Genomic DNA, 57671 nt, shown 5'->3' with positions numbered 1-57671 from the left:
GAATCCGAAGTTCGTCGAAGACCTGGTGCGCGACGTCGCACAGCGTCTGAACGCGGACGAGCGGATCGTCTCGTATGTGCTCGAAGCCGAGAACTTCGAGTCGATTCACAATCACAGCGCGTATGCGGTGATCGAACAGGATAAACGGGCGGGTTGATATAGATGCCGATGTGCGCGTTGGCCTGCTGCATTGAATTGAAAAAGCCGCTTTTTAAAGCGGCTTTTTTACGGCGGAGCAATCTTCAGTTCAGCGTGCAAGCGAGGTCAGATCCCAGCGCGGCTTGACCGTGAACGCGTAGTCCTTATCCGACTGATCGGGCCAGCGCTGCAATCGCAACGCGCCGGCCAGCGCGATCATCGCGCCGTTGTCCGTGCACAGCGACAGGTCCGGGTAGTGCACGAAGAAATTGCGCTTCTTCGCGGCGGCGGAAAGCGCTTCGCGCAATTGCCGGTTCGCGCCCACACCGCCCGCGACGACCAGCCGGTTGAGCTTGGTCTTTTTCAGCGCAGCCAAAGATTTCGCCGCCAGCACTTCCACTGCGGCGTCGACGAAACCGCGCGCCAGATCCGCTTTCGCCTGCTCGCAGATATTCGCGCCGCCGAGTTTTTTCGCGTGCGTGAGGACGGCGGTCTTCAAGCCGCTGAAGCTGAAGTCGAGGTCGCCGGAGTGCAGCATCGGACGCGGCAGGACCACCGCGCCGGGCGTGCCGAACTCCGCCATGCGCGACACTTCCGGGCCGCCCGGGTAACCGAGGCCGAGCAGCTTGGCGGTTTTGTCGAACGCTTCGCCGGCGGCGTCGTCGAGCGTTTCGCCGAGCGTCTCGTAGACGCCCACGTCGGTCACGCGCATCAGTTGCGTGTGACCGCCCGACACCAGCAGCGCGACGAACGGGAACGGCGGCGGCTCATCCACCAGCAGCGGTGACAGCAAGTGCCCTTCGAGGTGGTGAATGCCGATGGTCGGCTTGTCCCACGCCATCGCCAGCGAATTGGCGACGCTCGCGCCGACCAGCAGCGCGCCCGCGAGCCCCGGTCCTTGCGTGTAGGCGATCGCGTCGATGTCGCTGCGCGCCGCGCCGGCGCGCTCCATCACTTCTTCGAGCAACGGCAGCGCGCGGCGGATGTGATCGCGCGACGCCAGCTCGGGCACGACGCCGCCATACTCCCGATGCATCGCGATCTGCGAATGCAGCGCGTGCGCGAGCAGGCCGCGCTCCGTGTCGTAGAGCGCGAGACCGGTTTCGTCGCAGGAGCTTTCGATGCCGAGAACAAGCATGATGAGTTGCTTTGAACGGACGCATTCACGCGCGTCCGAAAGTGAAAGGTAGGCCTGAAAGTATAGCAGCGCGGCCAAAGCGCCGCAGACGGCCACGGACGGCCGCAAACGCGCAGGTACAATGCGGCCCCATGGAATCCTTCGATATCGCGGTGATCGGCGCAGGCGCGGCCGGCATGATGTGCGCAGCCGTGGCCGGGCAACTCGGCCGGCGCGTGGTGCTGATCGACCACTCGCAGCGTCTCGCGGAAAAAATCCGCATCTCCGGCGGCGGCCGGTGCAACTTCACGAACCTGTACGCCGGGCCGGCCAATTACCTGTCGGCGAATCCGCATTTCTGCCGCTCGGCGCTCGCGCGTTACACGCCGCGCGACTTCATGGCGCTGCTCAAGCGCCATCACGTGACGTGGCACGAGAAGCACAAGGGGCAACTGTTTTGCGACCAGTCGAGCGACGCGATCATCGACGTGTTGAAGCGCGAGTGCGACGCGGGCCACGTCGCGTGGCGCACGCCGCTGTCGGTCGAAGGTGTGCGGCAGGACGCGCAAGGCCGCTATACGCTGGACACGCAGTCGGGGCCGATCACCGCCCGCGCGCTCGTGATCGCGACCGGCGGCCTGTCGATCCCCAAGATCGGCGCCACCGATTTCGCCTACCGGCTCGCCAAGCAGTTCGGTCACAAGCTGATCGACACCCGTCCCGCGCTGGTTCCGCTGACCTTTGCCCCGGCCGACTGGGAGCCGTTCTCGGCGCTGTCCGGCGTGTCGCTCGAAGTGCAACTGGCGACCGGCAACAAGAAAACCGGCGCCGAATTCACCGAGGATCTGCTGCTGACCCACCGCGGCCTGTCGGGTCCGGGCGTGCTGCAAATATCGAGCTACTGGCAGCCCGGCGAGCCGATCCACATCAATCTGCTGCCGGAGCGCGACGCGACCACCGCACTGCTGGAAGCGAAGACCGGCACGAAGCGGCAGATCGCCAATCTGCTGTCCGAATGGGTGCCGCAACGGCTCGCTCACGTCTGGCTGGAAACCCACCAGATTTCGGCCGAAGCCCGCGTGGCCGATCTGCCGGACAAGGCGCTGCGGCGCATCGGCGACGCGCTGTCGCGCTGGACGCTCACGCCGAACGGCACCGAAGGCTATCGCAAGGCCGAAGTGACGCGCGGCGGCATCGACACGCGCGACCTGTCGTCGGCAACGATGATGAGCGCGAAGGCGCCGGGGTTGTACTTTATCGGCGAGGCGGTGGACGTAACCGGCTGGCTCGGCGGCTACAATTTTCAGTGGGCGTGGGCCTCGGGCGTGGCGGCCGGCCAGGCGGCCGCGGAGTACGTCAAGGGGGCTTGACGGCGCAGTAGCTTTGTGAGAAAGCTCTGCTATACTCCTGAACCTTTACAAAGTTCCGTTATTGAAAAATGACGACCATCCGCGTAAAAGACAACGAGCCGTTTGAAGTTGCCATGCGCCGGTTCAAGCGCACCATGGAGAAAACCGGCTTGCTGACGGAACTTCGCGCTCGCGAGTTTTACGAAAAGCCTACGGCTGAGCGCAAGCGCAAGAAGGCGGCTGCGGTGAAGCGTCATTTCAAGCGTCTGCGTGGCCAGATGCTGCCAAAAAAGTTCTACTGATTCTGGCGTTGCCGCGGTTCCGGTCGATCGGAGCGGCGACATCCAACCGGTGACGGCACGCGAGGTGCCATCACGGACAACACGGTCCATCGGACCAGCCGGCAGGGTCGCATCCACTACGCAAAATTGCGCCAACCCGCTTGAGGAAGCAGTCCCAAGCGGGTATTCGTGTTGATGTTCCGACCCGGCCGCTTTTTCAACTTTCAACGCATTCAGGTGAGTGATGAGCCTCAAGGACCGGATCAACGACGATATGAAAGCTGCCATGCGGGCGCGTGAGACCGAGCGTCTCGGCACGATCCGCCTGCTGCTCGCCGCGATCAAGCAGCGCGAAGTCGACGAGCGCGTGACGCTCGACGATGCAGCGATCACCGCGGTCGTCGACAAGATGATCAAGCAGCGCAAGGATTCGATCAGCCAGTTCGAAGCTGCTGGCCGCACGGATCTCGCCGACAAGGAAAAGGCCGAGCTGGCCATCCTGTCCGCCTATATGCCGGAACAGATGTCGGAAGCGGAAATCGTTGCCGAAGTCCAGGCCGCGGTTGCGCAAACCGGCGCTGCCGGTCCGCAGGACATGGGCAAGGTGATGGGCGTGCTCAAGCCGAAGCTGGCCGGCCGCGCCGACATGACCGCGGTGTCGGCACAAGTCAAAGCCGCGCTCGCGAAGTAATTCAGATTGTCCGGCCTGCGCGCGCCGTCGTCTGACGGCGCGCGCAGCGTTGAGCTTTTTAGGTAGCGTCATTTACTGTGATTCCACCGTCATTCCTGCAGGATCTGCTCAACCGCGTTGATATCGTCGACGTGGTCGGCCGGTATGTGCAGCTAAAAAAGGGCGGCGCGAACTTCATGGGGCTTTGTCCGTTTCACAACGAGAAGAGCCCTTCGTTTACGGTTAGTCCGACTAAACAGTTTTATCACTGCTTTGGATGCGGCGCGCATGGCACGGCCATCGGTTTCCTGATGGAGCACGTGGGCTCCTCGTTTCCCGAGGCGGTCAACGACCTGGCGCAATCGGTAGGTTTGACCGTGCCGAACGAGCCATCGCCGGGATATGGCGGAGGCGGCTCCGGCGGTTATGCGCCGGCGGCGTCCAAGGCCGTCACCACGGCGCTGTCCGATGTCATGCAGACCGCTTGCGACTTCTACCGCAAGCAGCTGCGCGGCGCGCCCGCCGCGATTCAGTATCTGAAGAAGCGTGGCTTGACCGGCGAGATCGCCGCGCGTTTCGGCCTCGGCTACGCGCCCGAGGGCTGGCAGAACCTCGAAGCGACGTTCCCGAATTATCGCGACGACGCGCTGGTCGAATCAGGCCTCGTGATCGTCAGCGAGAAGTCCGACGCGCAGGGGCAGAACCGCCGCTACGACCGCTTTCGCGAGCGGATCATGTTTCCGATACGCAATGTTAAGGGGCAGGTGATCGGCTTCGGCGGGCGGGTGCTGGACGGCGGCGAACCGAAATATTTGAATTCGCCCGAAACGCCTCTATTTAACAAAGGCAGCGAGCTGTACGGGCTGTTCGAAGCGCGTCTGGCGATTCGCGAACAGCACTACGTGCTGGTGGTGGAAGGCTATATGGACGTGGTCGCGCTGGCCCAGTTGGGGTTTCAGAACGCGGTCGCCACGCTCGGTACGGCCTGCACGCCGATTCATGTGCAGAAACTGATGCGCCAGACCGATACGGTCATTTTCAGTTTCGACGGCGATTCGGCGGGGCGGCGTGCCGCTCGCCGGGCGCTGGATGCCTGCCTGCCGCACGCGGCGGACAACCGCACCATCCGCTTCCTGTTCCTGCCGTCCGAGCACGACCCCGATAGCTACGTGCGCGAATTCGGCACCGAGGCGTTCGCCGACCAGGTCGAGCGTGCGATGCCGCTGTCACAGTTCATGCTCAACGAGGTGTTGACCGGCAAGGAGCTGGATCAGCCGGAAGGCAGGGCCCGCGCGCTGTTCGACGCGAAGCCGTTGCTCCAGGCGCTGCCGGCTAACGCGCTGCGTGCGCAGATCATGCATATGTTCGCCGACCGGCTCGATGTGCCGTTCGACGAAGTCGCGGCCCTCTGTGAGGTCGACTCACGGATCGCCGCGGCGGCGCGCCTCGCACCGGCCCGCAAGGACCGGCGCAGCGTGACCGGCATCGAAGAAAAAACCCTGCGCAATCTTGTGATGTATCCGCGCACGGTGGCGGTGCTCGACGAGGACGCCGAACAGGCGCTCCTGAGCGTGACCCGGCATGGCGAACTGTTCGAAGAGGTGACGACGCACGCGCGGGCGCTGGGTGATTCGGCGGAGTTTCAGTTGCTGTCCGACCTATTGCGAAATGGCGCAAACGCCCCAACTTTCGAGGAAATCTTTCGCAAAATTCTAGACTATGATGAAAATGTCCGGGATTTGCTGCTGAAAGACCCGCAGGACGCGGCGGTTATCGAGGAACGGCGCGAGCAGGAACGGATCGTCAGCGAGGAGCTGAAAGCGGCGATCCTGAAGATGCGGTACGACGCTTATTGCGACCGTCTCGAGCAGCTTTCGCGACAATCCCGGCACACACCGGAGGAGTTTGCGGAGCTTTCGGAATTGAATCGGAAACGGGCTGATATGAAGCGTCAGCTAGGTCTGTAAGGGAGAGGCGGAAACCTTGGGTGGTATAATAAAAGGTTTCTAGCGGTTTGTTTTTCAAGGGTTTTCCTAGCAAAGGCGAAAAGGCGATGCGATGGCAAAGACTACAGGCGGAAATCAAGCGAACACGGGCACACGCTCCAAGGAGCCGACCAGAAAGGTCACCGAGGCCAGGTTAGTTTCTTCCGCCAGAAAAACGTCTGCTGTCAGTGTTGCACCGGCTGCCGGGAAGAAATCCTCGACTGGTTCGGCTGCGCGCGCTGATCCGGTCAGGGTGTCGAAAGCTGTGCCGGCTGCGAAGCGGCCGGGTGTCAGAAGCGCAAGGGAAGCGGCTGCCGCGCAGGACGATGCGGTAGTGCGCGAGACTTCAGGATCCACGGTTCTACCGGCTGTTGTCCACCAGCCGCGAGTCGAGACTACAGCCGGTACGGCGAACTCCATGACGAAAAAGCTGAACGAAGTACCCGTCGATGACGATGCAACCCAGACCGAAGAAACCCCTGCCGCCGCACCGGGCAAGGTGGAAAAGGTCAAGGCTCGTGACCGTCGCGCCAAGGAAAAGGCGCTGCTGAAGGATGCGTTCGCGTCGTCGCAGCCTGGCACGGTGGAGGAACTCGAAGAACGCCGCTCCAAACTGCGCGCGCTGATCAAGCTCGGCAAGGAGCGCGGCTTCCTCACCTACGCTGAAATCAACGACCACCTCCCGGACAACTTCACCGAAACCGAGGCGATCGAAGGCATCATCAGCACGTTCAACGACATGGGCGTGGCGGTCTACGAGCAGGCCCCGGACGCTGAAACGCTGCTGCTGAACGACAACGCGCCCGCCGCTTCGTCGGATGACGAAGTGGAAGAGGAAGCGGAAGTCGCGCTGTCCACCGTAGACTCCGAATTCGGCCGCACCACCGACCCGGTCCGCATGTACATGCGCGAGATGGGCACGGTCGAGCTGCTCACGCGTGAAGGCGAAATCGAGATCGCGAAGCGGATCGAAGACGGCCTGAAGCACATGGTGATAGCCATTTCCGCGTGCCCGACCACGATCGCCGACATCCTGGCGATGGCCGAGCGCGTCGCGAATGAAGAGATTCGTATCGACGAGCTGGTCGACGGTCTGATCGACGCCAACGCGGAAGACGCGGACGGCTTCTCCGCGCAGGAAGCGGAAGCGATCGAGAGCGAAGACGAGGAAGCTGAGGAAGAGGACGCCGAAGACGAGGAAGAAGACGACGGCACCGCGCAGGCCACCGCCAATGCGGCGCAGATGGAAGCGCTCAAGCGCGCGTCGCTCGAAAAATTCGCGATGATCAGCGAATGGTTCGACAAGATGCGTCGCGCGTTCGAGAAGGAAGGCTACAAATCCAAGTCGTACCTGAAAGCGCAGGAAACGATCCAGAACGAATTGATGACGATCCGCTTCACCGCGCGCACGGTCGAGCGTCTGTGCGACACGCTGCGCGCGCAGGTGGACGAGGTACGTCAGGTCGAGCGTCAGATTCTGCACACGGTGGTCGACAAGTGCGGCATGCCGCGTGCGGAATTCATCGCGCGGTTCCCGGGTAGCGAAACGGATCTGGAGTGGGCCGACAAGATCGTCGCCGAAGGTCATGCATATAGCGCGATCCTCACCCGTAACATCCCGGCGATCCGCGAACAGCAGCAACGTCTGCTGGATCTGCAGGCGCGTGTTGTGCTGCCGCTGAAGGACCTGAAGGAAACCAACCGTCAGATGGCGGCCGGCGAACTGAAGGCGCGTCAGGCGAAGCGCGAAATGACCGAGGCGAATCTGCGTCTCGTGATCTCGATTGCGAAGAAATACACGAACCGTGGTCTGCAATTCCTCGACCTGATTCAGGAAGGCAATATCGGCCTGATGAAGGCGGTCGACAAGTTCGAATATCGTCGCGGGTACAAGTTCTCCACGTATGCGACGTGGTGGATCCGCCAGGCCATTACGCGTTCGATCGCCGACCAGGCGCGCACGATCCGGATTCCGGTTCACATGATCGAAACGATCAACAAGATGAACCGCATCTCGCGGCAGATTCTGCAGGAAACCGGCCTCGAGCCCGATCCGGCGACGCTGGCCGAGAAGATGGAGATGCCGGAAGACAAGATCCGCAAAATCATGAAGATCGCGAAGGAGCCGATCTCGATGGAAACGCCGATCGGTGACGACGACGATTCGCATCTGGGCGACTTCATCGAAGATAACAACACGGTTGCGCCGGCCGATGCCGCGTTGCACGCCAGCATGCGCGATGTCGTGAAGGACGTGCTCGACTCGCTGACGCCGCGCGAAGCGAAGGTGCTGCGTATGCGTTTCGGCATCGAGATGAGCACCGACCACACGCTTGAAGAAGTCGGCAAGCAGTTCGACGTGACGCGTGAGCGGATCCGTCAGATCGAAGCGAAGGCGCTGCGCAAGCTGCGTCATCCGAGCCGGTCTGACAAGCTGAAGTCGTTCCTCGAGGGGAATTGATCGACGCGGGCGTTCGCATGCGGACGATCTAGCGGTTGAGGGGGCCTCCCGGCTGTTTCGCCCGAGCGAAGCGGTTGCGGAGGCCCCTTTTTCGTGTAGTATGTCGGCCAATCGACGAATAGGCCCGGCCTTCAAGACCGGGTCTTTTTCTTGGGCTGGACGCCGTGCTGGTTGCAGGCAGTGGACTCATAATCCACCGGAGAAATCCCACCGTGGGTTCGAATCCCACCCGGCCCACCAAAGCATGAAAAAGGGTTCCGAGTTTTCGGAACCCTTTTTGTTTTGCATGAAGTCGAGGTGTCCAGTGTGCAACGTCGCGGTGCTTGCGTGGTCTGATTCAACCGAATTGAAGGATTTCCGATTCGGCTGTTGTATGGCCAGTATTCGCCGCTGAACTGGCGAATTCGAAGGCGCCTCGTGGTTATTTTTGTCTCGCGTGTGCGGCGGTTTATTAATCGGCTGATTATGTGTAAAGCAATATCACCTTCCTTTTTGCGCGCCGCTGAATAACGCTCGTCATTGAAACCTGTGGGCTGGGTATCGTCACCACCGCGGTCTAGTCGCCGCCAAGCCTGAGCGGTCTGCCGCACAGACGCGTTTGCAGTGTGCCGGCAATCTTACCCATAGTCGGTCCGAACTTCGTTCCGCGGAGGTGGCACGTCATTTGCAGCAGGTCGGCTTCCACGCCATATCAATAACGAGAAACATCATGCGCTCCGACCACACCGCTACCGAATTGGCCCAGTCTCAACCACCGCTGGCACCGCTACCACCGCTAGCCATGCCGCTCGACGGCGCCGGGGACACCGGGTCGCGAAAGCAGGTTGGCGCGCTGGCGCGCGTCACCTTTTGCTTTGCCTGGCTGTTTGGTTTGGAGCCGTTCCTGACGGGACAGCCCGACGACCGGGCGCGCTCGCCGCTCGATCGCCACTAATCCCGATGGCGCGAGATGACCCTCGCACTGTGGGAAGGCTCACCCAGGGCGGGCGTTGAAAGTTTCGTTGTGATCTAAAGGCAATTTCTACAGTCCGCGTCGACAGCGGCGGGCACTGTATCGCGCTGCGCGATGTCCGAGAGTGGCGAGATTCGAGCGAGCAGGCCTATTGGAGAACTGCTCACGTCGCGCTGCTCCGAAATCAGGGGAACTCCGCGTGAAAAAGAGATCGGCTCGGCCGTTAAATTTAAGGAAGGCTGTTCGACGTTTGCCATCCGCTTTCAGCACGGACCGTGTTACGCGGCGGTCGGCGCCGCAATTCATCTCCGGGCAACGCCCGTGCTGAAGGCTTCTCCCTTTTGACGCACGCACGCTCGGCAGAGGCGCTGACGCGGAGGGGGCGTCGCCCCTCCGGGCGAGAAGGAAGAATCCGGGGGTTCCCAAGCGCCTGGCATCGCATCGCAAGGACGTAGTTGCGGCGTGCCGCATCAACTATTCACAAGCATTAATTCGAAACGCTGTGAAACGAATTAATCGTTCAGCAATAAAGTCGTCTAATTGGACGACCGACGCAGAGACAGCATTAACTCAATTAAGTTCCCGGCCTTTCAAAATAAATTTTCAGCGGCCTTCCAATGCGGCCACCCAATTGCCTTATTTTCGGGCATCGCATCGAAGTGAATCTTTAATCGTTCCGACCCGATTACGTCGAGCGTATTAAAACGTGTTGCATATGCACAACTTCGAATATTGAGAGGTTGTGAATTACTTATGGCTAGAGCAGCCATCTTCCGCGACGGAGATTGCGATAAATGCCTAAAAAACAACAACTTAATGCCGTCCGCTCAAGGATTGTTGCGGATTTTGAAAAATCCTGTTGTGTAAATTGCCCGCGCCGCTACTAGGGTGTCCCCCTACACTCACGCTTCGTTTGAAGGGTGCCCGGCCAATCGGAAGCGGTTTGGCCAACAGGGCGGCAGCACATGCGACCCATGCGCTGCTGAGGCAGGTCCCGCTCCCCGCGTAAATTTATCGAACTTGGAGTCCCACATGAAGAAGAGTCTCATCGTCGTTGCGGTTGCCGCATCGTTCGCATCCGTCGCTCACGCACAAAGCAGCGTGACCCTGTATGGTCTGTTGGACGCGGGCCTGACGTACACCAGCAACGTTGACCACAACTCCAAGTGGGCAGCAGGTAGCGGCGGCATCAACCAAAGCATGTTCGGCCTGCGTGGTTCGGAAGACCTGGGCAACGGTCTGAAGGCAATCTTCACGCTGGAAAGCGGCTTCGGCATCAACAACGGCCGCTTCGGTAACAACGGCGGCATGTTCAACCGTCAGGCATTCGTCGGTCTGTCGAGCTCGCAATTCGGTACGGTTACCCTGGGCCGTCAATACGACGCAGCTCAAGACTACCTGGCACCGCTGACCGCAACGGGCAGCTGGGGCGGCACGTACTTCGCGCACCCGTTCAACAACGACAACCTGAACACGAACGGCGGCCTGTCGGTCAACAACTCGATCAAGTACTCGAGCGCTAACTACGCTGGCTTCACGTTCGGCGGCACGTACGGCTTCTCGAACCAGGCTGGTGCATTCGCCAACAACCGCCAGTACAGCGTTGGTGCTGCATACCAGTGGCAAGGCCTGCATCTGGGCGCTGCTTACGCACAGCAGAACAACCCGGCTGGCAACACCACCGGCGCATCTGACGGCGTCGTGGCGAACACCGCAGGCCCGATCGACGGTCAGTTCCGTCAACGTCAATTCGGCGCAGCTGCTTCGTACGCATTCGGCCCGGCAACGGTCGGTGCTGCGTTCACGCAGTCGCGTATCGACAACCTGGTTGGCGCAGCAGCCGGCCAACGTCAAGGTCGTTCGAACAACTACGAAGTCAACGCCAAGTACAACGTGACCCCGGCTCTGGGCCTGGGCGTTGCATACACGTTCACCGACGCACGTGGCTACGGCGAAAACGCTGACGGCAACGACATGAAGACCCGTTACCACCAGATCGGCCTGCAAGCTGACTACTCGCTGTCGCGTCGTACGGACGTCTACGCTCAAGCCGTGTACCAGCACGCAATGGGCGACGGCGGTGTCGCTTCGATCTACAGCGGCGACAACACGGTTCCGACGTCGTCGTCGAAGAACCAGACGGCTGCTACGGTCGGTCTGCGTCACCGCTTCTAAGCTTCAGCAGAAGCTGGTTGCAGGACAAAAAGGTGCCGTTCGCGGCACCTTTTTTTATGCGCGCGGCAAGCTGAATGCCGCGCGCCTCGAGGTCCTCACGGACCTCGAGGCGCGATTTAGAAAATCGTGCGCAGACCGAGCGCAACGCCGGTCTGATTGCTGCGGCCCGGCAACTCGACTGACGCCGCGCCCGACACCTTGTCGAAATCGACCGTACCGTACACCTCGGTGCGCTTCGACAATGCATATTCAGCCAGTGCCACGAACGTATAGCGATAGCCGCTGCCCACCTGACCGTTGCCGATCGCCGCATTGGACATGTGGTCGTAGTACGCCGCGCCGGTCAGCGTGAGTGCGGGCGTGGCCTGCCACGCGAGCCCGGCGAACGGACCGTTGTCGATACGACCCGATCCCTTCACGATATCGACGCCCGGCACCAGTGTCTGCTGCGCGAGCGCGCTGTCGACGAAGCCGGTGTCGTCCTTCGAATGCAGATAGCCGACATACACCTTCGCCGAGCTGAATGCGTACACTGCATTGGCGTTGAAGATAGTCTGCTTGTGATTGCTGTTGTCGCTGTTCTGCTGCACGCCCGCCGCGACGCTCAGCGGCCCCGCCGCGTACGACAATGTGAAGCCGTACATATTGCCCGCGCCGAGATGGCCCGGGATCTGGCCGGAGAAGCCGTCCTCGCCCGTCGACTGCGAGTTGGTGCCGAACGAGTACATTGCGGCGAGAGTCAGCCCTTTGTACGTGCCCGTGTATTTGACCGCGTTGTCCGCGTAGAGCCCCGCGCCGAGCGCGCCGGGCAGCCAGGAATTCTCAGCGTAATTGCCGACTGTGAGCGGGTCGTAGGTATCGCCGAGCAGATCGAACAAGGGTGTCTTCTGACGGCCCAACGTGAGCGTGCCGTACGGGCTGCTCAGGCCCACGTACGCGTTGCGGTTGAAGATCCGCTGGCTGTCCGAGGCGGAGCCGTCCTGCAGATTGATACCGCTTTCCAGATCGAAGATCGCCTTCAGTCCGCTGCCGAGATCTTCCGAGCCGCGCAGACCCCAGCGGCTATTGGTGATCGCGCCGTTCGTCATGTACAGGCGGTTGTCGTTCTTCGCGTTGGAGTTCGTCAGATACCGCACGCTTACGTCGGCGACACCGTATAGCGTGATTGAACTTTGCGCGACGGCCTGTTCGGATGTCACGGCGAGGGCAGCCCCGCCTACGAGTGCGGCAGTTTTGAGGAGTCTTATTTGTCTCACTGGAATTCCTGCAGATGCGGTTATGGATTTTTAATTCAAACGCGGCGCGCGCAGTCAGCCTCGCGCCGGGCGCGCCGATGATAGACCACGGCCTTCGCCGCGCCATCGGCGCTTTGATGCAATAACGTATTGTGCTTTTTGGCAATTGCGCGGACGGGTCTGACAAGAATTAACTTTCGCGAATGCAGGCTTCGGTTAATCTCAAATTAACTGATCTCATAGACCCTAATTCGCGGCGACGCCAGCACGTGGGCGGCATGTGCGCGTTCTTACTGCATGAATACTCTCCCTGCGAACCTTCCGGATTATTGGCCGGCCTTTCAGGATCTGACCGACGAGCAGTGGCAAAGCATCGCGCCGCTGCTGCCTGAAATGCTGGACCACGGACCCCGTCGCGGGCGTCCGACGATCGATATTCGTCGGGTGCTGAACAGTGTGATGTGGGTGTTGCACACACGCGAGCCTTGGAGCGCGATGCCCGACCGGTACGTGGCGTATCAGACCGCGCATCGTTATTACCTGCGTTGGAAGCGCTCCGGCGTGCTAAGAGCCGTCGCTTTGGCGCTCTTCGAGACCGATGCGATTCTGGAGCGACGCATCGTGCGCAAGAGCAGTGTGCGTGAAGCTTAGATCGTTCAGGGCTGCGTCTCTTTGCGCGGCGATAAATGCAAGCCGTCACATGGGCAACCAGTGACGGTTTTTTTTTCCGGCCCGGTGTCCGCGAACTCCGCGCCGTTGCCGCTAGATCTGCTCCCGACCGAACGCGCTGAGGCGATCGAGATCCAGCACGTCGATCTGGTTGTACGAGAGGCGCAAGATCTGCAGCTTCTCGAGGTTCTGTAGCGCCTGATTGATCCGCTGCCGCGAGACGCCCGCCAGCAGGCCCACTTCTTCCTGTGAAATGGCGAGCGTGCGCCCCGCATCAGGGTAAAGATCCGGATTGAACAATTGAGCGAGCGATTGCGCGAGGCGCGCATCCACATCCAGCAGCCGGCTATTCTGAATCGACGCGATGAATTCGCCCATGCGGTTGTTCAACTGCCGGATCACGAAGCCGGTAAACGGCAGGCTGGACTCCAGTAGCGCATGGAACGTCGCGGACGGCACGAACATGACGAGCGACGGCTGGATCGCCGCCACGTCGTACTTGCGCAGTTCCCGCTTGATCACGCTACCTTCGCCGAACCAGCCGCCGGGCGGCACGCCCGACAGCGTGCAACTGCGCCCGGAAGCGTTGTAGATTGCGAGCTTGATGAGTCCGGAATGCACGCCGATCCAGTAATCCGACGGCTCCTGACGGCGCGCGATCCACGCGCCGCCTTCCAGATGCTCGGCGTGCGCGGTGGCGAGGACCAGCACCTGATGCTCGGCGGCAAGCGCCCGAAACCACGCGCAGGTGGCAAACAGCCGCGCCAGGTCGGCGCGCGCCAGCCGCTCGGGCCGGTTCGGGCGGGCGTCTGCGAGGGCGGGGAACGTGGCGTCGTTCATAAGCGGCTTAAGAGCGGGTCCTGCTGAAGTGGGTTCGGGAAAGCCACAGCCGGACTACTCTGTCATTTGAATGACAGACAGTTCACCATGGCACTTGCTAGGCTAGCTTACCAATCAGAAGAATTAGCGGCGCCACCCGCGCCTCAGGAGACGATGCAATGAAGCACATGTTCGAAGAAGGTCTTGAGCAGCGCGAGGCCAATTATGTCCCGCTGACGCCCATCGATTTCATCGTGCGCGCAGCGGAAGTCTACGGGGACCGGCCGGCGGTCGTCCATGGGGAGATTCGCCGCAGTTGGCGCGAGACCTACGAGCGCGCGCGGCGACTCGCCAGCGCGCTACGGCAGGCCGGTATCGAACGCGGCGATACGGTCGCCGCCTTGCTGCCCAACATTCCGCCGATGGTGGAGGCGCACTTTGGCGTGCCGATGGCCGGCGCCGTGCTCAACACGCTCAATACGCGGCTCGACGTGTCGTCGCTGCTGTTCATGCTGCGGCATGGCGAGGCCAAGGCGCTGATCGTCGACACCGAGTACGGCGAACTCGCGCGCCGCGCTACGCTGGAATTCCCGGCATTGCGCGTGATCAGCGTCGCCGATGCGATGCCCGCCGACGCCGCGCAATTCACCCGCGCGACGGACTACGAAGCGTTCCTGCAATCCGGCGACCCGGCTTTCGCGTGGACCCAGCCCGCCGACGAATGGGACGCCATCGCGCTGAACTACACGTCGGGCACGACCGGCGATCCGAAGGGCGTGGTCTACCATCACCGTGGCGCGTACCTGAACGCGCTTAGCAATATCCTCGAATGGGACATGCCGAAGCACGCGGTCTATCTGTGGACGCTGCCTATGTTCCACTGCAACGGCTGGTGCTTCCCGTGGACCGTCGCCGCGCGCGCGGGCGTCAACGTCTGCCTGCGCAAATTCGACGCGAAGACGGTGTTCGAGCTGATTCGCCACGAGGGCATCACCCATTATTGCGGCGCGCCGATCGTGCAGAGTGCGCTCGCCAACGCGCCAGCCGAATGGCGCGAGGGCATCACGCATCGCGTGTCGACAATGGTGGCGGGCGCGGCGCCCGCGCCGGCGGTGATCGCGAAGATGAAGGAGATCGGCTTCGACCTGACGCACGTGTACGGGCTGACCGAAACCTACGGGCCGGCCGCGGTCTGTGCGAAGCAGGACGCGTGGGAGACGCTCGACGATAGCGCCCGCGCCGAACTGAACGCGCGCCAAGGCGTGCGCTATCACTTGCAGGCGGCGGTGACCGTGCTCGATCCGGACACGCTCGAACCGGTGCCCGGCGACGGTGAAACGATCGGCGAGATCATGTTTCGCGGCAATATCTGCATGAAGGGCTATCTGAAGAACGAGCGCGCGACCGAAGCGACGTTCCGCGGCGGCTGGTTCCATACCGGCGATCTCGGGGTGCGGATGCCCGACGGCTATATCCGCATTCGCGATCGCAGCAAGGACATCATCATTTCAGGCGGGGAGAATATCTCGAGCATCGAGGTCGAGGACACGCTGTACCGCCACCCGGCGGTATCGGTTGCCGCCGTGGTGGCGATGGCCGATCCGAAGTGGGGAGAGGTGCCGTGCGCCTTCGTCGAGCTCAAGGAGGGCGCTCAGGTGACCGAGGAGGAGATCATCGCGCACTGCCGGTTGTTTCTCGCCAGCTACAAGCTGCCGAAAGCAGTGCGCTTCGGCGAGTTGCCGAAAACATCGACGGGGAAAATCCAGAAGTTCGAATTGCGCGCGCGGGTCAAGGCGGAGACCGGCGAATAGCGCGATCGCGCGGTCAGCCGCGCGTGTCGACCCAATGATGTGCCCAGCGTGCCGAGTGCTGCAAAGCCTGTTCTTCGTTCGTGAAATAGTCGAGCGAATAGAACTGGTAGCGCCCTTCGGTACGCGCGCTGTCGGCACGTTCGAGCAACAGGTTGGATGAAAAGCTACCGTCGGGCAAACGATGCGCCGAGGGTTGGACGGCATAGCCGTTGTAATGATGAATATGTTGGTTTTGCATTTTATATTTTAATAATGTTCGAGTGCGCGCCGGCCGTACGAACCCGAAAGACGAGTTGCGCGGACGAGCCGATTCGAAGCCATTGCGGGCCGAATTCTGACGCAGTCGGAGAAGCGAAAAAAGGGCGTTGAAGCCGGAGGGGAGAATGAGGGGCAACGAGGCGTTTGGCGCTTAGGCAAGCCGCTTGATAAACGCAGCTAAAAAAGCGATCGCGCCAACTGTGGGAGACAAATGCTCCGCGAGGGTGTCGCTGCAGCCCGATGTCCGTTGCCGGACACCGAGCCCTTCAAACTTACAGCGGCGTGATGTTAGCCGCTTGCAGACCCTTCGGGCCTTGCTTCGTTTCGAAGCTCACCTTCTGATTTTCAGCCAGCGTCTTGAAGCCGTCGCTGCGAATTTCCGAGAAGTGCGCGAACAGGTCGTCGCCGCCCTTGTCCGGGGTGATGAAGCCAAAGCCTTTGCTGTCGTTGAACCACTTAACGATACCGGTATCCATAACGAATCCTTGGGAAAAAATAAAAAAATTTGCTCTGGTGAAGAGCGCGTGAAGCGTCAAGGAGGGAGAGGACAACGAATACCGCTGAGGAGCGAGACATTGATGAACAGCAATCGAACTTCTTGAACTTCGGGTGCCACATTAACCGCCGAGGCATATCGGCGTCAACACATAACTTGTAACTGTTTTGGTGGAAGAGGGAAATTGCTAGCGAGGGGCGGCTGGCGGCAAGGTCCTGCTGCGTCCCCGTCATGCCGCGTCGATCGAGGCGGCATGACGGTTCGAGCCATTAGCGTAGCAGCGCGACGAAGGCCTCGTCAGATGCCGACCTTATGTGCGTTCAGAATCAGGCGCAGTCCGAGCGCGGCCACGGCACTCGCGGCGACACGATCGATCCAGGCCTTCCACTGCAAATAGACTTCGCGCGGTCGCTTGCTGGAAAAGCACAGCGCGACGATCGTGTACCAGCCGGCCTCGATCGCGAAGATCGCGGGCGGCAGCGCGAAGTAGCACCACAGAGGCGGATGCTGCGGCAGCAGCGCCGCGAAAATACTGCCGTAGTAGACGGCCGTTTTCGGATTGCTGAGTTGCGTGCTCAGGCCGATCCAGAAAGATTTCCGCGGATTGGTGGAGGCGGCTTGCGCCGCGTCGAACGCGAGCGGTTTAGCCGCGCCGCGCCAGATTTTCGACGCGAGGTAGATCAGATAGACGCCACCGGCGACCTTCAGGCCGACATAGAGCCATTCGACAGTGGCCAGCAACGTGTAGAGGCCGAGCAACGCAATGCCGCTGAAAAACACGCCGCCGATACCCATGCCGAGCGCCGTCGCGAGACCGTCGCTGCGCGACAGCCCGATCGCATTGCGAGCGACGATGACGAAGCTCGGCCCCGGGCTCATGGCGCCGAGCAGCAGCGCGGCCAAAATCGTGAGGATGGCGGTTGAGGCGGGCATGGTCGGGTCTCCTGTGCGCGGTATTAATCGGTGAAACATAGCACGACACGCGTTGGTTGGTCTCTGGCGAGCTTGTATTTCGGCCTCGGCAGACAGCTCGATACAAGACTAGGAAAAGAAATGCGCGGTACGCGTATAAGTCCTTCGTCGCGGCAAGCCAGATAAATCGGATGCTGGAATCGGCTTCAATACGCTGACGCTCCTTCCTTCACAACACTGGAGCGACACACGGGCGCAATTCGAACCGTTCACCGAAAAATTCTCTTTCATCCAGGATTTAAAGGCATGACTTCCCGATGTGGCTTTCACGCATCGGGACAATTGTCGTGGATTCGAATTGCACTCTGTTCATCTGAATCACGCATTGGCTCGCGTTGTTTCGCGGAGTGTGTATCTGTTTAACGCGAGCATGGTTAGCAGCGACATCGGTACGTTATGAAAGAGCGAGAAGAACAACGCCTGATCGCCCGGATACGCCGGTGCATAGACGAATACAGCATTGCGATGGAAGCGCTCGCCGACTCGCTCGAAGCCGACGCGAACGCAGTTCTGCCGGTGAAGTATAGCGATGCCTATCGCCGTACATGGGACGGTCACGGCGACAAACCGGACTGGCGCGCACGCGCGATTTACGCCGGACAGAACATCGATCACTTCCGCTGCTAACCGCTTTTTGATGCGCGCGTGCCGTCTATCCAGTGGACAGTGTGTGCCTTGGCCGTTGATAGCATGTGCGATCTGCCTTAACATCGGCGGGTCGTTGCCGCTTCCGTGACCTTTCCATTCGGACTCACGCGGCACAGAACTGGAAGCTGCATGCCGTACGGTCGTCGAACATTTTCATCTGCACTCCCTGCTTATCCTTTTCTTGCGTGTCTGCGCTATGCCGTGGTGTTCGGCCTGCTGTGGCTGAATATCGGCTGGTCGTTCGGCGCGGCCCATGAGCCCGCAAGGTATTCGGCCGCCCGCGTGAACCGACGAGTTACGCCGTCCGCGCCGCACACGTCCATAGCGAAAAAGCCGGCCACCGGCAAAGCCCGGCGCCGCGTCGCACGCAAACGCAAGCACATGGCGTGCGTCGAGCGGCCCATGCATTTCAGCAAGCTCTCATCCAGACATCGCAGGCAGGCTGCACGCAACGCGAAAGACAATACGAAAGCGAGAGTGCCACGAGACGCGAAGCGTTCCCCCATGTTGGCGACGCAGCGCAACGCCGGACACTCGCCGGCGTTGCGCGCGTCCGCGCACGCCGGGCCGCGTCTGTTGGCTCGCTGTGGCTATACGCCCAGATCACGCGCACTGCTTCGTGCGAGGGCCGTGTATGTCGTCGATGAACGCACGCACACGGTACTCACCGAAAAGCAGGCCGACCAGGTGATGCCAATTGCTTCGGTATCCAAACTGATGACCGCGGTCGTATCGCTCGATGCAAAGCACGCACTAAACAAGCCGCTTGACGTCACGGTGCAGGATCAGGATTTCGACAAGTTCACCGGCTCGCGTTTGAGCGTCGGCTCGCGACTGTCGCGCGACGACATGCTGCACATTGCGCTGATGTCGTCGGAGAACCGGGCGGCCGCCGCGCTCAGCCGCGACTACACCGGTGGCCGGCCAGGTTTTGTCGCTGCGATGAACGCGAAGGCGCGCGCGCTCGGCATGTCGCATACGTCGTTCGTCAACGGCACGGGTTTGTCGCCGCAGAACGTGTCGACTGCGCGGGACTTGTCGCGGCTCGTCGAGGCAGCCAGCCGCTATCCGCTGATTCGCGCTTATTCAACGGATCGCGCACAAATCGTTTTCCCTGGCGACGGCCGGGCCCAACTGAGTTATCACAACTCGAATGCGCTGGTGAGAGGCGGCGACCGCTCGATCGTTCTGCAGAAGACGGGTTTCATCAACGAGGCGGGACATTGCGTCGTCGTGCGGATGATGGTGCACGGCCGGCCTGTCGATACCATCGTGCTGGGCGCGCCCGGTCCGCACGATCACATGGCCGACGTGGCCAGAATCAGCCGCTGGCTGCACTGCTCGCTGAAGTGAACCGCTCTTCAGCGGCCACGAAATAAGCAAAAAAAAGCCCGCGCGAGGCGGGCTCAACTACCTGGAGTTTCGCGATCCAGTCGCTAGACGGATCATGCGCAGTGTATGTGAAAGCTATATGAAAGTGTTAAACATGCGCTTCACAGCCGGCTTCCACAGCTTGCTTCGCATCCAGCATCACAGGTCGAAAAACACCGTTTCCTTGTCGCCCTGAACGTGGATGTCGAAGCGGTACACGTTCGCGCTATTCGGCTCGCGACGCGCGATCAGCGTGCCACGGCGATCGGCCGGCACGGTTGCCAGCACGGCATCGCTGTCATTCGCCTGCGCTTCGTCTTCGAAATAGATGCGCGTGAAGGTGTGCAGCAGCATGCCGCGCATCGTCAGGATCACGTTCACGTGCGGCGCTTCATCTGGGCTCGCGCGCCCCGGCTTGACCGTTTCCACGATAAAGCGCTTGTGCGGGTCCGTGCCGGTGCCGACGCGCGCAAAGCCGTGAAAGCCGGTCTTGAGGATTTCCTCGCGCGACTCCGGATAGCGGCCATTCGAGTCCACTTGCGACATCTCGACCATGGCATCGCCGACCACCTTGCCGTCGCCGTCGAACACCTGACCGACGATCGTGATGTGCTCGCCGGCCGCTTCGCGGTCGGCCAGAACGTGCGTGAACAGGCTCTTGTAGTCGAAGTCGTATTGCTGCGGGCACAGACCGTAGGCGAAGTAAGGTCCAACGGTTTGCGAAGGCGTTTGCTTCAGAGTGGTCATGGCTTAGCGCTCCATCGGGGTTTCGTTGGGGCCGCGCAGCACGATGTCGAAATCGTAGCCGAGTGCATAGGCCTCTTGCGTCGTGTCGAGCGAGAAGCTCGAGATCATGCGTTCGCGTGCATGCTCCGGCGTGCCTTGGTAAATCGGGTCGAAGGCAAGCAGTGGGTCGCCGGGGAAGTACATCTGCGTAACGAGACGCGAGCCGAAGTGGTCGCCGAACAGCGAGAAGTGGATGTGCTGCGGACGCCAGGCGTTCGGGTGATTGCCCCACGGATACGCGCCCGGCTTGATCGTCAGGAAACGGTAGCGGCCTTCGTTGTCGGTGATGCAGCGACCTGCGCCGAGGAAGTTCGGGTCGAGCGGCGCGTCGTGCTGGTCGGCCTTGTGCACATAGCGGCCGGCGGCGTTGGCCTGCCAAATTTCGACCAGCGTATTGCGCACCGGACGGCCGCCTTCGTCGAGCACCCGGCCTGTCACGACGATGCGCTCGCCGAGCGGCTCGCCGTTGCGCGCCGCGTTGCGCGTCAGATCGTGATCGAGCGCGCCGAGGTCTTCCGTACCGTAGACCGGCACGCGCTGGTCGCGCAGTTTTTCCTTCAGCGGGATCAGCGGACGCGTCGGGCCGCGTTTGACCGAGGAACCGTAACCGGGATAGACGTACGACGGGTGGGACGCGAAGTCCCGCGGGGTAAGAAGGGAATCTTCCATCAGTGTCTCCTTCGAGGAATTGTGGGGTGCGACGTTATGAAGCGACTTTATCTAACCGAAGCGGTTATGCAAAATGACGTTTTCGCCCTTTTCGTATAACCTTCCGTTATGCAACGCAGCCTCGCGGACAGCCGCGTCAAATTCCGTCATCTCCAGTGTTTCCTGGCCGTCGCCCAGTTCGGCAGCGTCCAGCGAGCCGCCGACAGCCTGTCAATCACCCAGCCCGCCGTCTCCAAAACAGTCGCCGAACTCGAAGCGATTCTCGGCGTGAAGCTGTTCGAGCGCGGCCGCCACGGGGCGGTGCCGACCCGCGAGGGCCAGCTCTTCATGCCGCATGCGAGCGCGTGCGTCAGCGCGCTGCGCCAGGGCGTCGACCTGCTGGCGCGTGCGGAAGGCGCGGCGGCGGCCACGCTGGAAATAGGCATTCTGCCTACGGTCGCCGCGGCGCTGATCCCGCCGGTGCTGAAGGGGTTCGCGGCGCTCTGGCCGCGCGTGATCGTGCGTCTTGCGACCGGTGCGAACCCCGAATTGCTCGAGCGGCTGAAAGCGGGCACGATCGAATTTGCGATCGGACGTCTCGCCGATCCCGAGCGGATGGTCGGCCTCAGTTTCGAGCAACTGTTCACCGAGCCGCTGGTCGCGGTGGTGCGGGCGGGGCATCCGCTGGCGCTGGGTCCGGGTTTGCCGGCAATGTCGCTTGAGGATTATCCGGTGGTGCTGCCGCCGTTCGGCACGCTGATCCGGCAATCGGCGGACAGTCTGTTGAGCGCGTGGGGCGTGCAGCCGCTGTCGGCGTTCGTCGAGGTGTTGTCGGTGTCGACGGGGCGCGCGTTGGCGCTTGAGAACGGCGCCGTCTGGTTCGTGCCGCTGAGCGCGGTGGAATACGAGCTGGCGCATGGCATGCTGGTGCGTTTGCCGCTGCCATTCGCGGGCACCGGCGAGCCGGTCGGCTTGATCCGGCGCTCGGACACGCAACCGTCGCCGGTGGGGCGGGCATTTATCGAGGCGGTGCGCGAGGTCGCGCAGCAACGAATGGCAGCGACGGCGGATAAGGCTAAGGTTGCGCCGAAGCGGCGCCGCAGCAGAGTGTCGAAGACTTGAGACGGGCCATCCGCGGGCGTGGGCAGTGCGAGCTGGTACGGGCGGTGACGGCAGTTGCCCCGACGCTCGCGCGGTGCGGCTCGCAGCAAACAGCGCGCCGATCCGCGCCGCCTGCCGCCTATGAACCATCCAGTACAAAATGAAGGTTGCGAACGCCCTGCCACCCGGTGTACAAACACGGTGCAAAAGCCGTCAAGGGGCCGCGTTTGCTGCGGTACACCACGCAGCCGGCGCCGTCCGCGAGTCGTCGGCGGTTTGCACGGAACATCTGAAACACCGGACACCGCGTCGAAAGACTGTACAAGGAGATTGCCATGCCCAGCGACTTGCCCACTCCAGACGCCGCGCTGCGCGCCGTGTCGGCGCCTGAGCACAATCCGCTCGGCACCGCCGGCCTCGAATTCGTGGAGTTCGCCGCGCGCGACCCGCAAGCGCTCGGCGATACCTTCACCAAACTCGGCTTCAAGGCGATCGCGCGTCATATCAGCAAGGACGTCACGCTGTATCGGCAAGGCGAGATGCAATTCCTGATCAACGCCGAGCCCGATTCATTCGCCGCGCGCTACGCTGAAGAGTACGGCGCGGGCATTTGTGCAATCGGCATTCGCGTGGCCGACGCGCAGCGCGCGTTCGATCGCGCGATCGAACTCGGCGCATGGGCGTTTGAAGGCGAGAAGATCGGCGCGGGCGAATTGCTGATTCCGGCGATCCAGGGCATCGGCGATTCGCACATCTACTTCGTCGATCGTTGGCGCGGACGCGGCGGCCAGCGCGGCGGCCTCGGCGACATCTCGATCTTCGACATCGACTTCCGGCCCGTCGAGATCGACACGGCGCACGCCGATCTGAGCCATACGGGCATCGGCCTCGTCGCGGTCGACCATCTGACGCAGACGGTCGGCGAAGGACGGATGCAGGAGTGGCTCGACTTCTATCGCGACCTGCTCAACTTCCGCGAGATTCACGAGTTGCACGCGAACTGGCACGTGTCGGCGGAATCGCGCGTGATGGTGTCGCCGTGCGGCGCGATCCGCGTGCCGCTGTATGAAGAGGGCACGCGCCGAACCAATCTGATGCACGAATATTTGCCGGACCATCCGGGCGAAGGCGTGCAGCACATCGCGCTTGCCACCGACGATATCTTCGCGTGCGTCGAGCGGCTGCTCGCGAACGGCGTCGAATTCGTCGAGCCGCCGCCGCGCTATTACGATCAACTCGACGTACGTCTGCCGGGTCATGGGCTCGATGTCGAGCGGCTCAAGCGCACGCGCGTGCTCGTGGATGGTGAGATCGGCGCCGACGGCGTGCCGCTGCTGTTTTTCCAGACCTTCGTGCGCCGCCGCACCGGCGAGATCTTCTTCGAGATCGTGCAGCGCCAAGGGCACCACGGTTTCGGCGAAGGCAATCTGAGCGCGCTCGCGCAGGCACGCCAGGCCGGCGCTCAATAACCGGCGGCGCGCTTGCGCGAATGCCCGCTCAAACGGTATCCGGCTTGCCCGCCAACTCGGGATAAATCGCGCTGTAGGCCGCGGCTTCCTGTAACAGCCATTCGCGGAAACTCGCGAGCGGCTTGCCGTGACTGAGTTCGGTCGGATAGACGAGGTAGTACGCGGAGTCCGCGACGGCGGGCGTGTCGAGCGGAATCACGAGGCCCAACTGTTCGAGCTGTGTATCGACGAAAAAGCGCGGCACCAGCGCAATGCCGAGACCGGCCGCGGCGGCGCTGATCAACATCGTGTGGAGTTCGTAACGCACGCCCTGCATCGTGCGGTTGTCGTCGACGTCCAGGCTCGCGAACCAGGTTGCCCAGCCGTCCGGCCGCGTGGTGGAATGCAGCAGCGGATAATCCAGCAGATCGGCGGCCTCGCGCACGGGCCGCTTCAGCAGGCTTGCCGCGCACACCGGCACCACTTCCTCGCAGAACAGAAAATCCGCCGACGTACCTGGCCAGGTCGGCTTGCCATAGTGAATCGCCGCTTCGAAATGGGTGTCCGCGAACGGGAACGTGCCGGTGCGCACGCCCATGTTCACCCGCACATCCGGGTACTGTTCGTTGAACGCGGCGAGGCGCGGAATCAGCCATTGCGACGCGAACGTCGGTAGCACCGCGAGTTCCAGGTAACCGCCGCCGCTGCCATGCGCGATGATCGACAGCGTGTCGCGATCAAGTTGTTCCAGCGAGCGCCGCACTTGCGCGCTATACACCTTGCCCGCTTTCGTCAGCACCACGCGCTGTTTGACGCGCACGAACAGCCGCACGCCGAGATTGCTCTCCAGCGTATTGATCTGCCGCGACACCGCGCTCTCGGTCAGAAACAGCTCGCGCGCCGCATGCGTGAAGCTTTCGTGCCGGGCGGCGGCTTCGAAGGCGAGCAGCGCGCCCATGTTGGGGATCTTGAACTTTCGCACGTTGATTCCGAAAACGCATTAAGTGGCGATTTTATCTCGCTTTACGGCGGTGCTGCGGATTTGAATAATCTCGCCTTCAGGATGCCGTGCCGCCTTTTTTGCGCCGGGGCCGCTCGGTCCGTCGGAGCGCACTGGCGAGCGCGCGAAGCGCTACGTGGAGAACCGCTATGCAAAAGATCAAGAATGCGAATGTCGAACAACTGCTGCTGAAACTGCTAGGCGCCGGCAAGACCGCGCGGCTCTTCGCGACGCTGAACCATCCGCGCATTCTCGACGAGTGGGAAAACGGCAGCGTCACCCGTGCGGAACTCGCGCAGGCGATGAACATGGCGCTCTTCGAGGACCTGCTCGCGCGTTCGGCAAACGGCCGCCAGTACACCGAGGAGACGATTGCGGGCGGCGGCAGCGTGTACTTCGATCACGGCGCGTTGCGCACGGTGCGCTGGCCGCACAGCGGCGCGCTGCCGCCAGGCGAAGCGGCGTTCGCGCGCATTCTGCGGCCGCTCGGCTTCAGCATCAACGGCCGCTATCCGCTCGACCGTCTCGGCATGACCGGCCGCGCGTGGGCGCATGACGACGCGCCCGATGAGATCGCGCAGTTCTTCGTCAGCGAACTGCATCCGGAGCGGTTCTCGGCAGCATTTCAACAGGCGGTGACGAACGTGATCGGCGCATCACGCGATCCGCTGACGCCGCGTGCTGCAGGCCAGTTGTGGGAGCTCGAACGCGATGGCGTGCTCCCGCTCGAAGCGGCGCATGAGTTGCTGCCGGTGATCGTCGGCGCCTTCGCGCGCCAACACGAGACACCATGCGAAGCCGATTACGAAGTATTGTTGAAGGAGTCGGCGGAAATGGCGTGGATCGCCACCGAAGGCAACGCGTTCAATCACGCGACCGATCGCGTCGAAGACGTGTTCAAGCTGTCCGACGACGAAAAGGCCAAAGGTCGTCCGATGAAACCGGAAGTCGAGCGTTCGCGTTCGGGCCGCGTGTTTCAGACCGCGTATCGCGCGGACGTCGTGCGGCGCGAATTCCGCACGGCTGACGGCAGCGTCGTGACGCGCGAGGTCCCGGGCTCGTTCTACGAGTTCATCACGCGCAAACGCAGTTTCGATCAGGACGCGCGACGCTGGGAAACGGACCTGCGTTTCGACGCGGGCAATGCACAGGGTATCTTCAAGATGACCGCGAGCCAGGCAGCCTGAACGCAAACGCAGCGTGTGCGGACGCGTTGAGGGCTTGCAGCATCGGAAACGAGGGGCGCAGTGGGAACGTCATTGGATGAAGAGCAGCGCGTGAAGGCGTTGGACGCGCACGGGCCGCAATTGTCGAGCGAGCGGCGCGTCGCCAGAGCTTTCACGGGCACCGCCGCTGTGATGCAGGCGCTCGAAAGCGACCTGCGCCGGCACGTGCGCGGCGAAGTGCGGTTTGATCAGGGATCCAAAGCATTGTATGCGTCGGACGCGTCGAACTACCGGCAGATTCCGCTCGCCGTCGTCGTGCCCGCGGATGTCGACGATCTGCTCGCCACGCTCGCCGCGTGCCGCCGCAACGACGTGCCGTTTCTCGCACGCGGCGGCGGCACTTCGCAGAACGGCCAATGCGTGAACGTCGCGGTCGTGGCCGACGCGAGCAAGTACGTGAACCGCGTCGTGTCGGTCGATCCTGTCGCGCGCGTGGCGATCGTCGAACCGGGCGTGGTGTGCGATACGTTGCGCGATGCCGCCGAACAGCACGGCCTCACGTTCGCGCCCGATCCGGCGACGCACAGCCGCTGCACGCTCGGCGGCATGATCGCCAACAACTCGTGCGGCGCGCATTCGGTAATGGCCGGCAAGACCGTCGAGAACGTCGAGGCGCTGGAAATCGCGACCTTCGACGGCGCGCGCTTCTGGGTCGGTCCCACCTCCGACGACGAACTCGAACGCATCATCGCGGCCGGTGGCCGTCAGGGCGAAATCTACGCCGCGCTCAAGCGTTTGCGCGATACCTACGCCGAGCAGATTCGCGCGAAATTCCCGCAGATCAAACGGCGCGTGTCGGGCTTCAATCTCGATCAACTGCTGCCGGAAAACGGCTTTAACGTTGCGCGTGCGCTGGTCGGCACCGAGGGCACGTGCGCGGTGACGTTGCAGGCGAAAGTGCGGCTCGTGAAGAGTCCGGCGAAGCGCGTGATCGTCGTGGTCGGGTTCAGCGACATCTACACGGCGGCGGATGCCGTGCCGCATTTCATGCGCTGCGGGCCGATCGCGATCGAAGGACTCGACCGCGCGATCATTCGCGGGCTGCAGGCGCGCGGCTTGAAGAAGGACGAGATCGCATTGCTGCCGCCTGGCGACGCGTGGGTGGTGCTCGAATTCGGCGCGGACACGCAGGACATGGTGCTGCGCGACGCGCAGGCGGCGGCCGCGTATTTCGCGTCGGGTGACGCGGGGCCGAACGTGTCGGCGCTGCTGGTGGAAGATCGCGCGTTGCAGGCGAAGGTGTGGTCGATCCGCGAGACGGGTGCGTCGGCGGTGGCACTGTCGATCGATTCGAATACGCCGGATCCGGTGGTCGGCTGGGAAGATGCGGCGGTCGATCCGCTGCGCCTCGGCGACTATCTGCGCGCGTTCCAGGCGCTGGTGGATCGCTATGGCTACGAGACGAGTCTCTACGGCCATTTCGGCGACGGCTGCGTGCACGCGCGCATCACCTTCGATCTGCGCAGCGCGCAAGGCGTGTCGACGTGGCGCGAGTTTCTGCGCGAGGCGGCGGAACTGGTGGTCCAATTCGGCGGCTCGTTGTCGGGCGAACACGGCGACGGCCAGGCCAAGGCCGAGTTTCTGCCGATCATGTACGGCCCCGAACTGATGCAGGCGATGGAGCAGTTCAAGGCGATCTGGGACCCGGCCAACCGCTTGAACCCCGGCAAGGTGGTGCATGCGTATCGCGCCGACGAGAACCTGCGGATGGGACCGGCCTACAAGCCGGTGATGTTGCAAACGAAGCTCGCGTTCGCGAGCCCGGAAGGCGACGGCTTCCGGCGCGAGATCGAGCGATGCATCGGCATGGGCAAGTGCCGCTCGCTCGACGGCGGCACGATGTGCCCGAGTTATCGCGCGACGCGCGAGGAGAAGTATTCGACGCGCGGCCGTGCGCATCTGTTCTGGGAAATGCTGCAAGGCGACGTGATCGCCGACGGCTGGCAAAGTCGCGAAGTGAAAGAAGCGCTCGATACGTGCCTCGCTTGCAAGGGCTGCAAATCGGATTGCCCCACGCATACGGACATGGCGTCGTACAAAGCGGAATTTCTTTCGCATTACTACGAAAAAAATCGCCGGCCGCGTCAGGCGCTGTTCATGGGGCGGATCGGCGAATGGGCACCGTGGGCGGCGCGCCTGCCGCGCCTGACGAACTTCGTGACGACGGCGCCTGGGCTCGGCGCGCTCGGCAAGTGGATTGCGGGCGTCGCGCAAGCACGCGCATTGCCGAAGTTCGCCGAGTCCACTTACAGACAGATTGCGCGGCGCTCGCCGCAAGCAGAGCAAGCGGCGCGCGGCGAGACGAAGCAAGTCATCCTGTGGGTAGATACGTTCAACGATCACTTCACGCCCGAAATCGCGCAGGCCGCCGCCGATGTGCTCACGCAACTAGGCTGGCACGTCGTGTTGCCGAAGAACCGTTTGTGCTGCGGACGCCCGCTGTACGACTTCGGTCTGCTCGAACGCGCGCGTGAACTGCTCACGCACATTCTCGATGACCTCGCCGACGATATCGCGGCCGGTGTGCCGCTCGTCGGTCTCGAACCGGGGTGTCTGTCGGTGTTCAAGGACGAACTGCTGAGGCAACTGCCCGGTCACGCGTTGGCGAAAAAACTATCGGCGCAAACTTTTCTGTTCTCCGATTTCGTCGCGCGTCAGCCGTTCGAGTGGCCAACGCTGGCCGCCGACGTGATCGTTCACGGGCACTGTCATCAGAAGGCGCTGTTCGGCATGCAAGGCGATACCGCGCTGCTGAACAAGCTCGGCGTAAAGTGGAAGCTGCTCGACACAGGATGCTGCGGGATGGCGGGATCGTTCGGCTTCAACGCGGAGCATCATGCGTTGTCAGAGAAGATCGGCGAGGACACGCTGTTTCCTGCGGTGCGTGCAGCGACCGCCGCGAATCACGAGACGATCGTGCTGACCAACGGTTTCAGTTGCCGCGAGCAGATCGAACAGGGAACGGGGCGTCACGCGTTGCATATCGCGCAACTCGCGCAGCGGGCATTGGCGGCGCGATAGGCTCGCACCGAAAGCGCCGCGCATGTGAACGCGCATCCACGCGACGCCCGCACACCCGCGTTATTTCTTCGTCGATTCGATCGTGACCGGTGTCTGCGGAATGTCCGCGCTGGTCGCCATCCACAATACTTCGGCGTCTTCTTCGCTGGTGGAGACCGCGGCGTGGCCGGTGCGGCTGTCGAAGTACAGGCTGTCGCCGGCGTTCAGATGCGTCGGCGCGTACAGCTCCGAATAGAGGCACACGCTGCCGCTGATCACGTACAGGAATTCTTCGCCTTCGTGGCGGCCCCAGTCGTCGAACGCGTCGAGTGTGTGCGCGGAGATGCGGATGCGAAACGGCAGCATCGCTTTGTGAGCGAGGTCGGTGGCGAGCAGCTCCATCTGATAGCCGCGATACGCGTGGCGCTGGCCTTCGTTTTTGCGGGTCAGCGCGCGGCGGCCGCTTGCGCTCACCTTCGGCGTCGAGCCGAACAGTTCGCCGATTTCGATCTTCAGGCCAAGGACGATTTTTTGCAGCACGTCGAAAGTGGGGGACATCAGGCCGTTTTCGACTTTGGAGAGCGTCGAGCGGGATACGCCGCACAGGCGGCTCGCGGTCTCCAGCGTCAGGTCCTGCGCCTGACGAGCGGCGCGCACGCGCCGGCCGAGGTCGGTGGTTGACGGGTCGGCGGGTTTGCTGAGATGGGTGTCCATGGGGTTGCTGCTTCTTCGAGTACGCGCTTTACGATGGCGGGTTGTGTTTCCGATAATAACATTTGGCGCGGCGCGCAAATTTGAAGGGAGCAGATGGCCTGGGGCGGCCGCATTCTAACCGGCCGGCGGCGGGCTCGCGCATGGCCTCGGCTGCGCAAGGTCCGGGAAGGCGTGGAGCATTGCGAATGTCCACGCGCTTTTCTCATCGGAAACCTGGGGGCTTTGCCACACACGGCGCATGCGTGTGCGTTGCTCTGTCCTCGGGGCTGCTATTTAACGGCCGCCACGCAATCGATCTCGATGTCGAAATGACCCGGCCACGCGGGCACGTTCACAAAAATCCGCGCTGGTGGATCGACCGGAAAGTAGCGTTTGTAGACAGCGTTGACGGCCGCGAACTTCTCGACCGACGTGCAGTAGACGTTGCACTTCAGCACATGCTCCAGCGATGAACCGGCCGTCTCCAGACAGAGCTTCATCTGCTCGAGAACGAGTTCGGTCTGACGCTCGATCGGTGCGTCGATCACTTCGCCGGTGGCAGGATCGAACGGCGGAAAGCCCGACACGTACACCGTGTCGCCGTGGCGCGTCACCGCGGAAGTGGGCGCTTTCCAGTTATCGAGGTAGGTCGACAAAGGTTCGACGCGAATGATTTCACGAGCCATGTTTATCCCCATCTGAAGAAATGAGCGCAGTGCGATTGCCGGGTGTCATGCGCGGTCCTTGAAAAGGTCGTTGAGTTGCGAGCCGGGCGCCGCGCCTTCGAAGCCGTCGAAGCGGCCATCGGCCAGCGCTTGCGCGGCATGCATGAAGCCGCCCCACGCGGCGCGCGCCAACGCACCGCCGACGCTGATGCGCCGCACGCCGAGCGCGGCCACCTCTTGCAGCGTGAAACTCGACGTCGAGCCGATCAGCAGGTTGACGGGCTTCGGCGCGACGGCGGCGACCACCGCCTCGATCTGCTCGCGCGTCTGAATGCCCGGCGCGTACAGGCAATCGGCGCCGGCTTCGGCGTAGGCCTTCAGACGCGCAATCGCATCGTCGAGATCGGGCTTGCCGGCGAAGAAGTTCTCCGCCCGGCCGATCAGCAACGTATCGCCACCCGTTTCGTCGATCGCCCGGCGCGCCGCGCTGAGTCGCTGAACGGCGACGTCGATCGGGAACAGCGGGGCGGCGGGATCGCCGGTGGAGTCTTCGATCGACAGGCCCGCGACGCCCGTCTCGACCGCCAGCTTGACGCTTTCGGCGACGCCCGCCGGATCGCGGCCGAAGCCGTTCTCGAAGTCCGCGTTGACCGGCAGGTCGGTCGCTTCGACGATCTCGCGCAGGTGCGCGAGGATCGCAGCGCGCGGCAACGTGTTGTCGGCGTGCCCGGTGGACCACGCTAAACCGGAACTCGTGGTGGCGACCGCCTTGAAGCCGAGGGTCTGCAGATAGCGGGCGCTACCCGCATCCCAAGGATTGGGCAGCACGAAACAACCGGACGTATGCAGGGCACGGAAGGCGGCGCGTTTCTCGGCGATGGTGCGGGACATGGTGTGTCTCCTGGAATGAGGGGAGTCGAAGCTCCCGTGTGGGTCAGGCAACTTCGGAATCGACCACGGGGAAGTCTATTTCCGTATCGAACGTATTGTTGATGAAATTCGTCAACATGTACTGTGCGCTCAACGCGATGATCTCGACGATGTTCGCATCGCTGAACCCTGCCGCGCGCACTGTCCGCAGATCGTCTTCGGACACCTTGCCGCGCGTTTGCATCAGTGTTCTGGCAAACGCCACGGCGGCCGCGGTGCGCGGATTGTCGGCGTGTCCGAGCCGGTTGCGGCGTATTTCGTCGTCCGCAATATTCGCCATATTGCCAGCGACGTAGGTGTGAGCGGACAAACAATACTGGCAGCCGTTGACCTGCGAGACCGCGAGCGCGATGCCGTCGCGGATCTTCACGTCGAACGTCTTCATCAACGCGCCTTGCAGGCCGGCCCAGCCGTTCAACGCGTTCGGGCTTAGCGCCATGATACGAAACAGGTTCGGCGTCATCTTCAGTTGCCGGGTGACGGCGTCGAGTACCGGCCGCGAGGCTTCGGGCGTCTGGTCGATTGCGGGTAGGACGATGCGTGACATGGTGGGCTTCCTGATCGATTGAGAGAATGAATTCGGCTTGTTCGCATGCGGCGTTGACGCTGCTGCATGACAATGAAGTCTAGGTCTGGAGCCTTTGCACGGGGTCCGTCAAATGATCCGGAAAGTCCGGCTGCGAGTTTCGGAAGCCCAAAGAAAAACCGGCGCCTTGTGTCGACCTGAAGCGGTCGATACAAGGCGCCGGTGGGCGTGTGTAGAGAAGCAGTACTGTGGTGAGGCTATGCCCCGCGCCGACGACGTGCGCTGCCTTCGATCTCCATGAGCGCGGCTTTTCTATGCAGTCCGCCCGCAAAACCAGTGAGGTCGCCGGAAGAACCGATCACGCGATGACAGGGCGCGACGATGGAAAGCGGATTGCGCCCGTTCGCCGCGCCGACCGCGCGAGTGGCGCGGCTATTGCCGATTTGCGTCGCGATATCGCGGTAGCTGCGCGTTTCTCCGAAGGGAATGGTGAGCAACGCATTCCAGACTTTCTTCTGGAATGCCGTGCCGACGAACTCCGTATCGAGTTCGAAGCGCGTGCGCGTACCGCGAAAGTACTCGTCCAGTTGACGTGCTGCTTCCATGAGCACGGGATTGTCGTCGGCCTCGCGCATCTCGCCGAGTCTGACACGATTGGGCCGGTCGTTCTCCCACAGAACCGCGACCAGCTTGCCATCCGACGCGACCAGTTTGAGCTCGCCTACCGGCGACGCGATCACCTTGAACTCGTAAGCCATCCTGCACCTCCTTGCGGGTTGATCCGGTACAGGAAGAATAGGCGGGGCAACTTTGCAGAGGGTCCGCCGGAGAGTGCGGATCGTCCGACTTTGCTAGTCAGGCGGCCGGGGTGTCGGTACGGTAATCGGCGGGGCTCGTGCCGTACACGTCGCGAAACGCCCGCACGAAGGTGCCGCGGCTGGCATAGCCCGCGTTGCGGGCCACCTGGTCGAGCGTCACGTCGCCGGTACGCAACTGCGCAGCCGCCTGCCGCATGCGAATGTCGCGCAACACCTGCATCGGCGACTCGCCGAGCGCGTCGGAGAAGCGCGCCATGAACGCGGAGCGGCTCAGGAACGCAGTCGCGGCGAGACTTGCGACCGTATGCGGCGCGGCCGGGCGCGCCACCATCTCGGCGAAGGCGCGCGCAATCTGCGGATCGCCGAGCAGCGCGAAGCGCTCCATCCACAGCGCGTTGGATTTCAACGAGCGCCGCACGAGGGCCACGATGACCTGCTTCAGCAACGCGCCGGACATCGCGCCCGCGCCGACTTCCTGTGCAGCCAATTCGTCGAATGCCGAGCGCAGGTACACGTCGAGGCGGTCCGCTGCATCGAAACATTCGACGATCGGTGTCGACAGCGTCTGGAACAGATCGATCGACGCGCCGTAGGTCGCGCGAAAGTACCCACAGATCATCATGGTCATCGGCTCCTCGTTGCCCGCGCGAAAGCGGCTGACGGAGTCGACCACCTTCTTGTGCTCGCGTCCGAGGACGGTGGTCGGCGCAATGCCCGCGTGATGGCTGGGCACCTCGAGTCGCAGAGGATGACGCGGCGGCACGATCAACAACGTGTGCGGCGTGAGTTCGACCGGCTCGGCGCCTTCGATATGCAGTCTGCCGGTGCCGGAAAGAATGTAATGAATACCCGGCGCCGCGTTGCCGTCGAGTTCGAGAATGAAGCCCGGGCTGACCAGGCATTCGGACAGGCCGAGGACCTGGATTTCGAGCAGTGTCATCAGCTCGTTGAGGTCTTTGGGAGCGATGCGAGGGGCGTTGGATGTGGGCACTGGGTGCGTACCTGGGTTGAATCCGTGCTCGGGACAGGGGCCGCGCGCTAGCTGACTTGCGCTCATGTTCACGCGCATTCTCTCACTTCCTTTCGACGTGATGAAGCGCCACGCGCCGGCAAGGAATCTTGCCGGGCATGCGCGGCAGAGCTTATTGAAGAAGCGGGATAGACGATGGATTTAACGCAGGAGTGAGGCGATTTCGTGGCGGGGGTACTTGGAGAGCGATAGCCGGGGACGGTGCGTCTGCACTTCATCCCGACGCAATGGCAAGCAGGGAAAAACAAAAGCGAGTCATGCCCCAACCAGCACGACCCGCTTCACACCAACCGCAAAACCGATGCGCGAATCACTGCGCCGGACTCGCACCACCCGCATTCCCACCCGCTTGCGACGACCCCGTCGCTGTCGGCCCATAGCCGGTCGTATCGGCCTGAGCCGTCGCATTCTGCGCGGCGACGCGCGCTTCGGCCGCCTGAATGTCGGCGGGATAACTGGAGTCGGTGGATTTGCCCGGCTGGTATCCCGCCTGCTCGATCTGCTTCAACTGCGCCTGGACCTCCGCACGCGTGAGCGGCTGCTCGGACTGCGCGAACGATGCCACCGGCGCAGCAAGAACGACCACTAACGCCACTGCCTTGACTAGCGATTTCATGATGCTTCCCTCCGGGATTGTCTATAGGGCACCGCGATCTTCGGCACCATTGACGGAGTCTAGGAAGCAAGCGCTCCAAGGGAAACCACCAGGACGTTAATTCAGTATTGCAGCATTCAGTAAGTCGGCGCGATGTAATGTCCCGCGTAAGAGGCGCGAAAACTCGTCAAACCCCTTTGCGAACATCGACCCGATACGCGGTCACTTGACGGTACGTGTCGCCGGGTCGCACGATCACGTCGTCCTGCCCCGCCATATTGACCTGATTCGGAAAGCCGCCTGCTTCGAGGCATAGGCCCGCATACCGTTGATACCTGACACCGCCGCGTCCTGAGTCGCCATTCAGAAAGTTGCCGGTATAGAACTGTAAGCCGCGCTGATCGGTCGACACCGTCAATTCGCGTCCGCTGCCGGGGTCGTACGCGCAGGCCACCTGACGCAGCGGCGACGCGCCCTCGCTCTCATCCGCGCCGGACGCATCGCGCAGCATGTAGCAGTGATCGAAGCCGCCGGCCTTCGCCAGTTGCGAGTGGGGCCAGTCCAGACGCGCGCCGATCGGTGCACTTTGCCTGAAGTCGAACGCGTTGCCCGCGACCTCGGCGAGATTGCACGGAATCATCGCGGTGTCGACTTCGAAGAACTGCTCGGCATCGATCGACAACACATGACCGCGAATGTCCGTTCCCGGCCGCCCGGTCAGATTGAAGTACGGATGACTCGTGAGATTGAGGGGCGTCGCCGCGTCGGTGATCGCCTCGTACTCGATGGTCAACGTGCCGTCGTCGTCGAGCGAATAGCGCACTTGCGTGGTGACGTTGCCCGGAAAACCGGCATCGCCTTCGGGCGACTCCAGCCGCATCAGCAACGCGCCATTGTCTTCGCTCACGTCCCACAGCGTGCGATGAAAACCCACGCTGCCGCCATGCAGCAGGTTCGCGCCTTCGTTGCGATCGAGCGTGTACTCGATACCGTCGAGCGTGAAGCGCGCATCGGCGATGCGGTTCGCCCAGCGGCCAATCAGACCGCCCATGTAAGTGGTGGCCGCCACGTATTCGGCGGGCGTGTCGTGGCCGAGCAGGATATCGCCGAGGCGTCCGGCGCGATCCGGCGCGTGCCACGAGACCAGCGTCGCGCCGAGGTCGCTGATGGCGACTTTCATACCGTGCGCGTTGCGCAGCGTATAGAGCCGTACCCGATCGCCGCCATGCAGTGCGCCCCACGGCTCGGAAGAAAGTTGTGCGATGCTGATCATGTCGTCGGTGGAAGAAAAGGGAAAAGGCATGTTCAGCCGGGCGCGGCCGTCGAATTCGCGCGCTCCTGGTATTCGCGCGGCGTGCAGCCGAGCTCACGACGAAATACCGCATACATGTATTGCAGCGAAGTAAAGCCGCAACGAATCGCCACTTCCGCGCTCGACGCATCGCGTTTGACGAGCAGCGCCTTCGCGACGTCGAGCTTATGGCGCAAGATTTCCTGATGCACGGTGCACTTGCGTTCGCGCCGGAAGTACTCTTCGAGCGATGAACGCGACACGCCTACATAGTCGGCCACCTGTTCGGTGCGAATGCCCTGGCACGCGTACTGGCGAATGAAGTGCCGCGCGCGCATCACATACGGACTCGCGAGCGGTTGATGCCGCGTCGACTCGAGCACGTTGATGCCGACCGGCGGCACGAGAATGCGCCGCCCCGGAAAACGCGCGCCGTGCAGCATCTGATGCAAAAGGTGCGCGGCGGTGCGGCCCATTTCTTCGGTGCCCTGAATCACCGACGAAAGCGGAATACGCGTCAACGTGCGCGTGAGCGGATCGTTGTCGATGCCGATGATCGCCACTTCCTCCGGCACCGGAATGCCGGCGATCAGACACGCTTGCAGCAGATGCCGCGCACGCGCATCGGTCACGGCGATGATGCCGACCGGCTTCGGCAATTGCCGAAGCCACGCGGTGAGTTGCTCGGTGGCCTGGTTCCATGAAGGCGCGCTGGTCGACAGGCCGCGATAGACCTCGCTGTCGATCTGCGCGGCGCTGCGTCCGTCGGCCTGACGCAAATGCGCGAACGCGAGTTCACGCTGTTGCGCCCAGCGGTTCTCCTGCGCTTGCGGCAGGCTGTACAACGCGAAGTGTTCAAGGCCCGAGCCGATCAGATGCGTATAGGCGAGCGACACCAGCTTGCTGTTGTCGGTCGCGATATAGGGTAAATCCGGAGGGTAGTGCGCCGGATCTTCGAACGACGAACCGACGGCGACCACCGGCAACGCACAATCACGCAGCGCTTCGCCAACAGCGGGGTCGTCGAAATCGGCGATGATGCCGTCGCCGTCGAAACGCTCGATGCCCGTCAGCCGGCAGCGAAAATCTTCTTCGAGGAAAAGATCCCATGCGACCCGCGTCGACAGCAGGTAATTGCCGATACCGGTGATGATCTCGCGGTCGTAGACCTTGTTCGCGTTGAACAGCAGCGCGATCCGATGGGTCGTCTGTGGTGTTGGCGGACGTGGCATGGCGGTGAGCGGCGCGGCGGATCGCTGAATCCGGCGTGCCTTTGTCTCCAGTTTGGCGGGCGTTTTAATGTGCACTTCAGTTTGCAATCAAGGCCGCGCCGTTTTTAAGCGTCCGGTTATTCTAGGCTGCGAATCGCGCGCCGGTGCGAAACAAACGTGCGGACGGTAAGAAACATCAAGCGAGCTGCGCAATTTCGCAATTGCCGATGCCTCGCGCACGCGGCAGCATGGCGTCACCCTGGTCGACCGGCATCGCGGCGGCAAGGGTTGCGGTGCAACATAAAACTGGAGACGCCGATGTCTTACTTCGAACACATCCCTGAGATCCGCTATGAAGGCCCGCAATCGGATAATCCGCTCGCGTACCGCCATTACGACAAAAGCAAACGGGTACTCGGCAAGACGCTCGAAGAACATCTGCGTATCGCGGTGTGCTACTGGCATACCTTCGTCTGGCCGGGCGTCGACATTTTCGGGCAGGGCACCTTCAGGCGTCCGTGGCAGCAACCCGGCGACGCGATGGAGCGCGCGCTGCAAAAAGCCGATGCCGCGTTCGAGTTCTTCACGAAGCTGGGCACGCCGTACTACACGTTTCACGATACCGACGTTGCGCCCGAAGGCGCGAGCCTGAAGGAATACAGCGAGAACTTCCTGCGCGTCACCGACTATCTGGCGCGCAAGCAGCAGGACAGCGGCATCAAACTGCTGTGGGGCACGGCCAATCTGTTCTCGCATCCACGTTACGCGGCGGGCGCGGCGACGAGTCCCCATCCGGAGATCTTCGCGTTTGCCGCGACCCAGGTGCGCCACGCGCTCGATGCGACGCAACGGCTCGGTGGAGAAAACTACGTGCTGTGGGGCGGCCGCGAGGGCTACGACACACTGCTCAACACCGACCTCGTGCGGGAGCGCGAACAGCTCGCGCGCTTCCTGCGCATGGTGGTCGATCATGCTCAGAAGATCGGCTTCAAGGGCTCGCTGCTGATCGAGCCGAAGCCGCAGGAGCCGACCAAGCATCAATACGACTACGACGTCGCGACCGTGCACGGCTTCCTGCTGCAATACGGTTTGGAGAAAGACATTCGCGTGAACATCGAGGCCAATCACGCGACGCTCGCGGGCCACTCGTTTCATCACGAGATCGCGACGGCGTATGCGCTCGGTATCTTCGGCAGCGTCGACGCGAATCGCGGCGATCCGCAAAACGGCTGGGATACCGACCAGTTTCCGAATAGCGTCGAAGAACTGACGCTCGCGTTCTATGAGATCCTGCGGCACGGCGGCTTCACGACCGGCGGCATGAACTTCGATTCGAAAGTGCGGCGCCAGAGCGTCGATCCGGAAGATCTGTTCCACGGCCACATCGGCGCGATCGACAACCTCGCGCTCGCCGTCGAGCGCGCGGCCGTACTGATCGAAAACGAGCGCCTCGAACAGTTCAAGCGTCGCCGGCTACGTGGGCTGGGACGCGGAGTTCGGCCGCAAGATTCTCTCGGGCGATCATTCGCTGGCGACGCTGGCCGCCGAGGCGCTGGCGCGAGACCTCAATCCGCAACATGCGAGCGGTCAGCAGGAACGCATGGAGAACATCGTGAATCAGGCGATTTACAGCGGACGCTGAAAAAGTATCAAAGTGTGAGCCATCGAAGCAGAGACGTTTCATAAAAATCGCGCGGCCACGTCGACCGCGTGCAACAGGAAGCTTTGGGTTGTCGCTTATCCGGTCTTGTCGCTCGCAGCGCAAGCCGACGAATCCGGTATTCCGGGTAATACAACGAACCATTTTTCATGGCACCGGAGTAAGTGCTGAAGCACTCACCTCGGTCGACATAGGAGACAGTCATGCAATTCAAAACGCGTCGTAATGTACTGAGTTCGCTCGTGTGTGGAGCGGTGCTCGCCAGCCTGTCGCTCGCCGCGCCGCTCGCGCATGCCAGCAAGGATCATCCGGAAATCGGCTTCTGTATCGACGATCTGCGCGTCGAACGCTGGTCGCGCGATCGCGATTATTTCGTCGCCGCAGCGGAAAAGCTCGGTGCGAAAGTCTCGGTGCAATCGGCTGACGCCAGCGAGGCCCGGCAAATTTCGCAGATCGAAAACCTGATCTCGCGCGGCGTCGATGTGATCGTGATCGTGCCGTTCAATTCGAAGACGCTCGGCAACGTGGTCGCCGAAGCGCGCAAAGCGGGCATCAAGGTGGTGTCGTACGACCGCCTGATTCTCGATGCCGATATCGATGCCTACATCTCGTTCGACAACGAGAAGGTCGGCGAGATGCAGGCCCAGGGCGTCTATGACGTGCGGCCGAAGGGCAACTACTTCCTGCTCGGCGGTGCGCCGACCGACAACAACGCGAAGATGCTGCGCGAAGGCCAGCTCAAGGTGCTCAAGCCCGCCATCGACAAGGGCGACATCAAGGTGGTCGGCCAGCAGTGGGTGCCGGAGTGGAGCGCCTCGACGGCGCTGCGCATCATGGAGGACGCGCTGACGGCGAACAACAACAAGATCGACGCAGTGGTCGCGTCGAATGACGGCACCGCCGGCGGCGCGATCCAGGCGCTGGCCGCGCAGAACCTCGCGGGCAAGGTACCGATCTCCGGCCAGGATGCCGACCTCGCCGCCATCAAGCGCGTGGTGGCCGGCACGCAGACCATGACGGTCTACAAGCCGCTCAAGCTGATCGCGGGCGAAGCCGCGAAGCTGTCGGTGGCGCTGGCGAAGGGCGACAAGCCGGCGTTCAATGCGCAATACGACAACGGCAAGAAGAAGGTCGACACAGTGCTGCTGCAGCCGACCAAGCTGACGAAGGCCAATGTCAACCTCGTCGTGACGGATGGCTTCTACACGCAGGCGCAGCTCGCGAGCCAATAAGAAGGAAGACGGGTTCGGTGTGAGTCCCACGCGTTCCGGGCATGATGCCCGGGCGCGTGATCGACCACCGGCCCACTTGCAGCGAGGCATAGCGAATGACGCAACCACTACTGACGATGCGCGGCATCGTCAAGTCGTTTTCAGGCGTGAAGGCACTCGACGGCATCGACCTGACGGTCTCGCCGGGCGAGTGCGTCGGTTTGTGCGGCGAGAACGGCGCCGGCAAATCGACACTGATGAAAGTGCTCTCTGGCGTGTATCCGCACGGTACCTGGGACGGCGAAATAACCTGGGGAGGCGCGCCGCTGAAAGCGACCGGCGTGCGCGACACCGAACGCGCCGGCATCATCATCATTCACCAGGAGTTGATGCTGGTGCCGGAGTTGTCGGTGGCGGAGAACATCTTTCTCGGCAACGAGATCACGCTGCCCGGCGGCCGCATGAACTACGCCGCGATGTACCAGCGCGCCGACGAACTGCTGCGCGACCTCGGTATCAGCGGCATCAACGCCGCGCAGCCGGTGATGAATTACGGCGGCGGCCATCAGCAGTTGATCGAGATCGCCAAGGCGCTGAACAAGCGCGCGAAGCTGCTGATTCTCGATGAGCCGTCGTCGTCGCTGACCTCGTCGGAAATCAGCATTCTGCTCGACATCGTGCGCGATCTGAAAAAGCGCGGCATTGCCTGCGTGTACATCTCGCACAAGCTCGACGAAGTGGCGGCGGTATGCGACACGATCAGCGTGATCCGCGACGGCCGCCATGTGGCCACCGAGCCGATGCACGCGCTCACCACCGACCGCATCATCTCGCTGATGGTGGGTCGCGAGATCAAGAACCTGTTTCCGCGCGAGCCGCATCCGATCGGCGACGTGATCTTCGAAGCGCGCAACGTCACCTGTTTCGATGTCACCAATCCACGCCGCAAACGCGTGAACGACGTGTCGTTCGCGCTGCGGCGCGGCGAGATTCTCGGCGTGGCGGGGCTGGTGGGCGCGGGCCGTACGGAACTGATGCAGGCAATCTTCGGAGCGTATCCCGGCGTGAGCGAGGCGAGCGTGCTGATGGACGGCAAGCCGCTGAAAATCCGCGCGCCCGACGACGCGATTCGCGCCGGCATCGCGATGGTGCCGGAGGATCGCAAGCGCCACGGCATCGTGCCGGGGCTGAGCGTCGGCCACAACATCACGCTCGCGGTGCTGGGGCGTTTCGCCTCCGGTGGACGGATCGACTCCGCCGCCGAACTCGACACGATTCACACCGAGATGAAGCGGCTCTCGGTGCGCGCCGCGCATCCTATGCTGTCGATCGCGAGTCTGTCGGGCGGCAATCAGCAGAAGGCCGTGCTCACCCGGATGCTGCTGACCGAGCCGAAGGTGCTGATCCTCGACGAACCGACGCGCGGCGTCGACGTCGGTGCGAAATACGAAATCTACAAGCTGATCTTTCAACTGGCGCAACGCGGCATGTCGATCGTGATGGTGTCGTCCGAAATGCCAGAGGTGCTCGGCATCAGCGATCGCGTGCTGGTGATCGGCGAAGGCGAATTGCGCGGCGACTTCATCAACGACGGCCTCACCCAGGAGGACGTCCTCAGTGCCGCGATCCGTCCCGTGCAGCGATTAACGAACCCTACCGCAGCGAGTGCAGCATGACGCCTGACGTTACTTCCCAACGCGCCGACAACCCCGCGCCGCGAGGCGCCTTCGGCGGTCCGCAGCGCATTCAGCAACTGTTCGCGCGCTACAAGATTCTCGCGTTGCTGATCGCGGTGGCCGTGATCTGGATTTTCTTCTCAACGCTCACGCATGGCGCGTTCGTCACGCCGCGCAATCTGTCGAACCTGCTGCGGCAGATGTCGATCACCGGCATGCTCGCGTGCGGGATGGTGTTCGTGATCATCGCCGGCGAGATCGATCTGTCGGTCGGCTCGCTGCTTGGCTTGCTCGGCGGCGTCGCGGCGATTCTCGACGTCAACCGGCACTGGCCGATTGCCGTCACGTTGCCGGTGGTGATGCTGCTCGGCGTGCTGGTCGGCATGTTCAACGGCTGGTGGTCGACCTACCGGCGCGTGCCTTCGTTTATCGTCGGGCTCGGCGGCATGCTCGCGTATCGCGGCATTCTGCTCGGCGTAACCGGCGGCTCGACGATCGCCCCGGTGTCGGACGGCTTCGTGTTCGTCGGCCAGGGTTACCTGCCGCGGCTCGCAGGCGACTCGCTCGCAGTCGTGCTGTTCGTGCTGCTCGCATTCCTGACGATTCGCCAGCGCGCCAATCGCCAACGCTATCAATTGCGAGTCGTGCCGATCTGGCAGGACGTCGTCAAGGTGGTCGGCGCGGGCGCGATTCTGGCCGGCTTCGTCGCCACGCTGGATCGCTACGGCGGCATTCCGGTGCCGGTTCTGCTGCTGCTCGCGCTGCTCGGCGTGTTCACCTGGATCGCGACGCAGACCGTGTTCGGCCGACGCATCTACGCGGTCGGTTCGAATCTCGAAGCGACGCGTCTCTCGGGCGTCAACACGAACCGCGTGAAACTCGCGATCTTCGCGCTGATGGGCTTGATGTGCGCGTTCGCGGGGATCGTCAACACCGCGCGGCTCGCGGCCGGCTCACCGTCGGCGGGCTCGATGGGCGAACTCGACGCGATCGCCGCGTGCTTCATCGGCGGTACGTCGATGCGCGGCGGCTCCGGCACGGTGTACGGCGCTTTGATCGGCGCACTGGTGATGGCGAGTCTCGACAACGGCATGTCGATGCTCGACGTCGACGCGTACTGGCAGATGATCGTGAAGGGCGGCATTCTCGTGCTGGCGGTGTGGATCGACGTCGTGTCGGGTTCGAACCGGCGCTGAACGAGTCGAAGTCGAAGTGCACGCAGGGTGCGCCGGCGTCAGGTTGGCGCACCGCATGCTCCATTTAATGAAGCGCCCCACGATTAACGCTTCCCCGCATCAACCGCCTGATCCCCCGCCCCGCATCCCTCTACATTGATCGCGCGTATTTAAGTCTCCCGCCCGCCGCCCCGTCTTATTACTATTCCGCAGAAACACAGGCGGGCGCGCAGCCGCGCTTTCGCAGCTTCCCTGTCATCGAGCAAGCTGATCGAGCCATGTCATGTTAAAGCGCAGAACCTTCCTGCTCGGCGGCGCCGGCGCGGTGGGCGCGTTGCTGGTCGGCTGGTCGGTGCTGCCGCCGCGTCAGCGTCTGATCACGGCGACGCCGCTGCCGGCACAGGGCTCGCAGGTCGCGCTCAACGGCTGGGTCAAGATCGCAGCCGACAACAGCGTGACAATCATGATGAGCAAGGCGGAGATGGGGCAGGGCATTCACACCGGCCTCGCGATGCTGCTTGCCGAAGAACTCGACGCCGACTGGTCGCAGGTGCGAGTCGAAGAAGCACCGATCGACAAGATCTATAACAGCGTGCAGAGCATCATCGACGACCTGCCGTTTCGTCCCGACGACGACAGCGCGGTCAAGCGCACGACGATCTGGTTCACCCGCAAACTGGTGCGCGAGGGCGGCACGATGATGACGGGCGGCTCGTCGAGCATCAACGATCTGTGGACGCCGATGCGCGAAGCCGGCGCGTCGGCGCGCGCGATGCTGATCGGCGCGGCGGCCGAGCAATGGAAGGTCCCGCCCGGCGAATGCCGCGCGGAAAACGGTTACGTGCTGCACGCGTCGGGCCATAAGGCGAGCTTCGGCGAGTTGTCGTCGCTCGCGGCGCAGCAGGCGCTGCCGCGCAAGGCGACGCTGAAAAATCCCGCTGACTTCAAGCTGATCGGCCAACCTGTGCGCCGCATCGAAGTGGCATCGAAGATCAACGGCACGGCGCGCTTCGGCATCGACGCGCTGCCCGACGGACTGCTGTACGCGGGCGTCGTGATGTGCCCGACGCTCGGCGGCACGGTCGCGCATTTCGACGCGGCGGCCGCGCAGACAATGCCGGGCTTCATCAAGGCGCTGTCCTTCGCGCCGTATAGCGGCGGCAGCGGCGGTGTCGCGGTGATCGCGGACAATCCGTTTCGCGCGATGAACGCGGTCGACAAGCTCGACGTGACGTGGGACTGCGGCGGCGGCGCGACGTTATCGAGCGCGGACGTGGACCGCCGGCTCGCGCAGGCACTCGACGACAGCGACGGCCACGCGTATTTTCATCGCGGCGACATCGATGCGGCGTTGCGGGGCGCGGCGCGCGTCGTCGACGGCGAGTATCACGCGCCGTATCTCGCGCACGGCGCGGTCGAGCCGGTCAACTGCACCGTGCAGGTCGCGGACGGCTCGGCTACCGTGTGGGTCTCCACGCAAATGCCCGCGCTCGCGCGGCAGCACGTCGCGAAAGTGCTCGACATCGACGCCGACAAGGTCGACCTGCAAACGCAACTGCTTGGCGGCGCGTTCGGCCGTCGGCTGGAGCTCGACTTCATCGTGCAGGCCACGGTGATCGCGCGCGAAGCCGGCGGCCATCCGGTGCAGACCATCTGGTCGCGCGCGCAGGATTTCACCCACGATTTCTATCGCCCCGCGTGCGTGTCGCGGCTCATGGCCGGCCTCGATGCGCACGGCAAGGTGGTCGCGTGGCGCAGCACGTCGGCGAGCCAGGCGATCGTGCCGGAAGCGCTCGCACGCTACTACGGCGTGCCGCGCATTCCGATCGACAAGACCACCGTCGAAGGCGCGTTCGATCAGCCCTACGAATGGCCCACCGCGCGCGTCGCGCACAAGATCGTCGAGTTGCCGGTGCCGGTCGGCTTCTGGCGCTCGGTCGGCCATTCGCACCAGGCGTTCTTCACCGAGAGCTTCACCGACGAACTCGCGGCCGCTACCGGACAGGACCCGATTGCGTTCCGCGCGGCGCTGCTCGCGCAGCATCCGCGGCACCTCGCGGTGTTGAAGCGCGTTGCCGTGTTGTCGGATTGGGGGCGCCCGTTGAAGCCCGCCGCCGACGGCGCGCCGTGCGCTCGCGGTATCGCGTTGCACGAGGCGTTCGGCAGCGTGGTCGCGCAGGTGGCAGAGGTGTCGCTCGGGCCGCAGCGGCAGATTCGCGTGCATCGCGTGGTGTGCGTGATCGATTGCGGATTGCCGGTGAATCCAAACCTGATCCGCCAGCAGATGGAGAGCGGAATCGTGTTCGGACTGTCGGCCGCTTTGCAGGATGAGATCGTGATCGACAAGGGGCAGGTGCAGCAGAAGAACTTCGTCGATTTCCCGGTCGTGCGGATGAACGATTGCCCGGTGATCGAAACCGACATCATGCCGAGCAGCATGCACCCGCAAGGCGTCGGCGAACCGGCCGTGCCGCCGGTCGCGCCCGCGGTCGCCAACGCGGTGTTCACGCTGACCGGCACGCGTTTGCGAACGCTGCCGCTGCGGCTCGAAAAACTGCCCGTCGTGCCGTCGACTCCGCCGGGATGCAAGGCCGCGCCGGGTCAGCCGGCAAGCAAGGGATCACTGAACATCAACGGACGCCCGGTGGCGGTGCGCGCCGACCCGGACATGCCGCTACTGTGGGTGTTGCGCTGCGAGCTCGGCATGACCGGCACCAAGTTCGGGTGTGGCGTGGGAATTTGCGGCGCGTGCACGATCCATCTGGACGGCGCGGCTTGCCTCGCGTGTCAGACGACGATGTCGTGCGTGAGCATCACGCAGAAGATCACGACCATCGAAGGCGTGCAAGGCGCTGAAGCGCAAGCGCTGAAGGCGGCGTGGATCGATCTCGATGTGGTGCAATGCGGCTACTGCCAGAGCGCGCAATTGATGGCGGCTTGCGCGCTGCTCAAGCGCAAACCCAATCCGAGCGACGCGGATATCGACGCGGCGATGTCGAACATCGTGTGCCGTTGCGGCACGTATCCGCGAGTGCGGGCGGCGATTCACCAGGCGGCCGCGAAGCGCCGGCCCGCTTAGCGGCGCCGGCGTGTCTTCGACAAAGCCCGAACCGCCCGTGCTGATGCTGCTAGGGATCGCGCGGACTCAATTCGCGAGCATCTCGACCACGGCGACCACCGCCGTGAAGATGCCGATGCATCCGCCCAATGTGACTGCGCCTTGCATGAATGGCGACATACGTGACCCCGTAACGTGTTATTGGTGTCACGTATTTAACCGCAAATGAAAGGCAAAAGAAAGCAAGTCAAAAATAATTCGTAAGCCTTCAGGGTGCTTTTATCGTGGTTGCCGTGGTGCTCGTGGTTGTCGTCGCCGTCGCCGCTGTCGGCACGGCCTTCGCTGGTGCGGCAGCGCCAGGCGCCGTCGCGACGGGCGCGCCTTGCCCCTCCATTTCCCAGCCGCCGCCGAGCGCGAGGAACAGGTTGACCTGATCGATCGCCACTTGGCCTTCCGCGGTCGCGACCTGAGACTTCACCGAGGTCAGCGTGCGCGTCGCGTCGAGGTCCGAGATGAACGACTCGCGCCCCGCGCGATACAGCCGATGCGTTTCATCCGCCGACTCGCTCGCCGACTTCAACGCGGCGCGCAAGGATTCGGCGCGCGCGTAGTCGGACGCGTAGGTCGCGAGATTGGTCTCGGTCTCGCGCAGCGCGGTCAGCACCACGCCGTCGAATTTCGCGAGCGCCACATCGCTCGACGCCTCTGCCTCACGCACGCGACCACGCGCGCCATTGGTGGGGAAGTTCCAGTTGATCAGCGGACCGAAAGCCCAGCGCGCCGTGGGCAACGTGGGGATGTCTTCAAGAATCCCGGTATAGCCCGCTGACGCACCGAGGCTGATCGTCGGATAGAGCGCTCCCGTGGCAACACCAATACGTGCCGTCGACGCCGCCAGTTGACGCTCGGCCTCGCGCACGTCCGGACGGCGCTTGAGCAGCGCGGCACCGTCGCCGATCGGAATCGGCTGGCGGATTTGCGGCAGCCGCTCGCAAGCCAGCACAGCTGGCGGAAGGTCGGACGGTGCACGGGCGAGCAGCGCGGCGAGCCGGTATTGCGCGATCTTGCGGCGCGCCGTGTAGCGCGGAATATCGGCCGACAACGTATCCACTTGCGTTTGCCCGCGCGTCACGTCGGGCTGATTGCCACGGCCCGCGTCGCGCAACCGCCGGGACACGTCCACGCGCTGCTTCTGCAATACGAGCGACTGCTGCGCGATCCGCAGTTCTTCGGCGGCCGAGCATTGCTCGACGTACGAGCGCACCACGTCTGCCACCACGGTGATCCGCGCGAGATCGCCGGCGGCCTGCACGGATTCGGTGTCCGCTTGCGCCGCTTCCACGCCGCGCCGCAGCTTGCCGAACAGATCGAATTCATACGAGATGCTGATGCCGAAGTTGCCCTCGTTGGCGACCGGCAGTTTCTCGAACAGCAGGTACTGTTCGGCCGATTCCTGCGCGCGCTGGACCTCCGCCGACGCTTTGCCGGAGAAGCCGCCCTGCGCTTGCGCGACGCCGAGCGCCTGACGCGAGCGCGCGAGATTCGCCGCCGCGACGCGCAGGTCGGTGTTCGAGTGCAGCGCTTCGTCGACGAGACCGTTCAGCACCGGATCGTCGTACAGCTTCCACCACACGGTGGGCACGTTGCGGGTCGAGGTGAGCGTGGCATCCGCGCCTTCGAGCGGCGCATTCGCGAGCGGCGCGTTGACGAGCGCCTGTTGCGGCAGCGCGTAGTTCGGGCCGACGGTCATGCAGCCGCCGAGTGCGACGGCCAGCGGCAACAAGGGCAGTAGCGGCAGCAGGGACCACTGCGGCAGGGAGGGCAGGTTTGGCGACAGCTTCATTGCGAGGCGCCCGACGAAACCGTTGCCGACGCCGGCTGTGCAGCCGAGCCGCCCGTCACGGATGCGGCCGGCGCCGAAGCCGCCGACGCGCTCGCTACACCCGAAGCACTCACAGCCCCACGCCGTCTCACCGGCGACAGATCGCGCACCGACACCGTCGCGGTGCGGCCCGCGATCATGCGGAAGTCGGCCGGTACTTCGTCGAGCGCGACGCGCACCGGAATCCGCTGCGCGAGCCGCACCCAACTGAATGCCGGATTCACGTTCGGCAGCAGATTCGAGCCTTGCGTGCGGTCACGGTCCTCGATACCGGCGACGATGCTTTGCACGTGCCCGCGCAACGCGGTCGGCTCGCCCATCACCGTGATGACGACCGGCTGGCCGATGTCGATGCCGCGCAGTTTGGTTTCCTCGAAATAGCCGTCGACGCGGAACGAATGCATGTCCACCACCGCGACCACCGGGCGTCCCGCCGCGACGAATTCGCCGGCGCGTGGCGCGCGGTCGTTCAGATAGCCGTCGACCGGGCTCACGATCGTCGCGCGTTGCAGATTCAGTTTCGCGGTGTCGATCGCGACGTTCGCATCGGCGAGCGCGGCTTCGCCCGCCTCGACGCGCGAGCGGCTTTCTTCCGAGATCTCGGCGGCGACCAGGTTGCCCAGCTTGCGATTGCGCGCATCTTCGCGGCGCGCCTGATCGAGCGTCGCGCGGCGCTGCTGCGCGGTGGCCTGCGCCTGACGCAGCGCGAGCGTGTAGCGCGCCTGATCGATCACGAACAGCACCTGGCCTTGCTTGACCTGCTGGTTGTCCACCACGTCGACCGACGAGATCAGCCCCGAGATATCCGGCGCGACCTGGATCACGTCGGCGCGTACGTGTCCGTCGCGGGTCCACGGCGCGAACATGTAATAGGCGACGAGTTTCCACAGCACGAGCGCTGCCACGACGACCACGATCAGGGTCAGCAGAATCTGACCGACGGAGAACCAGGTTTTTTTCACGTTATTAGTCTGTGCGAAACGACAACGACAAGGCCCAGCACCAGCACATAGATGCCGAGATCGAAGATGGAGCGATGCCAGACGAAACGGTAGAAGCCGACGCGTCCGAGCACCGTGCGAATCACGAGGTTGATCAGATAGGCGATGAACATCAGCACGAGCACGGCCGGTACGAACACGCCGAAGATATCGATTTCACCGATCATCGCGGAAAGTAAAAGAGGGGGAACGGGTTGCGAGTGGGTGCATCAGGCAGCGGCCTCCGGTTCGGGCGGCGTCGGTGACGTGAGCGTCGCCGGAAACAGCGAAAGACGCAAGCCGATCAACGCGTGCAGCGCTTCGCGCAACTGGCGCGCCGAGGTCTGCGAGGTCGCGGTGGGCGCCGCGGCGTTGGCGAGCCCTTGCGCGGTCACACGCGCGACGGCGGCATCGATCGACGACATCAGGCTCTCGGGCACCGGCTCGCGCTTGCGGCGGTTGACGCAGTCTTCGTAGTAAATACGCACTCCGTCGAGAACGTTGGCGATCGCGGCCGGCGCTTCGCCGCCGAGCTTGTGTGTCAGGCGGCGCAAATCGAGCGCGTTGAACGCGATGCGCAGATCGCGGAAGCTTTCGATCGACGGATGACGATGATCGTCAGTCGCCGCGAGGCGCGGGATCAGTTGCATCAGGCGGTCGAGCATGCGCGCGGCGAGATTGCGCGGATCTTCGATCGGCCGTGTCGAGGCCGTGAGCGCGACGTCGGCCCAACTCGAACGCAACAGGCGCGACGCCGCGAGTTCGGCGCCGAACGGGCGCGTCACGCGCGTCCACAGATACGCGTAGAGCAGACCTGCGAGGCCCGCGAAATTGGCGTTCAGGAAGGTCAGGAAGTTCGCGTCGTACGCGTCCTGAATGCTGATGAACGTGGCCGTATTCACGGCGACCAGCACCGTCACCATGTTGAACTGCGGGCGCGGAATCAGCGTGCCGACCAGGATGAACGGCGCGGCGAACAGGATCACCAGCATCGGAAAGTCGTGCACGTGCGGCAGCACCGCGAACAGATAGACGCCCGCCGCTACCACGCTGATCGCGGTCGCGAGGAAGAAGCGGAACACCATCGGCGCGGGTTCGTCGAGCGCCGCGAAGAAGCAGCAGGCCACCGCCGCGAGCGTCACCGCGCTCGCGCCGTCGTTCCAGCCGGAGCTGATCCAGAGGCTGCACGCGAGCACCACGGCGAGTCCCGCCGACACGGTGGCGAACAGCATGATGCCGCGGTCGTAGAAGCGCTCGGTGCCACCGAGGCGCCAGTGGCGGAAATGCGGCCGCCACGACCCTTCTTCACGCGTGATGATGATGCGCAGCGAACGGCAGTCCTGCCACACGTCGATCACCTGCTTCATGCGCCACAGCGCGTTGGACAGCAGCGCCCCGTTCCAATTCGCGAGCGCGTCGGCGGGCGGGCGCATCGCCGCGATGCGCTCGCGCAGCGCGTCGGCGGTGGCGTCGCGGTGATAGCCCTCGCTAACGGCGGGCAGCGGCTCGTTGAACCACTTGATCACATCGGCGAGCAGCGCTTCCAGCCCTTCGGGCCAGGTGTGACGGCTGCTGTTGTAGAGCGCGATCAGCGGATCGGCGAGCGACGACATGATCGGCAGCAGCAGTTGCATGCGGCCGCGCAGTTCGTGCGCGCGCGCCAGCACGTCCGGCCGCGTGTGATCGTAGGCGAGCTGGCTCAACAGCAATTCCAGACCGTTGATGGTGCTGGCGAGCCGCTGGCGCGCGCCCGAGATCGCCGAGCCGGCGATGCGTCCCGACAGCGTTTCGGTCGCATAGAACGCGGCGTCGCGAAACCACGCGTCGGTGCGCTCGATGATGGTCGGCGCGAGCCGGCTCGGAAACAGCGCACTGCCGACGATGCTCGCGCAGATGATGCCGAGCAGGATTTCCTCGGTGCGGCTGACCGCCAGATCGAACACGCCGGCCGGGTTGGTCACAGACGGCAGCGCGATGATCGGCATCGTATAGGCGGCCAGCATGAACACGTAGCTGCGCGCGGTGCGGTCGGACACCGCGAGGTACAGCAGCGTGCCGGTCCACGTCGCGACGATCACGCTGAACAGATACGGCGACTCGACGAACGGCGGCACCAGCAGCACCGCCGCCGAGGCGCCGAGCGCGGTGCCGAGCGCCCGGTACAGCGCCTTCGAGCGGGTTGCGCCGACGAACGGATTCGACACGATGTAGACCGTGGCCATCGCCCAGTAAGGCCGCGGCAGTTCGAACGCGAGACCGATGTAGAGCGCGAGCATGGCCGCGGCAAAGGTCTTGACCGAGAACAGCCAGTCGCGAAGAGAGGGATAGACCATGAGCCGTTATGCCGGGTCGCCGGAGTGATGCGGCGCCGCTGCGTCTGCTTTGCCTTTGTTGGATTTGGACGCCTTGGCGGCTTTGGCGGTTTTGCGGGTTTTACCGGTGGCCGGCGTGGGCTTGCCAGGCGCTTGTTGTGCTTGTGCTTGTGATTTTTGCTGCGGGCGTTGCGCTGGCCGGCTGGGTTGCGCGCCTGGCGGGCGCCGCGCCGGTTGCATCGGTTGGCCAGCCTGGGCGCGTTCGGCGCCGCCTTGTTCGGCCCGTTCGACGGCGTCCGTCGTAAACGCGTCGAGCACGCGCAAGGCTGCTTCGAGATCGCTGCGCGAGACGCCTTTGAGCGCCTGCGCTCGCAACGTGACCAGTTCTTCTTCCATTTTCGCGGTGACGGCGCGGCCTTCTTCGGTCAGCGCCACGGTATTCGCGCGACGGTCTTCGGGGTCTTCTTCGCGGCGCATCAGACCCGCCGCGCACAGTTGATCGAGCAGCCGCACGAGCGACGGCCCTTCGATACCGATGTGATCGGCCAGCGTGACCTGGCGCACCGCCGAGCCTAGCCGGCTGGCGGTCAGTAGCGGCGTGGCGCACGCCTCGGATACGTTGAAGGCCGCCAGCACGCCGTGGCTCGTGCGCCGCCACTTCCTGGCAGCGACAACCAGGGTGCTGCTGACGGTGCGGCGCAAGGTGTCGAGATTCGGCATGGGCGGTATTGTATTTCCAAAACATTCGTTAGCAACCTATTGAATTGGAAATTTTTCCACGCCGGAAGAATCTGTGTCGGCATTGCGACAATGCGCGCTGGAGAAGGGGATGGGAGGCGTCAACCTCGCTGTAAGTCGCTCGGTCAGCGCATCATATGGAGGCCGTATGACGGGTCGCGACGGCGAGTTGGATCGAGACGGCCGGTCCGTTGCATGCACACTGCATGCGGATGCGCGACGCGCCGGTCACGTCACGCGCACGCCTCGCTCGCGTCGTGTTCACGCCGCCAATCCGAGCCGTACAGTCCGCGCCAGATCGTCGAGCTGAAACGGTTTGCGCAGAATCGTGCAGCGCTTTACCGCGAGCCCCGAAATATCCACGTCCGCATAACCGGTCGCCAGAATCACAGGCAGGTCCTCGCGCATCTTGCGCGCGGCGGCAATCACGTCGATACCGTTCATGCCCGGCATCGCGAAGTCGACCATCAACAGGTCGGGCTTGTCGTCCTCCAGGCGGTTCAGGCCGGCTTGCCCGTCGGCGGCTTCGGTCACGGTATAGCCGAGCATGCGCAGCGACTCGACCAGCATGGCCCGCACCTCGCCGTCGTCCTCGACCACCAGCACGCGTTTTTCGCCGACCGCGTTCGCTTCGGCATCGGACGCCGCTTCAGTATGCGGAGCCTCGCGCTCGCGCAACGGCAGCCAGATTTCTACCGTGGTGCCCGCGCCTTCCTCGCTAAAGAGCCGCGCAGTGCCGCCCGCCTGTCGCGCGATTCCGTAGACCTGGCTCAGACCGAGTCCGGTGCCCTTGCCGATCGGCTTGGTGGTGAAGAACGGATCGAACACGCGCGACACGACCTCGGGGGGCACGCCCGATCCGGTATCGATCACTTCGACCACCACATAACGGCCGTCTTCGAGCGTCTGATCGGGCGCCCCGCGCTCGCGCACGCGGATCTTGAGTTGACCGCCCGCAGGCATCGCATCGCGCGCGTTGATCGCCAGATTGAGGATCGCCAGTTCGAGCTGATTGGCGTCGGCCTGCGTCCACATCTCTTCGCTGTCGAACTCGTTCGCATAGCGGATGCTCGAACCGAGCGACACCGTGATGATGTCGCGCATGCCATGCAGCAACGCGACCACGTCGACCGCTTTCAGATCAAGGTTGCTGTTGCGCGAGAAAGTCAGCAACTGGCCCGTCAGTTTCGCGCCGCGCTCGGTCGCGCGTTTGACGGTGGCGGCCATACCCCGAATACGTTCGTCGCTGCTGACCCGCGCGATCAACTCGGCGTTGACCATGATCACGTTCAGCAGATTGTTGAAGTCGTGCGCGATGCCGCCGGTGAGCTGCCCGAGCGCTTCCATCTTCTGCGATTGCACCAGCACCGCCTGCACCTTGGCGCGCTCGTGAATCTCCATCATCAGCCGGTTGTTGGCGGACGCGAGCTCCTGCGTGCGTTCGGCGATGCGGCTTTCCAGCGAATCGTTCAACTGCACCAGCGCCGCTTGCGCCTCGATCCGCTCGGCCAGATGGCGGCGCGACTCATACTGCCGCGCGCGTGCCCGCAGCGACGATGCCACCGCGCGCCGCAACGTCTCCGAATTCAACGGCCGTTCGAGCACGACCACGTTGCCGAGCCGTTCGAGTATTTCGAGCCCGCGCGCGGAGCGATGCCCGACGCGCGACGCGGCGAGCAGGATGAACGGAAAGTCGGACCACGCCGGCTGCTTTTCGAGCCACGCGAACAGGCGCGACGCGTGGCCGCCCGCGAGCGCTTCCTCGGCGATCAGTGCGGCGCCCGCGCCGACATCGAGCGCGGCGGTGAGCGTGTCGGCATCGCGGCACGCGACGCACACGCGCTCGTCTTTGTGCAGGACTTCGGCGATCACCTCGGCGTCGCGGCCGAACGGCGCCAGGATGAGGACGCGTTGCTCCATGACCTTATTGCCTGGACGTGTCGATGACGCGATCCGTCGCGCCGAGCAGGGTGGTGCTGCCGCGATACGACGGCAGGCCGGACAACACGCCCTCGAAGTCGCGGAGCGCTTCGCCCACTTGCACCCCCTTGCCGCCGAGCCGGAATTGGCGGATCGAGCGTTCGTGCGCATTCGCGCGGCTCTTCACGGCGGTCACGGCGGTCAGTACTTCGCCATGATGCTCGAAGTAGCGGAACAGCACCACGATGTCGCTGAGATAGCTGATGTCGATATCGTTCTGCACTTCGCCGATGATGCCGTGCTGCCCCAGCACCAGCATCGTGATGACGCCTTGCTGGTTCAGATAGCCGAGCAGTTCGTGCATTTGCAGCAGCAGGTAGCGCTCGCCGGGCATCGCCTGCAGATAGGCGTTCAGGCTGTCGATCGCGACATAGCGCACGCCCCGGTTCTCGACCGCGTCGCGCACGTCGGCGGCGAATTCGCCCGGCGAGATTTCCGCCGGATCGATCTGGCGCAGCGTCAGCAGCCCGCTCTCGACGTGCGGCGTGAGGTGCATGCCGAGCGTCGCGCAGCGGATCGTCAGCGTGGTCAGCGTTTCGTCGAATACGTAATAGACGCAGCGCTCGCCGCGTTCGAGCGCCGCCATCAGGCACGACACCACCGTGGTGGTCTTGCCGACCCCCGACGGGCCGATCATCAGCGCATTGGTGCCGGGAATCAGGCCGCCGCCGAGCAGCGCGTCGAAACCGGCGGTGCCGGTGCTGACCGCTTGCGCGTCGAATGCCGCGTGGTGCTCGGCCGCGACGAGGCGCGGATAGACGTGGATGCCGCCCGTGTCGAGCGTGAAGTCGTGAAAGCCCTCGCGGAATTTGATGCCGCGCATCTTCAGGACGCGCGCGCGCCGGCGGTTGCCGCCGTAATCGCGCGCGAGATTTTCGAGGGTGATCACGCCGTGCGCGATGCTGTGCAGTTGCACGTCGCCGGGGTCGGACGAATTGTCGTCGAGCAGCAGCACCGTGCATTCACGCGTCGCGAAGTAGCGTTTGAGCGCGAGAATCTGCCGGCGATAGCGTAACGGGTTCTGCGAGAGCAGCCGCAGTTCGGAGAGACTGTCGAGCACGATGCGCGCGGGCTTGAGTTCGTCGACCTGCTGGATCACGTTGCGCACGGTCTCGCCCAGTTCGACCTCGGCCGGATGCAGCACGGTCTGCTCGTATTGCGGGTCGAGGCCTTCGTCGGAGAGCAGTTCGAGAATCTTGAAGCGGCTCACGTCCCAGCCGTGACTTTCGCCGACCGAGATCAGCTCGGAGCGCGTTTCGGACAGCGTGATGTACAAACCGACCTGGCCTTCCTCAACCCCTTTGAGTAGGAATTGCAAGGCCAGGGTGGTTTTACCTGTACCCGGTGCGCCCTCCACCAGATACATGCGGTGAGCCGTGAGGCCCCCGCCCAGGACGTTGTCGATTCCTTCGATTCCGCAGGAAAGGCGGGCCGGCGTTTCGGCGGCAGGTTTGTTTGACATGGCGTAGCGGTGTGCGTCGATTTAGGTGGCGGGCGTTTTCGGAGCCGGTACGGCGGGAATGCAATTTGTGTGCCATTAAGGCGGGCGGCGCGGGCTTCGCGAGAGATGGCAAGGCGAGTTCTGGTCGCGCGGTTCGCCCGGCCTCCGGCCGCCGCGGCGATGTAAGCGCATGGGCACAGAGCGTGCTGCCGCGTGGAAGACGACGCACGGCGTCAGTTGCCGTCCCGTGAGGCCTCTTTTGAAGGACCGCGCCCGACATGAACAACACCCGATTACTCGCCGTTGTATTCGCGGCCGCCTCGCTTGGCGCTGTACTGCCATGCAGCGCCTATGCCGACGACACGCCGAGCCCATGTGCTTCGCTCAAACGGATCGTGGCGGCCGCGCCGGACGGCCTCGCGTCGTGGACACCCGAAGACGGGAAGGGCGTCGCGCAACCCTATGGCGACGATGCGCAATGTTCCGCGAGCCATCGCAGTTTCCAATGCACGTGGACGCCGCATGGCGATGGCGGCTCGAAGCTCGACGCACTGCAAGCGGTGGCGGCGGATATCGCGTCATGTTTGCCGGACGCGACGCACGATCAGAATTCGCCGGGACGTCAGCACTTCTATTTAGGGGCGAAGGGCCGGCGCACCGATATCACGCTGACGCCTGCGGGGGCGAACCAGTTGCGGCTGGTCGTGACGGGTAAGTGAAGCGACGGCGCCTGGCGCGCCGCACCGATTAGAGCGCGCCGGGCCACCACGTCCAGACGCGCTGTGAACACCGCAACTCGACCACTGACAGCGGCGCGATCTCGATGCGCGGAAACACCGTGGGCGATGCGCCCGTTGCATGGACGATCGCCGCACGCAGCAGCGGCGCGTGTGTCACTGCGATCACCCCATGCGCGCGTCGCGATGCGCCGCTGGTCGTACCTAGCGCGTCGAGCCATTGCCCCATCCGCCGGACGAGTTGACTGAACGACTCGCCGCCGGGCGGCGCGGCGTCGGGATCGTGCGTCCACGCGGCGAGTTCCTGCGGCGCGTCAATCGCGAGGTCAGCGAGGCGCCGTCCTTGCCAGTTGCCGTAATTCATGTCCGCCAGCGCATCGTCGGGTGTTGCATCGAGGCCTAGCACGAATGCTGTTTCGCGTGCGCAAACGGCGGGACTGACGAAGGCCGAGGCGTCGCCGGGAAGCGCGCCACGCAGGCGCGCGGCGGCCGCTTCGGTTTCGGCGCGGCCGCGGGCGTCGAGCGGATCGTCGGCGGGAAAGCGGCCCGCGCGCTGCGCGGCGGTCGATGCGTGGCTCACCAGGAGCAGTCGCGTATCCATGCTGTTTGTCGGTTTCCCTCGATGCACTCCTGGCGCAACGCCGGCCCGCGTCATGCGGCCTCCGACGTTCACGAAGGCCGAAGTTTAGCGCGTAGAATAGCGAGACTGCGAAGCACGGAAGCCGGTGAGAGCCCGGCGCGGTCGCGCCACTGTAATCGGCATCACAAGCCGAAAGCCAGACCTGAGCTTCGCATCATTCCTCTGCACTCTACTTTCGGGGCGCGCTACCCCCAGGAGATGTCCTCATGACTGAAGCTGTTTACGATCCCGCGAGCCAGCCCGCCGCTCAACCCACGCCGATTCCGCTGCGCGAATTGCTGCCTTGGGTTGTGTTCGGCGGTTTGCTGCTGTTGCTCGCGCTTTACTTCGTTGGTGCGGAACAGGGCGCCACATCGCTGGTGCCCGGCATGTACGTGCATGAGTTCGTGCACGACGGCCGCCATCTGCTCGGCTTTCCCTGCCACTAACGGAGTCGAACATGGTGGGTAAATTGTTGGTACGCGGGATGCTCGCCGGCATCGCCGCGGGACTCCTCACGTTCGGCTTCGCCAGAGTAGTCGGCGAGCCGCAGGTCGACCAGGCGATTTCATTCGAAGAAAAGGCCGAGGCGACGCATGGCGACGCACATGAGCATGAGCCCGAACTCGTGAGTCGCGACACGCAAGCGGGCCTTGGCTTGCTGACCGGCGTGGTGACTTATGGCGCGGCGTTCGGCGGTCTGTTCTCGCTGGTGTTCGCTTACGCGTATGGGCGAGCGGGCGCATTGAGCGCGCGCGCGTTGTCCGCATGGCTCGCGCTTGGCGCGTTCATTGCACTGGTGATCGTGCCGAACATCAAGTACCCGGCGAATCCGCCGTCGGTCGGCGATCCCGACACGATCGGCATGCGCACCGGGCTGTTCTTTCTGATGATCGCCATCTCGCTGACCGCGCTGGTGTTCTCGCTGAAGGTGCGGCGACGCGCGGTGCTGAAGCTCGGTGCATGGAACGGCTCGATTGTCGCGGGGCTGGTGTTCGTCGCGATCATCGCGGCGGTGCAATGGTCGATGCCGGTCATCGACGAAGTGCCGGCGGCTTTCCCCGCCGTGCTGCTGTGGAAGTTCCGCGTCGCGGCGATCGGCATGCAGGCGATCATGTGGACGACCATCGGCTTGCTGTTCGGCGCGCTGGTCGAGCGGGGCGCTTTCATGCGCGTGAGTGGGCGCGCGGCGGCCAAGTCGGCGTGACGTCGAGCGGGTGCGCGTGACCACGAAGGTGGCCGCGCTCCGCGCGCAATCCGCGAGAAGGGTTTTGCGTCAAGGACTTGGCGCGGTTGTGGGAAGGTTATCCACAGGCTTGCGCACTTTTTCTGTGGACAAGTTTTGCGGTAAGGTTTGCGGCGTGATTTCGGCGGGTAGTCCCGCACGGCGCGTTGCTTCACGCAATGTGCTCAATACAGTACGGCGCCGCGCAAGGGCTGGGCTCTATATAGGCGGCTCCTTCATCTTCCTTGCTTCTCTGTTCCTGAGTCGCTCGTCGGCGCGATTCTCATCTGACCATTCCACGAAGAGCTCGCTATCAATCACTGCCTGCCGCTGCAGTGCAAATATGGCAGCGCGGGGAGAGACCTGGATCGATCGGATACCTAAATAATTTGTGTGCCTCCTCTCGGCGCCTCATTTTTGCGCATCCCAACTTTTTGAAAATAATTGCGTGAAGGGGGTTGACGGGGTGCGGGTCGCATCGCATAATTCGCCTCCCGTTAGATGACGGACGCGAAGAAAGCAGAGCTTCTGAGCGAATGATCTTTAAAAATTAACAGCCGATAAGTGTGGGCGCTTGATGCGAGACGCGACGGTGGATCTTC

At 63.4% G+C, this 57671-nt stretch carries 49 protein-coding genes, 1 tRNA gene, 2 pseudogenes and 1 riboswitch (1 of these 53 running past the window's edge); of the genes and pseudogenes, 26 read left to right on the top strand and 26 right to left on the bottom strand.

What is annotated here, in order from left to right; translation table 11 throughout:
- Positions 1 to 157, top strand: the end of a protein-coding gene (folE2, locus tag BGI01S_RS25240; protein WP_042328919.1) for a GTP cyclohydrolase FolE2. It extends 650 nt beyond the left edge of the window; only the last 157 of its 807 coding nucleotides appear in the window; the start codon falls outside the window, past its left edge; it ends in the stop codon at positions 155 to 157.
- Between the two features lie 90 nt (positions 158 to 247).
- Here folE2 and tsaD read toward each other — a convergent pair whose 3' ends face one another.
- Positions 248 to 1276 (bottom strand): tRNA (adenosine(37)-N6)-threonylcarbamoyltransferase complex transferase subunit TsaD, encoded by a 1029-nt coding sequence (gene tsaD, locus BGI01S_RS25235; protein WP_042329032.1) that lies wholly within the window; start codon positions 1274 to 1276, stop codon positions 248 to 250.
- A 131-nt stretch (positions 1277 to 1407) separates the two neighbouring features.
- Between tsaD and BGI01S_RS25230 the strand changes: the two genes are divergently transcribed.
- The 8 genes from BGI01S_RS25230 to BGI01S_RS25195 all read left to right on the top strand — a co-directional run bounded on the left by BGI01S_RS25230 (position 1408) and on the right by BGI01S_RS25195 (position 11128).
- Entirely contained in the window at positions 1408 to 2625 is a 1218-nt protein-coding gene (locus tag BGI01S_RS25230; RefSeq protein WP_042328918.1) for a BaiN/RdsA family NAD(P)/FAD-dependent oxidoreductase, read from the top strand.
- A 68-nt stretch (positions 2626 to 2693) separates the two neighbouring features.
- Positions 2694 to 2906, top strand: a complete 213-nt coding sequence (gene rpsU, locus BGI01S_RS25225) for a 30S ribosomal protein S21 (protein ID WP_007178845.1) — start codon at positions 2694 to 2696, stop codon at positions 2904 to 2906.
- A 223-nt stretch (positions 2907 to 3129) separates the two neighbouring features.
- On the top strand, positions 3130 to 3576 hold the full coding sequence (locus BGI01S_RS25220; RefSeq protein WP_042328916.1) for a GatB/YqeY domain-containing protein: 447 nt from the start codon (positions 3130 to 3132) through the stop codon (positions 3574 to 3576).
- Between the two features lie 77 nt (positions 3577 to 3653).
- Positions 3654 to 5522, top strand: a complete 1869-nt coding sequence (dnaG, locus tag BGI01S_RS25215; RefSeq protein WP_042328914.1) for a DNA primase — start codon at positions 3654 to 3656, stop codon at positions 5520 to 5522.
- A 91-nt stretch (positions 5523 to 5613) separates the two neighbouring features.
- Positions 5614 to 8001, top strand: coding sequence for an RNA polymerase sigma factor RpoD (rpoD, locus tag BGI01S_RS25210; RefSeq protein ID WP_084585493.1), 2388 nt, complete (start codon positions 5614 to 5616; stop codon positions 7999 to 8001).
- A gap of 152 nt (positions 8002 to 8153) precedes the next feature.
- A tRNA-Ile gene (locus BGI01S_RS25205) sits at positions 8154 to 8241 on the top strand.
- Positions 8242 to 8710: 469 nt separating this feature from the next.
- A complete protein-coding gene (locus BGI01S_RS25200; RefSeq protein WP_042328910.1) occupies positions 8711 to 8935 on the top strand; it encodes a hypothetical protein in 225 nt (74 codons plus the stop codon).
- Positions 8936 to 9985: 1050 nt separating this feature from the next.
- Positions 9986 to 11128, top strand: coding sequence for a porin (locus tag BGI01S_RS25195; protein WP_042328908.1), 1143 nt, complete (start codon positions 9986 to 9988; stop codon positions 11126 to 11128).
- A gap of 116 nt (positions 11129 to 11244) precedes the next feature.
- Here the strand turns inward: BGI01S_RS25195 and BGI01S_RS25190 are convergent, their stop codons facing one another.
- Positions 11245 to 12375 (bottom strand): porin, encoded by a 1131-nt coding sequence (locus BGI01S_RS25190; RefSeq protein ID WP_084585497.1) that lies wholly within the window; start codon positions 12373 to 12375, stop codon positions 11245 to 11247.
- A 285-nt stretch (positions 12376 to 12660) separates the two neighbouring features.
- Between BGI01S_RS25190 and BGI01S_RS25185 the strand changes: the two genes are divergently transcribed.
- Positions 12661 to 13014, top strand: a complete 354-nt coding sequence (locus tag BGI01S_RS25185; RefSeq protein WP_042328905.1) for a transposase — start codon at positions 12661 to 12663, stop codon at positions 13012 to 13014.
- Positions 13015 to 13125: 111 nt separating this feature from the next.
- Here BGI01S_RS25185 and BGI01S_RS25180 read toward each other — a convergent pair whose 3' ends face one another.
- Positions 13126 to 13872 (bottom strand): Crp/Fnr family transcriptional regulator, encoded by a 747-nt coding sequence (locus BGI01S_RS25180; RefSeq protein ID WP_042328903.1) that lies wholly within the window; start codon positions 13870 to 13872, stop codon positions 13126 to 13128.
- A 158-nt stretch (positions 13873 to 14030) separates the two neighbouring features.
- Between BGI01S_RS25180 and BGI01S_RS25175 the strand changes: the two genes are divergently transcribed.
- Positions 14031 to 15662, top strand: coding sequence for an acyl-CoA synthetase (locus BGI01S_RS25175; protein WP_042328901.1), 1632 nt, complete (start codon positions 14031 to 14033; stop codon positions 15660 to 15662).
- Positions 15663 to 15675: 13 nt separating this feature from the next.
- On the opposite strand, the gene BGI01S_RS25170 is transcribed toward BGI01S_RS25175, so the two are convergent.
- From BGI01S_RS25170 to BGI01S_RS25160, 3 genes are all read right to left on the bottom strand, one after another.
- A complete protein-coding gene (locus BGI01S_RS25170) occupies positions 15676 to 15900 on the bottom strand; it encodes a hypothetical protein (RefSeq protein ID WP_042328899.1) in 225 nt (74 codons plus the stop codon).
- Between the two features lie 292 nt (positions 15901 to 16192).
- Positions 16193 to 16396, bottom strand: coding sequence for a cold-shock protein (locus BGI01S_RS25165; protein WP_042328897.1), 204 nt, complete (start codon positions 16394 to 16396; stop codon positions 16193 to 16195).
- A gap of 317 nt (positions 16397 to 16713) precedes the next feature.
- Positions 16714 to 17349 carry a LysE family translocator gene (locus tag BGI01S_RS25160; protein ID WP_042328895.1) on the bottom strand — a complete coding sequence of 212 codons (636 nt, stop codon included), beginning with the start codon at positions 17347 to 17349 and terminating at the stop codon, positions 16714 to 16716.
- Positions 17350 to 17853: 504 nt separating this feature from the next.
- Here BGI01S_RS25160 and BGI01S_RS25155 point away from each other — a divergent pair.
- Positions 17854 to 18015: a DNA-binding protein gene (locus BGI01S_RS25155; RefSeq protein ID WP_408638629.1), complete on the top strand. Its 162-nt coding sequence runs from the start codon at positions 17854 to 17856 to the stop codon at positions 18013 to 18015.
- 150 nt (positions 18016 to 18165) lie between these two features.
- On the top strand, positions 18166 to 19389 hold the full coding sequence (locus BGI01S_RS25150) for a serine hydrolase (RefSeq protein ID WP_042328892.1): 1224 nt from the start codon (positions 18166 to 18168) through the stop codon (positions 19387 to 19389).
- Between the two features lie 177 nt (positions 19390 to 19566).
- Here BGI01S_RS25150 and pcaG read toward each other — a convergent pair whose 3' ends face one another.
- Both pcaG and pcaH read right to left on the bottom strand, forming a co-directional pair.
- On the bottom strand, positions 19567 to 20154 hold the full coding sequence (pcaG, locus tag BGI01S_RS25145; RefSeq protein WP_042328890.1) for a protocatechuate 3,4-dioxygenase subunit alpha: 588 nt from the start codon (positions 20152 to 20154) through the stop codon (positions 19567 to 19569).
- A 3-nt stretch (positions 20155 to 20157) separates the two neighbouring features.
- Positions 20158 to 20862, bottom strand: coding sequence for a protocatechuate 3,4-dioxygenase subunit beta (gene pcaH, locus BGI01S_RS25140; protein WP_042328888.1), 705 nt, complete (start codon positions 20860 to 20862; stop codon positions 20158 to 20160).
- A 108-nt stretch (positions 20863 to 20970) separates the two neighbouring features.
- Here pcaH and pcaQ point away from each other — a divergent pair, with 108 nt between their 5' ends.
- Both pcaQ and BGI01S_RS25130 read left to right on the top strand, forming a co-directional pair.
- Positions 20971 to 21963 carry a pca operon transcription factor PcaQ gene (gene pcaQ / locus BGI01S_RS25135; RefSeq protein WP_042328886.1) on the top strand — a complete coding sequence of 331 codons (993 nt, stop codon included), beginning with the start codon at positions 20971 to 20973 and terminating at the stop codon, positions 21961 to 21963.
- A gap of 314 nt (positions 21964 to 22277) precedes the next feature.
- Complete coding sequence (locus BGI01S_RS25130; protein WP_042328884.1) at positions 22278 to 23411, top strand: 4-hydroxyphenylpyruvate dioxygenase family protein; 1134 nt, start codon at positions 22278 to 22280, stop codon at positions 23409 to 23411.
- Between the two features lie 28 nt (positions 23412 to 23439).
- Here the strand turns inward: BGI01S_RS25130 and BGI01S_RS25125 are convergent, their stop codons facing one another.
- Complete coding sequence (locus BGI01S_RS25125; RefSeq protein WP_174447443.1) at positions 23440 to 24372, bottom strand: LysR substrate-binding domain-containing protein; 933 nt, start codon at positions 24370 to 24372, stop codon at positions 23440 to 23442.
- Between the two features lie 167 nt (positions 24373 to 24539).
- On the opposite strand from BGI01S_RS25125, the gene BGI01S_RS25120 reads away from it, so the two are divergent.
- Together BGI01S_RS25120 and BGI01S_RS25115 are read left to right on the top strand one after the other, a co-directional pair.
- Complete coding sequence (locus tag BGI01S_RS25120) at positions 24540 to 25577, top strand: DUF1338 domain-containing protein (protein WP_042328880.1); 1038 nt, start codon at positions 24540 to 24542, stop codon at positions 25575 to 25577.
- Between the two features lie 60 nt (positions 25578 to 25637).
- Positions 25638 to 28637 (top strand): FAD-binding and (Fe-S)-binding domain-containing protein, encoded by a 3000-nt coding sequence (locus BGI01S_RS25115; protein WP_042328878.1) that lies wholly within the window; start codon positions 25638 to 25640, stop codon positions 28635 to 28637.
- Between the two features lie 60 nt (positions 28638 to 28697).
- Here BGI01S_RS25115 and BGI01S_RS25110 read toward each other — a convergent pair whose 3' ends face one another.
- From BGI01S_RS25110 to BGI01S_RS25070, 9 genes are all read right to left on the bottom strand, one after another.
- Entirely contained in the window at positions 28698 to 29330 is a 633-nt protein-coding gene (locus BGI01S_RS25110) for a helix-turn-helix domain-containing protein (RefSeq protein WP_042328876.1), read from the bottom strand.
- A 269-nt stretch (positions 29331 to 29599) separates the two neighbouring features.
- Complete coding sequence (locus BGI01S_RS25105) at positions 29600 to 29995, bottom strand: RidA family protein (protein WP_042328874.1); 396 nt, start codon at positions 29993 to 29995, stop codon at positions 29600 to 29602.
- Positions 29996 to 30040: 45 nt separating this feature from the next.
- Positions 30041 to 30865 carry an isocitrate lyase/PEP mutase family protein gene (locus tag BGI01S_RS25100; RefSeq protein ID WP_042328872.1) on the bottom strand — a complete coding sequence of 275 codons (825 nt, stop codon included), beginning with the start codon at positions 30863 to 30865 and terminating at the stop codon, positions 30041 to 30043.
- 43 nt (positions 30866 to 30908) lie between these two features.
- Positions 30909 to 31451 carry a carboxymuconolactone decarboxylase family protein gene (locus tag BGI01S_RS25095; protein ID WP_042328870.1) on the bottom strand — a complete coding sequence of 181 codons (543 nt, stop codon included), beginning with the start codon at positions 31449 to 31451 and terminating at the stop codon, positions 30909 to 30911.
- 236 nt (positions 31452 to 31687) lie between these two features.
- On the bottom strand, positions 31688 to 32188 hold the full coding sequence (locus BGI01S_RS25090; protein ID WP_042328868.1) for a methylated-DNA--[protein]-cysteine S-methyltransferase: 501 nt from the start codon (positions 32186 to 32188) through the stop codon (positions 31688 to 31690).
- 97 nt (positions 32189 to 32285) lie between these two features.
- Positions 32286 to 33188, bottom strand: coding sequence for an AraC family transcriptional regulator (locus BGI01S_RS25085; protein ID WP_042328865.1), 903 nt, complete (start codon positions 33186 to 33188; stop codon positions 32286 to 32288).
- 400 nt (positions 33189 to 33588) lie between these two features.
- On the bottom strand, positions 33589 to 33894 hold the full coding sequence (locus BGI01S_RS25080; protein WP_042328863.1) for a DUF4148 domain-containing protein: 306 nt from the start codon (positions 33892 to 33894) through the stop codon (positions 33589 to 33591).
- A gap of 166 nt (positions 33895 to 34060) precedes the next feature.
- The gene (locus BGI01S_RS25075; protein WP_042329031.1) at positions 34061 to 35146 is read right to left on the bottom strand and encodes an aldose epimerase family protein; all 1086 of its coding nucleotides are present in this window, start codon (positions 35144 to 35146) and stop codon (positions 34061 to 34063) included.
- A gap of 32 nt (positions 35147 to 35178) precedes the next feature.
- Positions 35179 to 36396: a XylR family transcriptional regulator gene (locus BGI01S_RS25070; RefSeq protein ID WP_042328861.1), complete on the bottom strand. Its 1218-nt coding sequence runs from the start codon at positions 36394 to 36396 to the stop codon at positions 35179 to 35181.
- Between the two features lie 297 nt (positions 36397 to 36693).
- Here BGI01S_RS25070 and xylA point away from each other — a divergent pair.
- From xylA to BGI01S_RS30395, 6 genes and pseudogenes are all read left to right on the top strand, one after another.
- Positions 36694 to 38017: pseudogene (gene xylA / locus BGI01S_RS25065) on the top strand (xylose isomerase).
- Between the two features lie 221 nt (positions 38018 to 38238).
- Positions 38239 to 39267 carry a D-xylose ABC transporter substrate-binding protein gene (gene xylF, locus BGI01S_RS25060; protein WP_042328860.1) on the top strand — a complete coding sequence of 343 codons (1029 nt, stop codon included), beginning with the start codon at positions 38239 to 38241 and terminating at the stop codon, positions 39265 to 39267.
- 95 nt (positions 39268 to 39362) lie between these two features.
- On the top strand, positions 39363 to 40922 hold the full coding sequence (xylG, locus tag BGI01S_RS25055) for a D-xylose ABC transporter ATP-binding protein (RefSeq protein WP_042328858.1): 1560 nt from the start codon (positions 39363 to 39365) through the stop codon (positions 40920 to 40922).
- Positions 40919 to 42118 carry a sugar ABC transporter permease gene (locus BGI01S_RS25050; RefSeq protein ID WP_042328856.1) on the top strand — a complete coding sequence of 400 codons (1200 nt, stop codon included), beginning with the start codon at positions 40919 to 40921 and terminating at the stop codon, positions 42116 to 42118. The genes xylG and BGI01S_RS25050 overlap by 4 nt, the downstream gene beginning before the upstream one ends.
- 262 nt (positions 42119 to 42380) lie before the next feature.
- Positions 42381 to 44645: pseudogene (locus tag BGI01S_RS25045) on the top strand (molybdopterin cofactor-binding domain-containing protein); the annotation flags it as partial.
- A 15-nt stretch (positions 44646 to 44660) separates the two neighbouring features.
- Entirely contained in the window at positions 44661 to 45176 is a 516-nt protein-coding gene (locus BGI01S_RS30395; protein WP_255219780.1) for a (2Fe-2S)-binding protein, read from the top strand.
- Between the two features lie 247 nt (positions 45177 to 45423).
- Here BGI01S_RS30395 and BGI01S_RS25040 read toward each other — a convergent pair whose 3' ends face one another.
- The 7 genes from BGI01S_RS25040 to BGI01S_RS25010 form a co-directional block, all read right to left on the bottom strand.
- Positions 45424 to 46998, bottom strand: coding sequence for an efflux transporter outer membrane subunit (locus BGI01S_RS25040; protein ID WP_042328855.1), 1575 nt, complete (start codon positions 46996 to 46998; stop codon positions 45424 to 45426).
- Positions 46995 to 47999, bottom strand: coding sequence for an efflux RND transporter periplasmic adaptor subunit (locus BGI01S_RS25035; RefSeq protein WP_042328853.1), 1005 nt, complete (start codon positions 47997 to 47999; stop codon positions 46995 to 46997). Before BGI01S_RS25035 ends, BGI01S_RS25040 begins: the two co-directional genes overlap by 4 nt.
- Positions 47996 to 48205, bottom strand: coding sequence for a DUF1656 domain-containing protein (locus BGI01S_RS25030; RefSeq protein ID WP_042328851.1), 210 nt, complete (start codon positions 48203 to 48205; stop codon positions 47996 to 47998). The genes BGI01S_RS25035 and BGI01S_RS25030 overlap by 4 nt, the downstream gene beginning before the upstream one ends.
- A 42-nt stretch (positions 48206 to 48247) precedes the next feature.
- A complete protein-coding gene (locus BGI01S_RS25025; RefSeq protein WP_042328850.1) occupies positions 48248 to 50350 on the bottom strand; it encodes an FUSC family protein in 2103 nt (700 codons plus the stop codon).
- Positions 50351 to 50356: 6 nt separating this feature from the next.
- A complete protein-coding gene (locus BGI01S_RS25020) occupies positions 50357 to 51049 on the bottom strand; it encodes a MarR family winged helix-turn-helix transcriptional regulator (protein WP_042328849.1) in 693 nt (230 codons plus the stop codon).
- A 279-nt stretch (positions 51050 to 51328) separates the two neighbouring features.
- On the bottom strand, positions 51329 to 52987 hold the full coding sequence (locus tag BGI01S_RS25015; protein ID WP_042328848.1) for an ATP-binding protein: 1659 nt from the start codon (positions 52985 to 52987) through the stop codon (positions 51329 to 51331).
- Between the two features lie 4 nt (positions 52988 to 52991).
- Entirely contained in the window at positions 52992 to 54509 is a 1518-nt protein-coding gene (locus tag BGI01S_RS25010; protein WP_042328847.1) for an ATPase domain-containing protein, read from the bottom strand.
- Positions 54510 to 54766: 257 nt separating this feature from the next.
- Between BGI01S_RS25010 and BGI01S_RS25005 the strand changes: the two genes are divergently transcribed.
- Positions 54767 to 55207 (top strand): hypothetical protein, encoded by a 441-nt coding sequence (locus tag BGI01S_RS25005; RefSeq protein ID WP_042328845.1) that lies wholly within the window; start codon positions 54767 to 54769, stop codon positions 55205 to 55207.
- 28 nt (positions 55208 to 55235) lie between these two features.
- Here the strand turns inward: BGI01S_RS25005 and BGI01S_RS25000 are convergent, their stop codons facing one another.
- Positions 55236 to 55826 (bottom strand): histidine phosphatase family protein, encoded by a 591-nt coding sequence (locus BGI01S_RS25000; RefSeq protein WP_042328844.1) that lies wholly within the window; start codon positions 55824 to 55826, stop codon positions 55236 to 55238.
- 106 nt (positions 55827 to 55932) lie between these two features.
- Positions 55933 to 56019, top strand: a riboswitch (adenosylcobalamin (AdoCbl) riboswitch).
- Positions 56020 to 56071: 52 nt separating this feature from the next.
- Between BGI01S_RS25000 and BGI01S_RS24995 the strand changes: the two genes are divergently transcribed.
- Positions 56072 to 56293, top strand: coding sequence for a CbtB domain-containing protein (locus BGI01S_RS24995; protein WP_042328843.1), 222 nt, complete (start codon positions 56072 to 56074; stop codon positions 56291 to 56293).
- Between the two features lie 11 nt (positions 56294 to 56304).
- The gene (locus tag BGI01S_RS24990) at positions 56305 to 57051 is read left to right on the top strand and encodes a CbtA family protein (RefSeq protein WP_042328842.1); all 747 of its coding nucleotides are present in this window, start codon (positions 56305 to 56307) and stop codon (positions 57049 to 57051) included.
- The last annotated feature ends 620 nt before the right edge of the window (positions 57052 to 57671 follow it).

The organism is Paraburkholderia ginsengisoli NBRC 100965 (assembly GCF_000739735.1).
GTDB lineage: Bacteria > Pseudomonadota > Gammaproteobacteria > Burkholderiales > Burkholderiaceae > Paraburkholderia > Paraburkholderia ginsengisoli.
Note: the sequence above shows the minus strand (reverse complement) of the source record. Positions and strands in the feature narration are given on the sequence as shown.

Bases quoted from the DNA above. Each gene is read 5' to 3' on its own strand.
- tsaD (WP_042329032.1), bottom strand. From the start codon at position 1,276: ATGCTTGTTCTCGGCATCGAAAGCTCCTGCGACGAAACCGGTCTCGCG.
- BGI01S_RS25230 (WP_042328918.1), top strand. From the start codon at position 1,408: ATGGAATCCTTCGATATCGCGGTGATCGGCGCAGGCGCGGCCGGCATG.
- rpsU (WP_007178845.1), top strand. From the start codon at position 2,694: ATGACGACCATCCGCGTAAAAGACAACGAGCCGTTTGAAGTTGCCATG.
- BGI01S_RS25220 (WP_042328916.1), top strand. From the start codon at position 3,130: ATGAGCCTCAAGGACCGGATCAACGACGATATGAAAGCTGCCATGCGG.
- rpoD (WP_084585493.1), top strand. From the start codon at position 5,614: ATGGCAAAGACTACAGGCGGAAATCAAGCGAACACGGGCACACGCTCC.
- BGI01S_RS25200 (WP_042328910.1), top strand. From the start codon at position 8,711: ATGCGCTCCGACCACACCGCTACCGAATTGGCCCAGTCTCAACCACCG.
- BGI01S_RS25195 (WP_042328908.1), top strand. From the start codon at position 9,986: ATGAAGAAGAGTCTCATCGTCGTTGCGGTTGCCGCATCGTTCGCATCC.
- BGI01S_RS25185 (WP_042328905.1), top strand. From the start codon at position 12,661: ATGAATACTCTCCCTGCGAACCTTCCGGATTATTGGCCGGCCTTTCAG.
- BGI01S_RS25180 (WP_042328903.1), bottom strand. From the start codon at position 13,872: ATGAACGACGCCACGTTCCCCGCCCTCGCAGACGCCCGCCCGAACCGG.
- BGI01S_RS25175 (WP_042328901.1), top strand. From the start codon at position 14,031: ATGAAGCACATGTTCGAAGAAGGTCTTGAGCAGCGCGAGGCCAATTAT.
- BGI01S_RS25170 (WP_042328899.1), bottom strand. From the start codon at position 15,900: ATGCAAAACCAACATATTCATCATTACAACGGCTATGCCGTCCAACCC.
- BGI01S_RS25165 (WP_042328897.1), bottom strand. From the start codon at position 16,396: ATGGATACCGGTATCGTTAAGTGGTTCAACGACAGCAAAGGCTTTGGC.
- BGI01S_RS25160 (WP_042328895.1), bottom strand. From the start codon at position 17,349: ATGCCCGCCTCAACCGCCATCCTCACGATTTTGGCCGCGCTGCTGCTC.
- BGI01S_RS25155 (WP_408638629.1), top strand. From the start codon at position 17,854: ATGGAAGCGCTCGCCGACTCGCTCGAAGCCGACGCGAACGCAGTTCTG.
- BGI01S_RS25150 (WP_042328892.1), top strand. From the start codon at position 18,166: ATGCCGTACGGTCGTCGAACATTTTCATCTGCACTCCCTGCTTATCCT.
- pcaG (WP_042328890.1), bottom strand. From the start codon at position 20,154: ATGACCACTCTGAAGCAAACGCCTTCGCAAACCGTTGGACCTTACTTC.
- pcaH (WP_042328888.1), bottom strand. From the start codon at position 20,862: ATGGAAGATTCCCTTCTTACCCCGCGGGACTTCGCGTCCCACCCGTCG.
- pcaQ (WP_042328886.1), top strand. From the start codon at position 20,971: ATGCAACGCAGCCTCGCGGACAGCCGCGTCAAATTCCGTCATCTCCAG.
- BGI01S_RS25130 (WP_042328884.1), top strand. From the start codon at position 22,278: ATGCCCAGCGACTTGCCCACTCCAGACGCCGCGCTGCGCGCCGTGTCG.
- BGI01S_RS25120 (WP_042328880.1), top strand. From the start codon at position 24,540: ATGCAAAAGATCAAGAATGCGAATGTCGAACAACTGCTGCTGAAACTG.
- BGI01S_RS25110 (WP_042328876.1), bottom strand. From the start codon at position 29,330: ATGGACACCCATCTCAGCAAACCCGCCGACCCGTCAACCACCGACCTC.
- BGI01S_RS25105 (WP_042328874.1), bottom strand. From the start codon at position 29,995: ATGGCTCGTGAAATCATTCGCGTCGAACCTTTGTCGACCTACCTCGAT.
- BGI01S_RS25100 (WP_042328872.1), bottom strand. From the start codon at position 30,865: ATGTCCCGCACCATCGCCGAGAAACGCGCCGCCTTCCGTGCCCTGCAT.
- BGI01S_RS25095 (WP_042328870.1), bottom strand. From the start codon at position 31,451: ATGTCACGCATCGTCCTACCCGCAATCGACCAGACGCCCGAAGCCTCG.
- BGI01S_RS25090 (WP_042328868.1), bottom strand. From the start codon at position 32,188: ATGGCTTACGAGTTCAAGGTGATCGCGTCGCCGGTAGGCGAGCTCAAA.
- BGI01S_RS25085 (WP_042328865.1), bottom strand. From the start codon at position 33,188: ATGACACTGCTCGAAATCCAGGTCCTCGGCCTGTCCGAATGCCTGGTC.
- BGI01S_RS25080 (WP_042328863.1), bottom strand. From the start codon at position 33,894: ATGAAATCGCTAGTCAAGGCAGTGGCGTTAGTGGTCGTTCTTGCTGCG.
- BGI01S_RS25075 (WP_042329031.1), bottom strand. From the start codon at position 35,146: ATGATCAGCATCGCACAACTTTCTTCCGAGCCGTGGGGCGCACTGCAT.
- BGI01S_RS25070 (WP_042328861.1), bottom strand. From the start codon at position 36,396: ATGCCACGTCCGCCAACACCACAGACGACCCATCGGATCGCGCTGCTG.
- xylF (WP_042328860.1), top strand. From the start codon at position 38,239: ATGCAATTCAAAACGCGTCGTAATGTACTGAGTTCGCTCGTGTGTGGA.
- xylG (WP_042328858.1), top strand. From the start codon at position 39,363: ATGACGCAACCACTACTGACGATGCGCGGCATCGTCAAGTCGTTTTCA.
- BGI01S_RS25050 (WP_042328856.1), top strand. From the start codon at position 40,919: ATGACGCCTGACGTTACTTCCCAACGCGCCGACAACCCCGCGCCGCGA.
- BGI01S_RS25040 (WP_042328855.1), bottom strand. From the start codon at position 46,998: ATGAAGCTGTCGCCAAACCTGCCCTCCCTGCCGCAGTGGTCCCTGCTG.
- BGI01S_RS25030 (WP_042328851.1), bottom strand. From the start codon at position 48,205: ATGATCGGTGAAATCGATATCTTCGGCGTGTTCGTACCGGCCGTGCTC.
- BGI01S_RS25025 (WP_042328850.1), bottom strand. From the start codon at position 50,350: ATGGTCTATCCCTCTCTTCGCGACTGGCTGTTCTCGGTCAAGACCTTT.
- BGI01S_RS25020 (WP_042328849.1), bottom strand. From the start codon at position 51,049: ATGCCGAATCTCGACACCTTGCGCCGCACCGTCAGCAGCACCCTGGTT.
- BGI01S_RS25015 (WP_042328848.1), bottom strand. From the start codon at position 52,987: ATGGAGCAACGCGTCCTCATCCTGGCGCCGTTCGGCCGCGACGCCGAG.
- BGI01S_RS25010 (WP_042328847.1), bottom strand. From the start codon at position 54,509: ATGTCAAACAAACCTGCCGCCGAAACGCCGGCCCGCCTTTCCTGCGGA.
- BGI01S_RS25005 (WP_042328845.1), top strand. From the start codon at position 54,767: ATGAACAACACCCGATTACTCGCCGTTGTATTCGCGGCCGCCTCGCTT.
- BGI01S_RS25000 (WP_042328844.1), bottom strand. From the start codon at position 55,826: ATGGATACGCGACTGCTCCTGGTGAGCCACGCATCGACCGCCGCGCAG.
- BGI01S_RS24995 (WP_042328843.1), top strand. From the start codon at position 56,072: ATGACTGAAGCTGTTTACGATCCCGCGAGCCAGCCCGCCGCTCAACCC.
- BGI01S_RS24990 (WP_042328842.1), top strand. From the start codon at position 56,305: ATGGTGGGTAAATTGTTGGTACGCGGGATGCTCGCCGGCATCGCCGCG.